Below are 42,120 nucleotides of genomic sequence, written 5' to 3' on the forward strand. Positions count from 1 at the left end.
CACCAATTGGTTCTTCAAAGCCCCGACTACTCAATATAGTTGGGGTTTATACATTTCAACCAGAATTCCGGCAGGGATAGTATTCACCATTGAGGTGCTAGGTTTTACCGCTGCAATTAAAGTTAGCTATTTGGTTCTACTTTTTGTATGTATTTGAATTCCGGGGCAAAGTGAATATATACGGTAATTAACTTTCTAAAGTTTTTTACGGGACAACAATGCTTTATATTTGACAAAACCAACAAATTCAATTTTCATTCAAAATTGAATTGTTAACTTGCGGTATGAAAATTTTAATCATTGAGGACGAAATCGATATTGCCACTAGCATAAAAAGTTATTTAAAAGCAAATGATATTCATTGTGAAGTGGCAAGTAAATTTGAAACTGCTTTCGATAAAATTACTATGTATGATTATGATTGTATTTTAGTAGATTTAATGCTTCCTGACGGTGATGGTTTTAGTATTCTGAAAGAGTTGAAAAGTCTAAACAAATCAGAGGGAATTATTATAATTTCTGCAAAGGAAACTTTGGAGACTAAAATTGAGGGCTTCAACCTGGGAGCCGATGATTACTTAACAAAACCTTTTCATCTTTCTGAACTTTTGGTAAGAATTCAAGCATTGGTAAGAAGAAAAAAGTTCAATGGAAATAATAAAATTGAATTTAATGAAATTGAAGTGGATACATTAGCTAAATCTGTAAAAATTGGAGAAAGGAAAATTCTATGTACCAAGAAAGAAATTGATTTGTTATTATTTCTAATTGGGAATAAAAATAAAGTTTTATCAAAAAGCGCAATAGCGGAGCATCTTTCAGGTGATATGGCAGATATGTTAGACAACCACGATTTTGTTTATGCACATATTAAAAATTTGAAAAAAAAACTAAGTGATGCCGGAAGTAGCGATTACATAAAATCGGTTTACGGCATTGGTTACAAATGGGATAATGACTAAAAACCTATTACATAAAACCCTAAAATACTATTTGTCATTTTCGTTGCTAGTCATGCTATTGGTAGCAACGTCATTCTATTTTGTTACTCAATTTTTATATCTTGAAGAAGCAGACGAAGGGTTGGTACTTTTAAAAAAAGAATTTATTCAAAATTCAATACCAAAATTAAAAGAAAATGACATTGAGGTTTGGAATAAACTCAATAGAAATGTAAAAATCAAAAAAAATCAAAAAAAATTAAAAGAAGATACATTCTTTTATAAAAATTATTACGACACTTTAGACATAGAAAAAGAACCTTACAGAGTTCTTATTTCTCCCGTTACAATTAGAGGAAAAAAGTATACTTTTTTTGCCCAAACAAATTTAGTGGAAAAAAAAGATTTGATATTAAGTATTATTATATTGTTTATAGTAATAATAGCTATACTTCTCATTGGCCTATTCATCATTACAAAAAAAGTGTCACTCACACTATGGAAACCATTTTATGAAACACTAGAACAAATTGAGAAATTTGAAATAGATAAAAATTCTAATCCTCAATTAGCATTAAATGATATAGAAGAATTCAGTCGGCTTAACCAAGCAATAAACAAGTTGATTGAAAAGAACACAATCATCTATAAAAGTCAAAAAGAATTTATTGAAAATGCCGCACACCAATTACAAACACCAATAGCTATTTTTAAAGGTAAGCTGGAAACATTACTTCAAAGATCAGATGTGACTGAAGAGCAGTTTGAAATACTTGATAATTTAAATGATACAGCAACTAGGTTAAACAGGTTAAATAAAAATCTTTTGCTTTTATCCAAGATTGAAAGTAAACAATACAACATTCGGGAAGATGTAATTCTGAATACGGTTATCACTAATCAACTGGACTTTTTTAGAGAACAGGCATTCGCAAAAAACATTAGCATTGCAACAAATCTAAAGTCTGGTACAGTAATTAGGACTAATCCGTTTTTATCTGAAATCTTGATAAGCAATTTATTCTTAAATACGATTAATCATAATATTATAAATGGGATTATAAATGTTGTATTGGATAAGAATTCTTTAATTTTTTCTAATACAGGTATACCAAAATCATTAGAAACAAATAAATTATTCGAGCGTTTTTCTGAAGTAAATCCCTCTTCAAAAGGAAATGGTTTGGGCTTATCAATAATTAAAAAAATTGCCGATAACAATGAATGGAATGTTATTTATAATTTCAAAGATAATCTTCACATTTTTGAGATCCGTTTCTAAAAATTCAATATTTCTTCAAAATTGGTTTGCAACTTTACCTATTATAAATTCTTAAATTATTAACAATGAAAAAATTAGTTATGATTATGTCAATTGTATTCGTTTGCAGTTGTGCATTTGCCGGAACTCCACCGGATACAGTAAAAAAAGCGTTTGCTAAAAAATTTCCTACGGCTACGAAAGTGAGTTGGGGGGTTGAAGGTCCAAAAGAATGGGAAGCAGAATTCACATTGGAAGGGAACAAAATTTCTGCTAATTTTTCAGAAGACGGAACCTGGCTGGAAACGGAAAGAGAAATTAAAGCTGCCAATTTGCCAAAAGCAGTTTTAGCAGCTGTAAAATCGAAATATAGTGATTGGAAAATTGCGGAGGCGGACAAAACAGAAAGTTCGAAACATGGAACTATTTATGAAGTAGATTTAAAAAAAGGTATGAAGAGCAAAAGCCTTGCTTTTAAAGAAAATGGTATGTCTATAAAAGAATAATTTTTGCTTTTTTTAATAAATTAATATCATAAAGAGTTGGGTGTTACATCCAGCTCTTTTTAATTTAGCAAACGTTTCCATTTTTTAGTAGATTTAAAATAGAATGGTAACTATTTGCTCTTTAAAAATTAAATACAATCAATCTTTAAATTTTTAAAATGAAAAAAACGTTACTATTGTTTATTGCTATTGCTGCTATTTCAAACAGTTACAGTCAGACCTATAAATTATCTAAGAAAATCAATACTTCAGGAGATAACGGCTGGGACTATCTCGCTGTTGATGATGTGGCCCAACATTTATTTGTCTCTCACGGAAATGTTGTAAAGATTATTGATCTAAAATCAGATAAAACAATAGCTACCATACCTGATACAAAAGGAGTTCATGGTATTGCCATCGCAAATGATCTGAATAAAGCATTCATTAGCAATGGTAAAGACAACTCTGTTACTGTTGTAGATCTGAATTCTTTTGAATTAGTTGAAAAAGTAAAAATTGCAGGAAGTAAACCAGATGCCATTTTATACGATCAATTTTCGCGAAAAGTGTTTGTTTACAATGGGGAAAGCAAAGATGCCACAGTTATTGATGCCAATACGAATAAGGTTGTAAAAACAATTCCGCTGGGTGGAAATCCAGAGTTTTCCGTAACCAATACGAAAGGGTTAATTTACGTAAATATTGAAGATAAAAACACCATTAAAACCATCAACACTTCAACATTAAAAGTTACCAATTCCTGGAGTATTGCCCCTGGCGATGAACCATCGGGACTGGCAATAGATTTAGTTACGAACCGATTGTTTTCTGTTTGCAGCAATAAGTTAATGATAGTTGTTAATGCTGCAAATGGAAAAATCATAAAGACTTTGCCTATTGGAGCCGGTTGTGATGGCGTTGCATTTGATGCCAAGAAAAAGCTTATTTTTACTTCTAATGGTGAAGGGACAATTACGGTTATTAAAGTGGGTAGTGGTGCTGCTTTTTCAGTCCTGGAAACTATAAAAACTCAAAAGGGAGCCCGAACCATTGCGCTGAACAAAACCAAGGGTCAATTGTATTTGCCTACGGCAGATTTTGGTGCAAAACCAGCACCAACAGCAGAAAACCCAAAACCACGAGCAGTAATAGTGCCTAATTCTTTTGTTGTTTTAGTTGTTGAGCCAATTTCGAAATAGTTTCATTCTTTTTACATAAATTTATCCAATGAAATGGAAGCTTTTACTACTAATTTTTATTTGTTTCAAATCTTTTTCGCAAGAAAAAGATTTGAATTATTTCATTGTTAAAGCACAAAATAATTCTCCTTTAATTAAAGATTACAACAACCAAATTAAATCGGCTACACTGGATAGTTTATTGAATCGGGCAGTTTACAAACCACAAGTTACCGGAAATCTTAATGCTAATTATGCGCCGATAATTAATGGTTTCGGTTATGATTCCGCATTAAGTAACGGTCAATCCGTTTCGGGTTTGATCGGTGTTAACCAGAAAATAATTGGAAAAAACAGAATCAATTCGCAATCAGAGTCGTTCCAATTGATAAAAGAAGCGTTGGTCCTGAACCAAAAAATCACTGTAAAAGATTTAAATAAAGCCATTGTTGCTCAATATATTTCAGCTGCTGCAAGTTCAGAACAAATTGGTTTCAACCAGAAAATTGCCAATCTTTTAAAACAGGAAACAAGCATCTTAAAAAAATTAACCCAAAATGCAGTTTATAAACAAACGGACTATTTAATTTTTAGCGCCACTGTGAAGCAGCAGGATTTAGTATTATTACAATTAAAACAGCAGTATCAAAATGATTTGGCTTTGTTGAATTACCTTTCAGGAGAAACCGATACGACTTTGATCCATTTAAAAAAGCCTGAAATCATTTTGAAAAATAGTCAATCGTCTGATAAAATAGTTTTTCTGAAACAATTTGAAGTAGACAGTCTGAAACTTCAGAATCAAAATAAATTTATTGATTACAGTTACAAACCATCCTTGTCTTTATTAGGTGATGCAGGTTACAACTCCAGTTTTGCCTATCAGGCGTATAAAAATTTTGGATTTAGTGTGGGTTTGGGACTTTCTATTCCTATTTATGACGGAAACCAACGCACGTTGCAACATCAAAAAAATGATGCCGCATTAGCTACTACTTTGGCCTATAAAAACAATTTCAAGACCCAATACAAACAACAATTATTGATGTTGAATCTGAAATTGAAACAAGCGGCCGAGGTTGAAAATCAGCTGCAATCGCAACTTCTTATCGCCAATGCATTAATTGAAGCCAATGAAAAATTATTGCGTACCGGTGATGCACAAATCACCGAATATAGTATTGCTGTAGGTAATTTAATAGCAATCAAAAATGCCGTTTCCCAAAATAATAGCAACAAACTTCAAATTATAAATGAAATTAATTATTGGAGTATTAATGACTAATTCTATGAAAAAACCACTGCTGTTTTTTATCCTGACAGCGCTTTTGTTTATTTCCTGCAAAAATAACAACGAAGGCGAAAAAATCATTGATGCGAGCGTTCCGGTAACTTTAACAACAATTGATACCAGTTCCATTCAGAGTTACATTGACCTGAATGCGACGGCAACCTATTTAGTCAAAAATGTTATAAAAGCAAATGCTACGGGCTATTTAAATTCTGTTAATGTAGCTTCTAATGATTATGTTTCCAGGGGGGCAGTATTGTTTTCGATAAAAACCCGTGAAGCAAAAGTATTAGGCAATACGATTAATAAAATTGATCCAAGTTTACATTTTGGCGGGGCCATAACAGTAAGGGCGAATACAAATGGGTTTGTAACGGCTGTAAATGCACAACAAGGTGATTATGTTCAGGATGGTGACGCTTTAGTGACAATTAATGACGCCAATAGTTTTGCTATCGTGCTGAGTTTGCCTTATGAGTTCAAAAAGTATGTTACAGTCAATGAAGAATTAACTGTTGTCTTGCCGGATAGTACTTTTATAAAAACGAAAGTTCAAAAATACATGCCTACCGTTGATGCCACTTCACAAACTCAAAACGTTATTCTAAAAGTCATTGGGAAGCATGATATTCCGGAGAATTTAATTGTAAAGGTCAGAATTAATAAAAGTTCCAATTTAAAAACTATTTCGTTGCCAAAAGCAGCTGTTTTGAGCAATGAAACGGAAACGGATTTTTGGATTATGAAATTGATTAATAACAATACTGCCATAAAGATTCCGATAAAAAAGGGAGTAGAAACGGCAGATAAAGTGGAAATTCTAGCACCAGTTTTAACTGCTGAGGATAAAATTTTACTTTCTGGAAATTATGGTGTGGCAGATACAATTAAAGTAAAAGTGATAAAAGCAGATTGAAATGAATAATTTTTTTGTCAAACATAAAAACGGACTGAGTGCCATCATTTTTCTAATTATTCTGGGAGGCTTTTTCGCGTATTCTAAAATGCAAACGAGCTTGTTTCCCGAAATTACTTTTCCGAAAATAAAAATCATTGCTGATGCAGGACAGCAGCCTGTAGATAAAATGATGATTACGGTTACAAAACCGTTGGAAAATGCCATCAAAAAAGTCCAGGATTTAAAAATCGTCCGAAGTACAACCAGCAGGGGAAGTTGCGAAATTTCGGCATTCATGGATTGGAAATCGGATATTGATTTAAGCAAAACCAGAATAGAAGAGCAAATCAACCAGATAAAAAATAACCTTCCGCCTGATACTCAAATTTCAGTCGAAAAAATGAATCCTTCCATTCTTCCGGTAATTGGATATGCTATAGAAGGAAATGGAATTTCCGCTATTGAACTCAAAAAAATAGCCAGTTATACCATAAAACCTTTCCTTTCGCAAATTGAGGGGGTCTCCGAGATTAGGATTATTGGTGGAAAAGAAAAGGAGTACTGGCTGTCGCTTGATTTTACTAAAATGACAGCATTGGGAATTACCCCCGATGCAATTACGCAAGTTTTAAGTCAAACTAATTTTATTAAGTCTAACGGGTATTTATCGGATTACCGCTATTTGTATCTTACCATTACGGACGCTCAGGTGGATAAAAAGGACGAACTCGACAATTTGGTTATTCGTAATAATGGAAAAGGAATTGTAACTTTAAAAGATATTGCCAGTGTCGAAATTCGCGAAGCTAAAGAATACATAAAAGTAAATGCGAATGGTAAAGAGAGTATTCTTATTGCTGTTCTCAAGCAACCCAATTCAAATTTGATTACGTTGTCCCAGGCCATGGGTGAGAAACTGGAATCATTAAAAAAAATCCTTCCAAAAAACATCAAAATCACTCCCTTTTATGAGCAGGCCAGTTTTGTAAATGATGCGGTAAAAAGTGTAACGGATAGTTTATTAATAGGGCTTTTATTAGCCATAATTGTTGCTGTTTTATTTTTGAAATCAGCAAAAGCCAGCGCTACCATTTTGATTATTATTCCCGTTACTTTAGGTTTAACACTGATTGTTTTGTACCTAACCGGACAAACATTCAATATTATGACTTTGGGTGCGATTGCAGCGGCTTTAGGACTAATTATTGATGATGCGATTGTAGTTGTTGAACAAATTCACAGAACGCACGAAGAGCATCCTGATGAGCCTACTGCATCGCTTTTACAAAAGGCGATTCACTATTTATTCCCGGCAATGGTTGGTTCGTCCATCAGTACAATTGTGATTTTTATTCCTTTTGTTTTAATGAGTGGTGTAGCGGGTTCTTATTTTAAAGTGTTAACGGATACAATGATAATCACTTTAATTTGTTCTTTTTTTGTGACCTGGCTATTACTTCCGGTGGTTTATTTAGTGCTTTCCAAAAAAGAAAATAATGAAACGAAAAAAGAAATAGAAATTCATGACGTAAAAACACAGTCGTGGGTCGCTTATTTTATTGGCAAACCGCTAATTAGTATTTCATTTTGTATCGTTTTGGTGCTTTCTATTTTTATTATTCTACCCAATTTAGAAACTGGTTTTTTACCAGAAATGGATGAGGGCAGTATCATTTTGGATTATGAAAGCCCGCCAGGAACTTCACTTGAAGAGACCGACAGCATGCTCAAAGAGGTAGAAAAAATAATTATAAAAATACCTGAAGTAGCAGCGTACAGTCGCCGAACAGGAACACAAATGGGGTTTTTTATAACGGAACCCAATCGTGGGGATTATTTGATTCAGTTAAAAAAAGACCGAAGTAAAACCAGCAACGATGTTATTGATGAAATCAGACAAAAAGTGGAAGCGACTCAGCCTGCTTTACGTATTGATTTTGGACAGGTAATAGGGGATATGTTGGGTGATTTAATGAGTTCTGTTTCTCCAATTGAAGTGAAAATATTTGGCAGTAATCAAGCTGAATTGCAAAAAATAGCCCAAAAAGTAAATGCAATAGTAGAAAAAGTAAAAGGGACAGCCGATGTCTTTGATGGTATTATTTTGGCCGGACCGTCGGTAAATATTGTACCCAACTATAGTCAGTTGGCACAATATGGGATTACTCCCGCGGACTTACAATTTCAGTTACAAACTGCCCTTGAAGGGAATGTTATTGGAAATTTATTAGAGAATGAACGATTAACTCCCATCAGATTAATCTATAAAAATTCTGAAAAAAGAAGTTTGGAAGACATTAAAAAATTGCAATTGTTTTTACCAGATGGACAAGTCATCCCTATTTCAAGTTTAGTTGCTATTTCAGCTCAAAAAGGAGTCGCTGAAATAGAACGTGAAAATCTTCAGATGATAAGTGTGGTGACCGGTAGACTTGATAATAGGGATTTGGGAAGTGTCATGAAGGATATTCAAACCCAAGTGTCAGAAAATATCAATTTACCAAGTGGTTATTATATAGAGTATGCAGGAGCCTATAAAGAGCAACAGCAATCTTTCAAGGAGCTATTGATGATATTAATAGCTTCCTGTTTATTGGTTTTCGGGGTTATTTTATTTTTATTTAGAGATTTTAGGGTAGCTTTAGTAATCCTTTTAATTTCGGTATTGGGAATTGCAGGAAGTTATATTTTGCTTTTCATAACGAAAACACCATTAAACGTTGGGAGTTATACAGGGATTATTATGATAGTTGGAATTATTAGTGAAAATGCCATTTTTACTTTTCTGCAGTTTAGAGAAACATTCAAAGTAACACGTAATGTGCATCAATCCATAATTTATTCGATTTCAACGCGGTTGCGTCCAAAATTAATGACTGCGCTGGGAGCAATTATAGCCCTGTTTCCACTTGCAATAGGCGTTGGAACGGGTTCAGAACTGCATCAGCCACTGGCTATAGCCGTAATTGGAGGATTTATAATTGCAATGCCTTTACTTTTGATAATATTGCCTACTTTATTATTTTTTGTTTTTAAAAATGAAAAACACTTTAAACATTTCACCTAGTTAAGTAGTAATAGCGTTCAGAATTAATCTATAATTTAAAAGATAAAGAGATGTTAAAAATCATTGTAGTAGTATTTTTTAGTATAGCCACTATAAATGCGCAAGAACTAAAAACAGATACTATTTTGAAGAAAGAGATTCCTCAAAATATCAAATTCAGTTATAAACAACTTATTATTCCGGCTGTATTGATGGGATATGGCTTTATTGGTATTGAAAGTGACCAGATAAAAAAATTTAATTTAGACATCCGAACGGAAGTAAAAGAAGATATTGATACCAAAACAACTATTGATGATTTTTCACAGTATGTGCCCTTCGTTTCAGTTTATGCGCTGAATGCAGCAGGAATAAAAGGGAAAAATAACCTGAAGGATCGTTCTGTAATATTGGTTACTTCCTATATCATAATGTCAGCCTCCGTTTTGGGATTAAAATCTTTAACCAAGATTGAAAGACCTGACGGAAGTTCCAATAATTCTTTTCCATCAGGACACACTGCTACTGCTTTTGCCGGAGCTGAATTTTTATGGCAGGAATATAAAGACAAATCCATTTGGTACGGAATTTCAGGATATGTGGTTGCAACAGGAACAGGAGTTTTTAGAATTATCAATAATAAACATTGGCTGACAGATGTTGCTGCTGGCGCTGGAATAGGTATTTTAAGCACAAAAATTGCCTATTGGATGAATCCTTATATAAATAGGAAATTATTTAGATCCGAAAGAAATAATACAACATCAGTTATTGTACCTTTTTACAATGGAAAAGAATTAGGATTATGCTTTGCGAGGAATTTTTGAAATAACATTGAACCTCTTTTTTGTTTCAGTAATTTTAAAATATTGAAATTAGTAATTGTTTAGAAAAAAATAAAATGTATAAAAATCTATGTTTAATCGTATTATTTTTTTTCTTAACTATTCCAAATGTTCAAAACGTAGATATTAATCTTCTGAGATACATTAATGGTAATAGAGATCGATCATTAGACCCGTTTTTTATATTTTTAACTAATAGTGTAACTCCTATTTGCATTGCCACACCTGTCATTTTGTTCTTATGGAGTTTGTTCAGAAAAGAGGCAATTCTTCAAAAAAAATCCACATACATTGGATTTTCGGTGGTGATTTCATCGCTCATTTCAGTCCTTTTGAAATTAAGTATTAACAGAACAAGACCATTTTTGGCCTATTCCTTTATAGAAAAAGTAACTAATGTTAGCAGTGCATCTTTTCCGTCAGGACATACTTTAACAGCATTTGTGATAGCCACTTCTGTAAGTATTGCTTTTCCAAAAAGATACATAATTGTATTTTCTTTTTTATGGGCTTTAGCCATTGGTTACTCTCGTTTAGTTTTGGGTGTTCACTATCCAAGCGATGTATTTGCAGGGGCAATTATAGGTAGCGGTACAGCACTTCTTATTTATAAAATAAACGAATATATAAGTAAGAAGGCCAAACAAAAAAGCCATAAAAATTGATTTTCACTCGGCAATTTCCTATCTTTAACATAGAAAATAACTCGTTATGATTTATTCAATGTTAACAATTGTCCGAAAATCGGTTTTAGAAGTCCCCATAATACCATTCGTATAAATTATTGTTTTTTTTAAATTCAAAGAATTATATTTTTAAAAACGTAATAACAAAATAATGAGTGATCTAATTTCTATAACAAATCTCAACAAATCGTTTGGCCCGTATAAGGCGGTCGATAATTTGAATTTATCAATAAAAAAAGGCGATTTTTTTGGTTTTTTGGGACCAAACGGTGCAGGTAAAACAACTGCTATAAGACTGATAACAGGAATATATCGACCTGACTCTGGAAATATTTTTATTGACGGATTACCTCAAACTGAAAAAATAAAAATTGCTCACAAACTTGGAACAGTTCCCGAAAGTCGTGGGTTTTATAACTGGATGAATGCCGTTGAGTATTTGTCGTTCTTTGCTACTATTTATGGTGTGCCTAAAAATAAAATTACTGAAAAAATAAATCAATTGTTATCGCAGGTTGTTTTAACGGAGCACAAACACCAAAAGATTGGTACATACTCCCGCGGGATGAAGCAACGATTGAGCCTTGCACGTGCTTTAGTGAATGATCCGCAGATACTTATTCTTGACGAACCAACCATTGGACTTGATCCGAAAGGGCAAGAAGATATTGAAAACTTGCTTAAAGAATTAAATAAACAAGGAGTCACTATTATCTACTCATCCCATATTCTTCCGGAGGTTTCTAATCTTTGCTCAAGGCTTGCTATTATTAATCACGGACACTTAGTGGCACAAGGAACAGTGAATGAGATAATAAAGAACGCAGGCAGCAAAGATTTAACGGAAGCATTTTTAAATTTAACCAATTCCTAAAATGATAACACAAATCTGGCTTAAAGAAATAAGAGCAGAACTTTATACTTGGAAAAGTTTAGCTTGGCTTGTTATATCTTCTTTGCTATTCAGCATAACCTGTTACCTATTGCTTACCGATACCGAACTGAGTTTGCTCGATCAAACTGAATTGTTATTGTTGCTCGGAAAAGTAATTATTGGCATTGCTATATTGATGGTTACTATAGATGCTTCGGCAATCATAACTTCTGAATTTGAAAATGAAACCGCAGAGAGTCTTTTTTTATCACCTATTTCCTTAAAAAACCTAGTTATTGGAAAACTCTTGGCATCGCTAACACAGTGGCTCTTAATTTACATTGTTGCAGTACCCTATATTATTGTGGCTTCCAGCGGAAGTAATTTAGCATTGGCTTTTCTCATTTATACTGCTTTGCTCGGAACAATTAGTATAACAGGTTTAATCTTAATTGTTTTTGCTGTCTCTTTAATATATCGTTCCGCCAAAAACACACTAACTACTTCACTTATCATTGTTCTGATTTGTACGCTTCCCGCATTATTTCCTGCAACTATAACGGGAAATGCTTTCATCAGTTTCTTTAAGTCGATAAATCCAATTGATAACATTTTCGCTTCATTGGATAATGTGCTAGTAGATTACCAAACCTCATTAGCGCAGAATCTAAAATACTTATTGCCCTTGTTTGGATTTCTTGTTGCCGGTTTTTTGATGCTTTTGCTTTCAATGAAAAAATTTAATCATGATGGAGTTATTAAAACCAACTGATATGAAATATTTTTTTAAATATTTATTCGCTTCATTATTTCTGTTGACTTTTGTCAGCTCTCTGCATGCGAAGAACATCCCTCCTTTGGTTTTAAATATTAAATCATCACAAAACTTAAATGGTATTGCCGGTGATTATGTAACGGTTAAAAGTGAAATTACAAATTCAGGAGTCCAACCTGTTACTAATGTCATAACCTATCTTTCTTTGGTTGATAATGAAAATAAATTGCCTGTTGATCTTGAAGATTGGAGTGCCGAAAAAGGAGTTTACATTCCTACAATTAAAGCTGGAAAGACAATGCCTCTCAACTTTAAAATTCACTTTGTAAAAGCAGGGGATTATTCTTTAATAGTAATTGCATCCGCACAAAAAACAGAAACACCTGTTGTAAGCAGGATGATTCATTTTCATGTAAGTCCTAAAATAAATTTGAATCCTGGAAAAATCTTACCTGTAGCTATTGGGATGCCATTACTATTAATGCTTATTTTAGGCTCAATTAATTTCATCCGGAAAAGACGCAGCAATAATCACAATTGGGACAGAGAAATAACACCGAAAGACAAAACTGAAGTGCTATGGAAAAAAGAAAGCAAGAAATAAGTGGACTAAGAATGCGGAGCGCTATAAGTCCCGAAGGGTGGCGCAGCCATTATGCGCGTGCAGCATACGACGGACACTATCTTAGCTGCCCTTTTAGTCCGTTTTAAGTATTCCAATGAAAGTGGTTCTTCGTCAATTTTGGTGAAAATATAAATAGTCGGAACACCTTTATTTTTCAACAAATCCCTTCCTTTTACAAAGAACATTCCAATTTTACCATGTAAATTATATACTTGTCAACTTTAAAAGTCCTTTTTCCAATCAACAATTATTAAATCAGTTCATTTTTGAGCCACGTCAATACACTTAAGAATATCACAAGAAAAATAAAATTAAAGACCTGTATTTTAATAATTTAAGATGCAATACATGACGATTCTATATCACCAAAATTGACGAAGAACCAGTTTCGAGTGGAATGAGTGGAACAGTTTGCACTGGAATATCCAGTTTCGAGTGGAAATCTGATTAAAACTTCTTAATAGAATTTAATTGGAATACAATTCTACTGCGAGCATGAAACGGCGAAAAAAAATTGAAGGCACCTTTAGGTGTTCCTTGATTTAGGGTAAAGTGCTAACAGAGCCAAAGCCGATGTCTGTGCGAAGAGCACCAATGCTGAAAAAACAAAGGGAGACAGACATAATACGGCTGGAATACAGTGGAGCGTAGCCTGCGGAGTAAAACGGAATGAAACGGAATGAAACGGAATGAAGCGGTATTGTGGATGTAGTAGCCCTGCCGAACGGAGGGTAGAAAACGTGTAAAAATGAGGAACAAAGCGACGCAATAAAAATAGCTGCTTATTCTCAAGCTGCTAATTTTATTGTGCTGAGTAGTGCCTACAGAATTGAGAGAGGAGGCTTTTTTTAGCCGACGACCGACTGGAGCTGGCGAACGGAACAAAGAGAACGACCGAAGAGAGACCGCTTGATTGCCCGTGATGTTAACGTGATGTTTTTTATGGAAATGAAAGTTTTGGAAGATATACTTTCTAAAGTATTCTATTCGGGGAACATATTGGGAAAGATATTATGATAATTTACTAAAATTTTGAAGGGAATACTAAACTGCGCGAGGGATGGCAGCGGAAATCCTCCTGCGTAGTTTACGAAGCAGGAGATTATAGCGAACAGCCCACCCCGTAGGGACGCGCCATAAAGAATGGTCAAAATCAATTAAACAGAACAAATGGAAATAAAAACTCCGAAGACTCCTGTCTTCGGAGAGCTGGGATTTGTTTTAACCATCTAAGTTACTATTGATTTCAAAATAGTATTAAAAAGGTAAATCGTCAGGATCAGAATCTTCTAACAATTGAAAATCTCCGTTGATATTTAGCTTTTCAATAAAGATTTCATTTCGTTTTTTTGCTCTTTTTAATAGGGTTGTATATTTTATTACTTCTGTATATAAACTCCCATCGGATCTTCCATTTTTGCCTACAATATCTTTTTTAGGTCTAAATACATAATCAAAATGAGGAGCGTGTTTAAAATCTGAGTCGAAATCCCTAACATCTTCCGCATCTATTTTCTCCCCAATCAAATATCCATAGAAAGTATCAAACGCAAATTTATCTTTCGTCAAATTCCGCAACAACGTAGCGTATCTGCTTATTTGATTTAAATGCTCTGACACATTTACATTTGGGTTTTTTAATTCAATTATTATGCACTTTCCTTCATCTGGAAACAATAATATATCGGTTCTTTTCAAAAGTCGATTTTCATCCAATGCCTTTATATAAACTTCTTCTTCATCGGTCAACTTATCCTTAATTATCTTTTCTCCGTTTATTTCGATATCCTTGATTAAACTTTCGGAAGTGCCTTTGAAATAAATAAAATCCTCATTTATAAGCCATAAATCACTACTGTTAGGATTCGTGGCAGATTGTTGGAAAAGGATATTGTGCAACAATTGTTCATCATTGTTTCTACTTCCGTCATTTTGAACAAGTAATTTCCTATCTAAAACTTTTTCAAACAATTCTAAAATGATTTTTCTACGAGCAACATAATGAGTTAATGCTGTTCGATTTTGAATCGGAATTTCTTTTGTTAGTTTTTCAATCGTTGAGGTTAAGTTAGTATCAAAATTCTTATCCGCAGGATCTAAATTTTTCAAGCTATTCATCTGATTAAAAATTTCAGTATCTCTTTTAGCCGAAATTTTTGACTCAGCAATATGAAGTTTCTGGATTATCTTGTCTTCTGTATCATTCAGACTTATGGAAAGATGTTGTAAAACCTCATCGTTAAACAGAAATAGTTTTCTTATTTCATCAATTTTATTCGATTTCTCTATGCTTTTGATACTGATCTCAGGGTATATTCTATCAATAATCTCATCAACGTTATCTTCGATGTCCTCAAATAAAATTTCTTTTCTGCCTACGCTGAATAAATCATCACTTTTACTGAAATACTCTCTTTTTACAATCGACAAATTGCCTCTAGTATCACAATCTTTCGCATTCAAATAATTACTCGAAATTAAAACTAAATAGCGCATATTCTCTAATGATTCATCAGGCGACAGAAACTTAAATTTTAATTTAAAATCTTTATTGTCAACTAATTCATCCTTACTTACAAGAGAAATCGAATTCTGATCAAGATTTGTTTTATTAATTTTAAAGCTCAATAATTCAAAATCCTCAGTTTCATCCAATTTTGTAATCTCTGCATTTTGTGTTAAAATAGTACTATAATGAACTTGAAAAGGTTCGGTCTTATCAGGGACAGGTATTTCATCTTTTGTAATTTCAATAGTGTTAGTAAGAGTTTCATCAACATATTCATTTAATATGATTCTAGGCAATGTTTCCCTATGCGAACAAAAATATCTCAAATACCTTTTTAATAACTCGATTTTTAAATTACTGATACTAATAGTCAGTTTTTTAGCATCATCTTGAATCAATAAATCAGATAAAATCAAAACAGTACCCGATTTTTTAGCTTCAATTTCTTTAGTGTAATTATGTTTAATTACAGAATCTTTGTCTAAGTAAGCAGGTGATTTTGAAATAGTAAAACTTCTTTCAAAATACTTACCTTCTTCTTCGAATACACTATTGAATTCACATCTTCCAAAACAATGGACATACTGAATTCTTCCACTTCCTTTATTGTGAAACCCTTTACGATTATCTTTTAAAGTTGTAAATCTTGTAAATTGCTCATTGTTAAAACCAATACCATCATCTTCTATTACGAATTTTTGAAATTCCTTTTCGGACAATATATTTTTTGTAAAATAGATGTTTAAAGAAATCACACTATCAACTTCATTAACGCCTTTCTTCTCTTTGTTTATTTTAATTGATTCTAATGAATTTGTAAATGCTTCAAAGAACGATTGAATTGGGTTTTCATGTTTTTTTATTTCTCTAAGAATCGTTGGTAAAAATACTCCTACAACCTTTATAAATTCATTTTCCTTGTAAGTATTCATTCCTTAAAAATTTAGTTCTCGAATCATTATACAACAGCCAGCTTACTTCTAGGAACAACACAAGCGGCTACTCTTTGTAATTGCTATACTTTATTTGTTTTCAAATGTAATTAAACATTCCCATAATACATACTTTAAACCGTTTTGTGTTTTAAACTAATATCGCTTTACGATTACTTTGCTTTCAATATTGTAAAAGTAGTTTACTACCTCCCCACTAATAATCAATTCAATAGCTTGTTCAATAACATCAATCGGTGCAATGAACCATTCCCTTGGGGTATGTCTTCTTTTTTTCTCATCAAAAACGTCAATATTCAGACAAGATTTGCCAAAGAAATTATGAAGTAATTGTTCCAGTTTTTGTGGATTCATATTATAACATTTCCAAGAAGTTATAATTTTTACAGGAGCCATTAAATATGTTGGGTCTTTTTCGGCATTTTTGATTCTTTCTTCAACCTCAACCTTAGAATATCCAATTTTGTACAAATCATCGATCGCTATAATTCTTTCGTCTTTGCTTTTGGAACGTAGGACATAAATATATCCTGCTGCTGCATCTTCATCAGTTATATTGCTAAATCTTTCAATGAAGTTTTCGTTTACTTTATCCATGTTCTGTGTTACCACTCTACCATTGGCATATAGAATTTTGGCTGCTGAACGATACAACATATTTGATTCGGTGCCATTTTCGAAAATACATCTTGTTCTACCGTCTTTTCTTAAACGTTTGCCTTCTACATAGGTTTCTTCTTGGGTCAAATTGATGTTTTCTAATAACATCAAAACGCCGTTGTGGACATAAAAATCGCCCTGCCTTAAATTATCTTCTTTAAAATCAACCAGCTTTCTTTTACCATCCCCTAAATCCTTTTGAATATCCTTGAAAAGCATTTCGTATTTATCAAAATCTTTACAAGGTTTTCTTCTTGCTACAAAATCAGAAGGGGCTCTTTCGTCCGTTTTTGGTGTGTGATTGAAATCAAATAGATCTGTATCATCCCCCAACAAATCAAAAGTATCATCGCTAAAAATGTCATCGAGTGAGTTAAGCTCTTTTGCTTCCAGTTTCAACAAACCATGGATATCCTGCTCCGCTAAAGATTGCATTTTTTCTATATCCGATCTAATACTATTTAGTCGGGAATAGAGTTGAAATTCTGAAATATTAGCCGGATTGGGTTTAGGTTCTTTATGGTGTTTTTCAACGAAATCATTTACTTCACCGAATGAAGCCGATAGTCGTTCGTCCGCATTTCGTGCATTTGAAACTTTAGGTTTGACATTTAGAATGTCATATTGATCGTTTGCAAAAATGTCCTCTAAGGTTTGAAATTTATCCATTTGCATTGGTCATTCGTTTTCTTTTTTCCTCTTTCAAGTAAATAATACATTCTGCCATTCTTCTTTCTAATGGGTCGTTTGCATTTAGACTCGGTTCTTTGTCATACATTTTTTTGAACTCAACAATTTTTGGCCATAAAATTTTAGCTTCTTCAAAGTCCATTTTTATTCTTGTGGCTTCAATAGTGTCCTGAATTACTTTCAACACTTTTGTAGTCACTGATTTCGAAAGGATTTCGAAAGCTTTTTGGAATGGATTAATCGTGTCAATCAGGTCAATATGCAAATCTTCTATGTTTACAAATTTATCAGCCATCCTGATGAACCTTTGGTCTCCGACTTCTTTTATTTCGCCCGATTTTATAACTGAATCCACTACAACATATTGACGAATTTCTTCAATTTCCTCGTCTGTTAATTCCGGGTATTTAATTCTGATGATTTTCGGCATTAACACTTTGTTGATTACTTCGGGATCTATGTTTCCCGGCATTGCTTTCAGCATAGTGTCGTCCTGCAAGATTGTAGCTTTCAAATCATTCAAATCTGATTCTACAATATCTTTTACTCTTTTGGAAGTCGGCGCTTTGAATCCTCTAATTTTTATTTCACCTGGTTTAGCCTCTTCGTCATCATTATCTAATCTAGTTTTGAATTTGAAGTTTGGTGCCAATACTTGTTCCATTAGCAATGATGCTGTAATAGCTTTCAGCATATTATTGGTAGCCACTTTTACATCATCCTGAATGGCTTCCGGGCTGGCGATTAGATTTGTAAATTGGGCGTGGGTTTTATTGTTACTATCGCGTGTACAACGACCAATAATTTGGATAATCTCGGTTAATGAACCACGATATCCCATCGTTAAAGCATGTTCACAAAAGGGCCAGTCGAAACCCTCTTTTGCCATTCCTAAGGCGATGATTAAATCCATATCATCAACAGAATTAACATTTCGTAAGTAGTTTACAATCTTGTCTCTTTCTCTGGAACTGTCTTCTACCAAATCGGCCACTTTTATTATTTTGCCGTCGCTGTGTCGTTTGATATGAATTACACCAGTATCGGAATCCTGCTTGATTACATCGCCAATAGCATCTAAAATGAAATTGACCTCATTGTGTTTGTTTTTAGTGGATTCGCCTGAATTTACATTTGGAATATGGAGGATTGTTTTTTTATCGGTATCGAGAATATCAAGTATTGCAGAGGGGATTCCGTGCCTATTCCTAATGATTTCAGGAAATTATACCCGTTTAATTGTTCGTAATAGTTGTACGTTACTTTAGTGAACTTGGCTTCGTTTTCTGGAGTTAGAATAGGCACGGAATCCCCTCTGAAATAAGATCCTGTCATGGCTACAATATGAGCCGTAGATTTGTTCATTATCGATTTTAATAATTCTCCCAATCTGTTATTAGCATCGGCAGAAACGTGATGAAATTCATCTATCGCCAAAAGCGTGTTGTTGAATTTTGCTTCATCCAATTCCTCACAGGCAAAGCGTAAGGTAGCGTGTGTACATATTAATAATTGCTCCTCACTATCCATGAATTTATGAAATGCCCTGACTTTACTGCTGCTTCCATCATCGCCGGGCGTACAAAGATTGTAATTGTCGTTTGGTTCCCAATTGGCAAAAAAGCCATCTTTTTTCAAATCAGTTTTAGAGAATGAACTACCAATAGAACGCTCGGGAACAGCTACAATTACTTTTTTGATCCCTTGATTGATTATTTTATCCAAAGCCAAAAACATCAAGGCACGGGATTTTCCCGAAGCCGGAGGTGCTTTTAATAATAAATACTGTGCATCACGTGATTCAAAAGCACGGGTTTGCATTTCTCGCATACCCATCGTATTGATTTTGGTACTATTTCCTGTTTTGTGGTAGTTTACATTTACTATATCTGGCATGGTTTGTTTCTTGAAGTTTGTCTAAGTTTGTCTAAAGTGTTTTTTATCTATACCGATTTTAGACAAACTTTTTCCAAATAGGTTTTCTGTTAGTTCTTTTATTTACAAGGGTTTCATCCTTTTTATGCATTGCGTAAATCAAATTTTTTACTTTATTTTCTTTCTGTTGTTTATCTAAAACATCAGGAAGTATGTCTAAATAAGTTTATCTATATCTTCTTTAGACGCATATTCATATTTATCTAAATAGTCTAAAACCATTTTTTTATAATGTTCGTCTTTAAATCCTCGATTACGAATATATTCGGCTTTTTCTCCTTTAATCTCGGCTAATTCAGCAGATATATGATAATTCGGCTTTCGTCCCTCTATCAATTTATTCTTCCTTCGCTGGGGGCAAAAAATTTTCTCCTGTAACTACGCTTTTCCCTGTTTTGTTCTCTAATGCTATTCTTGCATTTTTAGCAATTGCACCTCCTTTTTTACCTGCTTTTGCATTTTCGGGCACTCCTTTGGCTTCATCATTTTCGGCTATTTGTCTTGTGGATAATTCTGCAAGAGCCGTAAAGATTAATTCGGCTTCGCTCATATGATCTCTCAAATTTTGCGATTTTAATCCTTTTACTTCTTTGTGATTTTTTACCGTTAGACCCGTCCATTCCTTATGAATGATATTGGTTAGAATAGCGAAATCCTTTTTTTCTTCCACACCGCTTTCTTTCCAATAATCGGTCAATTTGTTTCGGGTTTCCTGACCCATCATTCTTTGCTGAATCCATTTTTCGCTTCTGCCGTGTTGTTTCCAGTTTTCTCTGGCTCGGTCTATACTTTGCTCGGGATCGGCAATTTCCTTGATTCTTTCATAGCCTACTTTAGCCAACCATTGTTTGAAAGGTTCGGCTTTTGGCGACGGAATAGATTGAATTAATCTTAGCAGCGCTTCGGTATCAGCGGTATCAGTAATTCTATTTTTACCATCATCAGCAAGCATTTTCAACCGTACGATTTTATCGTACACTTCACTTCCTTCTTTGGTCAACTTCTTTTTTAAGTCGCTCCAATATCTTTTTGGCACTGAGCTTCCTGTTAGAATAGCAATAACATCAATAACCGAAAAATACCAAATTTCCTTCTCGGCATCATAATGGCTTCGTACTTTTTTATCTTCAAATAGTTTGATTTCATTTTCCATATCTATTTCATTTTTTCGGTCTTTTATGATTTTGAATTACTCATTCTTAAAACTGCATGTAATGTTGCTAAATAATAATAAAATATCCAGCTATACCAAATCGCTTTGTCATAATTAGTTTTTTGGGCAGCATTGTGATGTCTTATGCCAAAATTATTAGCAATACTAAAAATGTCATTTTCATCTTTTTTATCCAAATGTTTTTTTATTTCAGGTCTGACAAATTCTAGTACATCAGCCAATTCTCTAATGGCTTCTTTTCTATCATCTAATGTAGATTTAGCTTTCCTAAATTTTAGTATTGCAGCATTCATCTTATTAGAAATATTATCTGCATCATTTGTTGGAATATCAGCTTCAAATAAATTAGATAGCCCATTATCAGATAAAATTAAAACCTCTCCCTTATCCGAAATTTCAAATCCATCTTTATAATCACCTAAAACATTATTCATAGTTTCCCTAAAATGTTTCTGTCCTTCAAAATCATCATAAGATTGATAATGAAATCTTTTACAACCTCCTCCCCAACTATTGTCATCATGATAATAACCTTCTTGACCTTTTGAACAATGATCATATAAAAATTCTAAAATATCAAAAAAATCATCTTCTGTATAATCTTTAATTTTCGTCTCAACTGGGAATAAATTTTCCTTCCGAATATTTAGAAATACATAGTCGTCAAACTGTCCACTTATTTGCCCTCTTTGGAAGCCCTCAGAACATTCAAAACCAAAATATTTTTGAAAATAACCTGCATTGTCAAGGATATTATAATTACTCAAAAAAAGTTTTTTTAACATTTCAAAATCAATTTCTCCATCAGAATCAAGCTTTCTAGTACGAACAGAATAATAGTTTCTTTTTATCATTTTACTTCCATTACACTTTGACTTTTTTAGCTTTTTTCTCCTCTGCAAATAGCGTGACTTTTTCTTTTTCGGCTGCTATCATCTTTTCATACAACTTAAACAAATATTCCAATCGTTCTTCATCGCTGTCAAAAGGTTTGGAACGGTAGCAACGCTCTACATCGTATATTCTTTACCAAAATCAATCGCTAATTTACATTGATGTGGTATTAATGTGAAAACGTAAATCTATAAATTTTAATAGATATAACCTACTCCTATAACTTACAGATTCCCTAGTATTTCCTGTTAATTTAGGCTCAATATTTATAAACAGGTTCATGTCATAAAAAATCAAAGCTAAACATGTGTTTTTATATAATTTTACGGTTTTCCACATTTTGAAAAAATAAATATTTCAATCATCTAAATTTAAAATGTCTATAAACATTTGAAAATCATATAAATGAATCAATTCTTCCTTGTATGAATGTATTGGTCAATGTTCAAATAGAGATTGATCATTTCGGTATTGATTGCTGTAATCGCTTTTGATCTTGACTGTCTTATCAATTGGATAATATCAGTAAATTGTTCTTGTAACATCATTTTAATAATTTAAGTTTTTTTAATTAAAATTACTTCTTGACAACCAAATGTGCCAGTCCAAAATCATTTAATAGTCTTTCTTTTTCAGAATAAATAATGTCCTTGATGTCCTGTTTTATCTGCAAGTAGTTGCGTTGTACCATTGCGTTATCGACTTTCCGAATAACGGGAATATCTTTATAATCATCCTGTTCGTTTTTCAATGCTTTATGGTCATTCACAATTTCACAGTGAAATGTTTTGAGTTCAATTTTACAATCGGGATCATCAGCTACCATACCTACAAATTCACCGGAACTAAGTCCGGAAATTTTGGAAGGAGGCACTGCTGATTCCAATTGTTTGGAACGACTAATTGACGTATCACCGCTATTAATAGAAAGACTTTCTCTGTCCTGCAGAATCTTTCCGAAACGCTCTGATAATTGCTTGGCTGTATCTCCTGTAACCTGTCCGCTGACGATATTTCCGGTGATGTTCATAATCACATCGGCTTGCTCTCGTCCATAATCTTTACGCAACTGGCTGAAGTCCTGAATACCCAAACAAGTAGCTACTTTATTACTTCTAGCAGTAGCAATCAAACTATCCATATTGTTCAAATATATAGTCGGAAATTCATCGAATATCAGGCTGCTTTTCTGTTTGCCTTTTTGGTTGACCAACTTTACCAATCTGCTTACATAAAGTGATAATACAGCACCGTAAATTTGTATCTTCTGTGGATTATTCCCCATGCATACAATTTTTGGTTCCTCCGGATTATTGATGTCCAATGTGAAATCATTACCTGATAAAACATAATACAATTGCGGAGAAGAAAGCCTCGCCATTGCGATTTTTGCCGAAGCGATTTGACCTTCCAATTGGTCCATTACATTATTGAGGTAGGCATTTACAAAAGGATTGATGAGTACCTCAATTTCTTTTTCAGTTCTAAGCAAGGTAAACAAGCTATCATAGTCTGCCTGCATGAGTTCTATAACATGGGGAAGCGTGCAAAACTCGCCGTCTTTGTATTTTCTCAAATACCATATTATAGCAGAAAGGAAATTGATCGGTGATTCCACAAAAAAATCTCCCTGACGTTTGATCCATTCCCGATTTAATCCTAACAGAATGGTGCGTGCTGATTCAGAAGCATCAGTAATATCACTCATGGCTGAAGGCTCCAATGGATTGCATCGGTGTGTTCGGGTCAGGTCGTCAAAATTAATAACATAAAACTGTGGTGGTTTAGGATAAAGATGTTTGTATTTGAGCCAGGTATTATAGGCAATTTTGGAAAGGTCATCGAATTTAAAATCATAAATAAACATAGTAAAGCCTTTGCGTATGTGCTGGGTAATAACATGTCGAATTACAAAGTAAGACTTCCCTGAGCCAGGGGTGCCCAGAACCATCAAAGCCCTAAAAGGGTTAATGATGTTTATCCAACTGTTTCGTACCTTATCTTTTAAATGATATCTAGCTGGAAGGTTAATGGAATATTCATTCTCTAAAAGCCTTTCTTCTTGAGGAAAGGTCTCATTTTCGGTATTAAAAATATCCTTTTGATTGAGCCTGTTTTTTATAATACGCGAGAGCAAAGTACCTCCGGAAAGCACCAAAAGAAATCCAACTGAACTAATAGTTATATAAGCAATCGCTGCCTGTACTATTTCTATTTTCAGATATAATGAAAGATAGCTTATAAAGTAAATTAGGATACCCGTAATTATATAAGCAAAGGCCGTTTTATAATTCAGTTTTTCATCTTTACGTCCTTTAGCACCTATTAGGGAAATCATCAAAAATCCCAATGCAAAGAGTTTGGATTTATGAAAATTACTGAACAATCCTGTATGGTGAATATTGTCCATAATTTTATCACTGAACCCGCTAACGAGATGCCACTCCCGAAAGGCAGCGTAGCAGTAATAATAAAAATGGATCACCAAAACAATGATGCTGATTAGTCTGGTCATGTCGAGTATCTTCCTCAATGCCTGTTCGTTTTCTCCTGTCTGCATAGCCATAATTTCAATTTTATTGATTATTAGACTGTCCTCTTCTTTTTTTCTTTTTGCCTTTGAGTTGGTATGGAACGTAATTAGCCGTTTGTTCGGATTGCGTAAGCATATCCAATAATTGCCCCACTACTAAATCGGATCCAACTGATTTATTACTTTGAAAATCATCACCAAACGAAGTCGTATTGATTTTCGAATGAGTCGTTTGAGATGTAATTCCCTGTGATTTTTCACTATCTGAACTTCCCATTTTTTGTTCCACTGGGCTAATTGATTCACAACGTTCCTGAATTGCTTTAGCGCTGTATTGTTTGCCCAGCTTACTACCGTTAAAAACACATTTTGTAGTATGGTCTACATAAGTAATCCCATAAAGTAATCCTTCTGCATTTTTTCTAAAAACTGTATTGATTCCATCTTTTTCCAGTAGTTGTACCATTTCTGTAAGTGATATTTTCGTTCTTAAAAATGCCATATCAATGGCGTTTTTTACCCTTCTCATATCGGAAATTTGGCCAATGGTATTGGATGCAAATTTTCCTTCTAAAAATTTCAGGGTTGGCTTGTTGTAAAAGAGACTGGCCTTGATGGGTACACCGATAAGTTTGCCATTTTCATCCAGTATCCGGTACATTAATCCTTTTGACTTAAACATTCTTGAATTTTCATTGCCTCTGTCTGCCAAAACATTGTATTGTTGTAACACTGCATTCAGCTCCGGAAGGCTGGTATATTTATACGATGAAAGCACCTGGACCAATACATTTGCAATAGCTTTTTTGGATTCGTTTCGCCCATAGTGAACCTTTCCTGAGATGATAGGTTGGAGTTCAAAATCTTGATTATTTTGACGTCCTTGCGCTTTAACAAGTCCAAAAAGTTCTTCGATTTCTTTTCGCGCTGGTTCAGATCGGTTTCGACCGATATTTTGCATGTCGATTCGCTTGCCATCCCTCTCTACATTTATGGAGACCAGATGGAGATGCGGATGCCCGGAATCGTGATGCTGGTATACCAGATAAGGTTGTTTTCCAAAACCTATTTTCTCCATATAAGTATCCGCAATAGCCATTAATTTTTCTTTGGAATGATTTTCCGAACGATGAAAATTCAATGAGATGTGCACACTGTTTCGCTTTACATTTTCATTTAATTCCAACTGTTTTAGAAAACGATTCAGTTTTATCGTACCGCTCATTTTATCCACATCAATTGGATAATTTCCGGCACCAACACACGCTGCTACGCCCTCTTTTACTTTGTTTTCATTGTAATAGAAAACCTTGTGGATAGAGTGTCCTGTTTTTATGATTGCAACCATTTTTCTGAGATTTTTTGGATGCATATTTTGATTTCTTCAACCTTGTTCAAAAGGATTTTTTTATCCTGTTCAGAACTGATAATCCAGACTTTAAATTCAGGGATTTGGTCAAGGGTATGCAGCTTTTTTACCGCTTGGTTGAAGTTGTTTCCGATGGCATTTAATTGCTTATATAGCAGCATCATTTCAAGGGTCATATCATCTAAAGACTGATTCCTAAAAGTGGTGTTTATCGGTTTGTCAAATAGGTGTTTACGAATGTAGTCACTCAGCTTGCGACAAGTGCTTGCCTTCCATTTGCGTTCAATTTTCGCATACTCTTCGGGTGTAAACCGTAACCCGACAATGCGTGTTCTGTTTGAATTTTCTCTTTCCATCATCTCTCATTTTCATTGTTATCAAACTCTTTTGATCCTTTCAGTGTCACTGCTAACGAGTCCCGAGTATAGAGCAGCAAGAATCTGTTGTTAAACAACAGGACATCTTGCCGATTGCAGAAACGTTGCAATCTTCCAGCTACTTTAAATATTCCTCAGACATTTCAGTATTTCAAAAATGCTCAAAAGTCAAATTTCTCATTCATAGCCTCTTTTTATAATACATGATATGCTACTAGTGGTATTTCAGCCATTCATAGGAACTATCAATTCAGTCATTAAATTCTCGATGACTTATATAAAGGGCATTTTATCATCACTTTCGGTAGTCAAGGAAAGTGCACACTGTCTATAATTTAAAAACCATTATAACTGGATAATTACAAAATTGAATTTACTCCTCAATTTCCCATAAAAGAACGTGCTCTTTCAAAGCAATAAACCAATTTTAAAACAACCAAATCCTGACTTGTTTAAGGAAGGTTTTGGCTGTTTATTTTAAAGGGTGATGGTTGTCATTAAAATACTTAAATGAAATCACCATTTCAGAACTTTTTTATTTACCATGAACTTCCATTTGATAAACCGCTTCTTTTGAAATATGATTATCAAATTTTATACTCTTGAAAATCGTTTTTAAAACCATTTTTAATTGACACATTTTATATCAAATTCAAAGCACATTTCTGTAACTCCGTTTATCTAAAATCCTATAGTACATTTTAATGTTCAGCATTTAAATCAGATACAAAATTAAGTAAGTGGTATGGATTCTACCTATCATAGGTAAATTTTACCTATCAAAATTCATAAACGACTTTATATCTTTATAGAATAAATTATTAATTAAAAACGTGAAGATTATGACAACAAATGATGTGGCCAAGGTTTTTGATACTGTACTTAGTATCCCTGGAATGAATGACGTAGTGAAGATTGATTTGAAAATTTCACGAAAAAATGTGCTGTTGTTAAACCATGTTATTGGACGTGGATTAGCTGCTAAAGACGATGATAAACCATCGATTCTCATGACAAGTGTTCCAGAAGAAAATCTTCAGGAATTAAAACTGTTTGGAGATGAGTGTTTACAAAAAGCCGGACTTATAGAACTCAATGAGAAATTGAAGACATTGAGCGAAACCGGGAAGTAATAACAAATTATAAAAGAAGAAAATAACTGGGTGCCAAATAAACAATATTTGTTTATTTGGCACTTTTTTTATTCATCAATTTTATTTCAACGATGCTTTTTTAAAAACTTTAACTAAAATTGCGGATTTTGACAAATTCATGCCGGATTTCGGTAACACGTTATCAAACAGACTGTTGTAGTTTTGCTTCAGTTTCAAGTCCAAATAATTAAATCATAAATAAAATGCTTTTTTCATTTAATGGAATTTGAATACGATACTAAATTTATTGCCCCAAATGCAGTAATAAAAATGGATAATCGGGTATAAAAATTTTAATTATAAAAGTTCCCCAAACTAAAAATCAGAAAAATGAACCAGATTAAAAACATAAGGAATACGTTGATGATTATAATTTGCTATTTAACGGCATTACTTTTCATTTATGCTGCTACAAGTAAAGGACTTGATTATGAAAATTTTGTCATTCAACTTGGTCAATCACCTTTACTTAGTGCATTTGCACGCTGGGTGTCCGTGACAGTGCCATTGACTGAAATAGCTTTGGCTCTTGGACTGTTCATCCCAAGACTACGATTCGTTTCATTATTAGGTTCCTTTACACTAATGGTAATGTTTACGGCCTACATCTATATTATCCTTAATTACAGTGCTTTCGTTCCATGTTCATGCGGGGGTGTACTTGAAAAAATGACATGGAACCAGCACCTTATTTTTAACATCATATTTGTTGTGCTTATAGGAATAGCGATAATTTTTGTACCGATACAAAACACAAAAACAATTACAAATAAAAACCAATCATGAAAATTAAGAGCAAGATAGTATTGATGTTTTTTTGCACAATTGCTGGCACAGCTATAGTGGTATTACTTTTTAATAGATCAGAAAAGATCATCCATTATGCAAATACATTTATCAGAAGATTTCCACAACATGTGGCGCAGGAAAAATATAAGGCAGATTTGGGATACAACTCTTATTATTTTGCAGGGAGCAGTAATGGAAAAATTTATTTAGGAAACAGCACCGCTCCTTTACAAGTAATGGAGTTGGATACAGCTTTAACAAACCGAAAAACCTATAAGATAATTCCAAACAACAAAAAACTGCCCTTCCATACCCCTATGGTTAAAGTATTTGAGAATAATTTTTACATGTTTGAGGGAAACATCCCTTATATATTTAAGGGAAATATTCACGACTGGAATGCAAAATTAGTTTTAAGTACCGGAAAATATTTTTCACATCTGGAGCCAATTGCCGAAGACAACGTTGCGGTCCGCTTTATTGATCAGAAAACAGGAAAAAGTATCCTTGGTACAACAAGCCTAAGCCATCGTTTAGAGAATCATTCCGAAGAACTTCTCCAAACACAAATTGATGGAATTTTCGATGTAGATGGATCATTGCATTTCGACAACAATAATAATCGTATTGTATATGTTTACCGCTACCGTAATCAGTATATAGTTGCTCATAAAAATCTCAAACTTGACTACAGAGGCAATACCATCGACACCATAAGCAAAGTACAAATTAAAGTAGCTGAAGTGAAAAGCAAGAACATCAACACTTTTTCAAACCCTCCATTGATAGTCAACAAGATGAGTGCGGTAAGTGATAATTTACTGTATGTAAATTCCACTATATCCGGGCAATACGAAAGGGATCAACTATGGAAGGAAGCGAGCATCATTGATGTATATGATTTAAGGGACCATTCCTATAAATCAAGCTTTCCGATTTACAAGATAGGTAAATCTAGTATGAACAGTTTTATTGTAGTGAATAGAAAACTGTATGCCATAATCCATGATAAAATTGTTTGCTACAAATTACTGAACCATTTAACAACTCGGGCAACACTAAAAAATGACAATTAATATTGAAAATATACTGCGCAGTATCAGGAGTACGATCGAAAACCTGTAACAGAGTAGATCATAACTATTAATACTTTTTATTATGAGAACAAATTTTAAAAAACTGATGATGCCTTTGGCAGTTGTCATTTTGGGATCGCTAGGAGCATTTGCAACCATGTCAATGGGTACTGTAAAAGCTGCACCGGGTGATCAGCGTGGTTACTTATTTGTAGATGCCCTGCATCCTTGTGTTCAAGACATTATGTGCAGTACCATCGTAAATGACATCTGCAAGACACCATCGTTGCAGACTTTAACGGGCAAAGTAAATCAAAGTGATGCCTCTTGTCCACAAACACTTTACAAAAAAATATAACGATCTTCGTTCTATTTTAAAGTACGATGCGGTTAATCAATGATTAACCGCATCGCTTTTTAGTATAATTTCTAGTCTGGACTGCTCCAGTCTGGTTTGGGGTAATCTTTAAGATAATGATTAAACCAATCCATAATTTTTGAACTCAGATCAGCCTGATGATCCATAGCCACAATAACATGGCCTTCTTTGGGATACCTAAGCATAACATGCTCCTTTTTCAATCTTCTCATTGCCATATAAAAGATCATGCTTTGCTGTGGATTGACTTGCGTGTCAGAATCCCCAGTCCATGACAAAATCGGGGTTGAAAAATCACTGGCAAATGTAATAGCCGAATTTCTCCTGTAGCCTTCCGCATTTTCAAAAAGTGTTTTGCCCATTCGAAACTGCTGGTATTCAAAACGCCATGCATCAGGATTCTTATAATTCCATCCCATTGAAAGATAAAAACTGCTCATATCGGAAACGCCGGCACCAGCTATGGCAGTCGCAAATAACTTCGTTTGCGAGGCAATAAAAAAAGTTTCATAACCTCCAAAGGATTGACCAATCAGGCCTATTCTAAGAGGATCAACACAACCTTTTGAAATAACAGCATTGGTGGCAGCAATCACACAATCTGCCGCTGAAATACCAGGATTACCAATAGTATAATTTATATCGGGATGCAGTACGAAATATCCTTGGCTTGTCAGGTTTGAAGTATTGTAGCCCGTTGTGTTATACATGGAAGGAGCAATGTAGGTATGCACAGTGGTGACTAGCTTTTCATAAATTTGCACCACCATTGGGTATTTTTTTTCAGGCTGATAGTCAAAAGGAAAGAATAAAACCCCTTGCAAAGACTCCCCTGCCTTATTTTTATAGGAAACTAACTCGGAATGCCCCCACGGATATTGACTGTGTTGAGGATTGCTTTTAAATATAACCGTATCTTTCCATTTATTCCCAGAGCCAACTATAATTTGTGGTGGCAAATCATAATCTTCCTGCCTATAAATAAAGATATCCTTATTTTTAGCTTTTTTAAGTCTGCTTAGTTTCTTATCCGTAAAAGTCTTGATGTTTAACTTTCCGCTTGGAGATAAAACAGCATAACCACTCTTATCGTTATCCTCGCTATGGGCATCCAATAGAATAGCACTGGCAACATCAATCTCTTTCCCTTTTTCTACAAGCCACGACTCGTCTATTGAAGGGGCATTTCCAATGTTGGCAACACGGAAAATGATTCCCTCTTCCCTTCCCCTTGTAAGTCGTTTGCTCTCTTTACCATCTATTGAAAACGACCAGAGGTCAAATTGGTCATACAACACTAATCTATTACCGTCGGCAGTCCAGCCTGCAAATCCATAAGGACTTCTTGGTGCACTATAATCTCCTTTGTACGCAAGTGGTACTGTAGATGGCATCGTAATATGGGTCTTGTCGGCAAAATTATATACTTTCCATTGGTTTTCCCTAAAGTAGGCAACCGACTTTCCATTTGGCGAAGATACCAAAGCAGCATTTTCGAAAGGTACCTGACGTAAAAAAAGGGAGGCCACTCCAGTAAGCAGATTGGTAACATAATAGTCTGCTTCAGGCCTTTCCTTGTCACTGGGCAAATAAGGAAATACATCACTTGTTATAGCATACTGCTGATCTCCATTAAGCATATAAATATCCTGCTTTCCTTTACCTGCAATCAGTATCCTGCCGCTAAGAGGTTCCCAAATACCCATTTTATTAACACCCTGTCTACCAGATTGCTTTAGATATGGATACAGATTTGAATCTGATGCATTCCATACTTCAACATCTGATGCACGTTCCTTATTACTGCTTTCCTCTTGATCTTTGAGTGTAAAAAACACCCGCATCCCATCATCAGAAACAATAAGGGAAGAGCTGCTATTACCATTGAAATCAAATCCTTTAAGAGAACTATTTTGCCTCATACTGAAACTATAACTTTTATCTTCGGCCACCTTATAGAAAAAAACTTCAGGCCCCAATGAATCAGTTTTTAGCATTGGCGTCCCTAAGAAGGCTACGGCATTGCTATTGGCTTGCCAGACTGGATTAGAATAATCATAGTTCCCTGAGGCTATTGTTTTCTTTTGAACTTTATGATCCAAAAAGGCCAGCAATGTTACTTTCCTATTTCCATCGTCAGTATGGCAATACAGCAGTAAGTTGCGATCTGGACTAATCATAAAAGAGCTGACACTTTTTATCGTTTCAATTACCGTGAGATCGGAATCTAATACCTTTATGGTTGTTGCTGCGTCTTCTTCATTGGAAGCAAGTACCAGAAAACCTCCTTTGCCCGCAATCTGATAACTTCCAACACCTTCAATCTTCTTTTCCTTCGCATTCATTAGGTTTGAAATCCCGATTTTTTTATCAGGAAGCATATAAACAAACGAGTTCTGGTTAAAAAATTGTCCATCATAGCCTTTTGCAACAGCCAAAACCTCTTTGCCTTTCGTATTCCTCACAAACAGCGTATCCTTACCTGAATCATAGACCAGCTGGTACTGCACCCAATTGCCATTATCAGAGATACCCTCCCGGATCATTTGGCTCCACTTACCATAATCATCCTGTGTCAATAGCTTTACTTTCTTGACCTGCCCGAAAACCGGGCAGGCAGAAAGAAAACAAATTAAACTAATAAAGATGAAATTTTTAATGTTATAGACGGGCACCATTAGTATCCTGAATTTTGAGGTTCCAAATTCGGGTTTAAACCAATTTCCGTTTCCGGAATGGGAAACAATACGTCATTGCTATCCCAGCCGGGTTTTACAGCCGAAAGTACCGGATCAATAACTCCAAATCGTTTCAGGTCAAAGAAGCGATGACCAAATTCGGTAAACAGTTCGATCCTTCTTTCCCGTAAGATAGCCTGCAGGATTTCTTCCTGCGAAATGGCATTGGTATCAGCAAGTCCTGCAGTATTGCGAATGATATTCAAATCTTCCTTGGCCCCAATCAGGTCTCCTGCCCTAGCCCTGGCTTCCGCCCTAATTAGGTAAAGTTCGCCGGTTCTGAAAATGATGGAAAATTCCATCGAGGTGGATGTATTTTCCTTTTGTTTGTATTTAAAGGGATGGTACCAAGTCTGGCTTCCGTTTGTCACTGCTTTGGTCCATGCTGCTTTACGAAGGTCGCCCGGCTCAAAACCCGACATCAATCCCATGCTGATAGCCGAAAGCGGAGGTGCTGCGCCAGTAAAAATAAAACTGGCACCTTCATAGGTGTTACCTCCTTCATTTTCGGGACTTAATTGCCATATAGTAGTGGTACTGCTATTCAGAAAAATTTTCGAAAGATTGTTTTCAAATGCATACAGTTGCGTATTATTCAGCACGGCAGATGCGGCGTTTGATGCTTCATCCCACGATCCCTCATAAAGCGCTACACGGGCCAGCAAAGTCAGTGCCGTGTATTTATTGGGGCGTGTCCGATCTGCAACAACATAGTTTTCAGGCAACAGTAAGATGGCTGTTTCCAAATCAGCTTTTGCTTTAGCATAAACGTCAGCTACAGCAGTTCTTGCAACATTGCTGTTCGTCTTATAATCCGTTGTGCTTACATAGGGCACGGCTCCAAAAATATTGGCAAGATAAAAATGGATAAGGCTTCGCACAAAGAGCGCTTCTCCCTTGAGCTGATCTTTGGATTCCTGCGGAAGTGTCTTTGAGTGCTCTACTCCTTCTATAATGGCATTCGCCGAATAAATTTGATTATAACTGCTGTCCCACAAGCTTTTTACATCAACATTGGCAGCGGTTAACGAATTATTGTAATACGATAAGGTACCAAGATAGGATTCGCCATAAAAATCAAGCTCATCACTATAGTTGCCCAATGCAACCGAAAGCCCATCGGCAGAACCGGTCAATAATCCGGCTCCTCTTATTTTGGCATAAACTTCTGTCATCGCAGCGTTGGCAGTCGACTTTTCTTCAAAGACTCCATTGGCGATAAGCTGGTCACTTGGAAGGTCAACTTCAACAAAGGAGTCACAACCATTCAGCAACAAGCCAAGCACAAGCACATATAGCGATAAAAAAAGGGGCTTTCTACAGGCATGTATTGGAAGCCCTGAACAAATATTCTTACTATGTTTTTTCATTTTCATAAGATTTAAGTTAAAAAGTGATTTGTAACCCTGCACTAAGAACACGCAGTGGTGGCAAATAGCCTGCTGATTTGAATTCTGGATCGGCACCTGCATACTTGGTAAAAGTCAACAGATTCTGTCCCTCAACAAATACTTTGCAACGCATATCCTTTAACTGAAGAGGAAGATCATAGGAAAGTGAAATGTTTTTCAACCGTATATAGGACGCATCACTAATTGCCGCGTCACTGCTCGCATATCGGCTTGCCGCATTAGCCGCCTCACCATTCGCTCCCGTAGTATACATTTGGTGTGAGGCTATGTCTCCCGGCTGTTTCCAACTGTCAAGAACTGTTGTAGGTTGTTGCGATAACAGACCGGCAGGGGCAAAAAAGGCGGTAGCGTTGTAATTCTCCTGCTTCACAAACTGGAATAAAAAATCCAATTGCAGTTTTTTATAGCGGAAACTGTTTTGAAGGCCTCCAAAAAATTTAGGATTAAAATCCTTTACCAACGTACGATCACCGTTAAAGGTAATTTTTCCATCGCCATCCCGGTCCGCAAAGGTATAGAGACCCGTTGCGGGATCGACTCCAGTAAATTGATATACCTTTTTGATATTTAAGGGTTCTCCAATAGAATAAATGTTTTTGTAGGTCGAGGATTCAAGGTCTGGAAATGCAACCAGCTTGTTGCGCGAAACGGTTATATTCAGGTTACTTGTCCAATTGAAATCTTGGATCTGTACATTAACAGTTCTCAAAGTCCCTTCAAATCCTTTATTCTCCACCGTAGCGGCCAGATTAGATTGTATCGAAGAGAATCCCGTTGTTCCCGGCAATGGCATTCCTGCCAGTTGGTTCGAGGAGCGATTCTTGTAATAACCAGCCGTAATAAAAATGCGGTCGTTTAAAAACCCTGCTTCCACCGCAGCCTCAAGCTTTCGGTTGGTTTCCCATCCAAACGCGGGGTTAAAGAGTCGTGTAGGCTCCAGCCCTATGATACCACCATAGTTACTACCGGTAGAACCATAAGTGTCTAGGTATTGGTAATCACCTATCTGGTCACTTCCTGTCACGCCATAGCTTGCCCTGATCTTGCCAAAGCTTACTATTTTGCTGTCCTTCAACAGATCTTCACGTGAAAAAAGCCATGCTCCGCCTATAGCACCAAAGCTGGCAAACTGCTTGCCTGGTCCAAATCGGCTGGAGCCGTCACGTCTCCCCGTCAGGTTCACTATATACTTGCCGTTCCAGTTGAGGTTTATCCTTCCAAAAAGGGCCGCATAACGGTACTCCTGCTCTTGGCTCAGCAATATACTTTTTACCGAGGCTGAGGCAAGGTTATAGATAAGGCTATTGCTTGAAAAGCCTTGTCCAAGGTCATCCCTCATTCTTCCTTGTTGGGATTGAAAGCTGCTTCCTACCAATACATCCAAGCCCATTTTCCCAAACTGTTCCTTGTAATTAAGTTGCGGTTCAATAATCCATGATTTACGGGATAGGGTTCCGACTTTCAAGACTGAATAGGCAGCTCCTACGCCATAGGCAGGATCATACTGTGTGGAAGGTAATGCTGCAGTTTCATTGTTATCGGTGGAGGTATAGCCAAAATTCGACTTAATTTCAAAATTTTTACTGATCTGGTATGATAATACTGAATTGGCAATCAGATCATAGGTTTTTGCCTCATATTCGCCTTCAAGGCTACTTAACGGATTTATCCATGTGCTATTTTCCCAATTCAGGCTCCCGTCTGCTTTGTAGAGTTCAGGTGCGTTGGGTGCCAGTGCCAAAGCCGAGGTCATCAAATCACCACGGGGTTGAAGATTATGCTGGATGGTATAGCCTACCGTAAAGATCGAACGGAAGCGTTTGTTTTCAGACTCATGGTTTACATTCAGGTTAAAATTGGCTTTCTTATAATTGAAATCACCAGGAAACACCGTCGTCTGTTTGTTGAAACTTCCGCTGGCAAGATACTGTGTGCCTGCTGAACCTCCCGAAACAGAAGAAGATAGTGTGGTTATTTCACTCGTGTTTCCTAGCAGTGTTTCCTGCCAGTCTGTATAACGGTTCCGGTCCCAAGTGCCGTTCACATCGTAGGCTTGGTTAGGTAAAGGACTGATGCCGTCATTTGCAAAGGCTTGTTCACGCATGGCAAGATACTGTGGGGTATTCAACAAATCCATAAATCGGGTAACACTCCCCACCCCTTTTGAAACATTGGCGGTAAATTGCGTCCCTCCCCCCTTGCCTTTCTTGGTGCTAATCAACACAACACCGTTGGCACCACGAGAACCATATATGGCCGTAGCATCAGCATCCTTCAATACTTCTATGCTCTCAATCTGTTCGGGATTGATGCTGTTCAGCGGGCTTGGTTGTCCGGGCAATACTGGAGATGCCTGCCCGCTTCCTATCGGATCGGTAGAATAAGGCACTCCGTCAATAATATAAAGTGGGTTGTTGCCATTGCTTCGTACGCTGTTCAGCCCTCGTATCTGGATATCAAATCCCCCTCCAGGTACTCCTGTAGTCTGCGTAATACTCACACCAGCCATTCTGCCCTGCATAGCAGCAAGCACATTCGTTACAGGTTGTTTTTCAATATCCTTTGCCGTGATTTTAGAAATACTACCGGTGCGTTCGCTTTCTTTGACAGAATAATAGCCCGCATTGATTTTGACTTCCTGTAGCGTAGTTGCGTCTTCCTGCATTTTAATATTGATTATAGAACGGCCTTCAACCGGAATCATAACGGTCCTAAAACCAATGTAAGTAAAAATAAGAATGTCGTTGGGTGATACCGTTATAGTGAATTTCCCGTCGAAGTCAGAAACGACCATTTTTTGCTGCCCTTTTACTGAAATGCTAACGCCCGGTAACGGGCTAGTGCCATCGCTTACAGTACCATTGATCTGAGATTGTTGTTGAGAAACGGAAAACCGCAAGGCGTTGCGAGCTAAGGCTGAGTTACAACATAGGCATAAGCTAAAAATAAGCGGATACCAAAGTGCTCCCAACCCTTTGTTTAATAAATTAATTTTCATAATATTGGTTTGGTTAAATGAAATGCGAGTTTTGTTTTGCTGTGGCCTTCTATTCTGGTTTCGGGACGAGTTAGAAGGCCTTTTTCTTTAGTCTTAAAGTCATCCAATCGAATGTCTTAAAGTCTTTAAGGATGGTGTTTTTTACTATATCATAAGTGCATAGGTTTAAGTGTTAGTTTATGATTATTAGATATTACAAAAGACCTTTCGGTGTTTCCCAGTAATCATACTATAATCCTGCATTTGGGCTTAGCAGTCGGAAAGGGCTGCTATACCTGTTTTTACATCATTAAAAACGGCCGTTTTATTTCGCAACCATAAAGCCAAAGGCATATAAGTGCTATTAATCCCACTATTAATACAACTTTTATTTGTTTGTAGTATTTCATTTTATCAATTTTTGGATGCTATAAAACCAGTTGTATAACCATTGATATCTGGCGTAATGGTGGTATGAAAAAGGAAGATTGATTTTCAGGATCACCTCCTAACCCTTTATTTAATGAAATAATTTTCATGTGTTGTTTTTTATCGGTCATATATAATTCGCAAATAGTTATTGATGCTTGCATCGCATTAGTGTTATTCTCATTTCATAATATCAGTATAGTTAAATGAGACGTTAGTTTTGTTAGCGATGGTCCTCTATACTAGTTTCCAGACGAGTTAGAGGGTCTTTTTTGTGCTTTTCCGCGAAGGCATAAGCCTTTATTTTGTCATAGGCGAAGGGTTGCGGTTAGTTTGTGTTTGGTATGTGCAACTAAATAACCTGCACCTTTTATTAACAAATTCAAATTAAATTAACTAGGTGTTTTATTCAAAGGACCTTTCGGTGCAGGAGTTTACAGTTATGAATGACCTATATAATCATAGGCGGTTTTTTAAAGTTTTTAGTCCCCGTTTTTAGTTGCCGTTCGGCATAAGTGTTTACTTCCAACTAAGAAATTATTTTTTATTTTGATGAATACACTATTTGTTTTTCTCTTTAAAAACTCCTTTTGCTCCCCTTTCTGAAACAAACTCTAAAGATTTTAATATACCATTTGGAAAATAGAAATAAAGGCAATACTTTTAAAGTGCGAGTTTAAAGAGGAAAAGCTTAAATCTAAGTACCAAAAGCATTTTAGGTTTGGGTTGAGATGAGATTAGATATATGGGGGATTATTTTTTATATAATTCCCTTTTTTCATATCAAGGTAGAGTTAAACACATCAGTACTAAAATTCTGATGGAGGAAGTGTCTATGATGAGAATACTTCTCGGTGTTTGTCCTATCCTAACACAATGTTTATTTCATTTTTGGGATAACAAAAGGCAGTTTGCCTTTAGCAAGTAGTTAAGGCGGTTTAATAACGGTTGTACATAAAAAAATCGTTCTCATAATTTATAGGTTTATGATTATAGAACGATGTATTTCTTGGTATGAAGGATACTTGCCGAAAAAAGCAAGGAGCGGCCTCACACTTTAGAACCGTGGGCGACCAAACCCGTCTTTTAAATCTTTCGATTTAAAAGTTTTCTTCTAAAGTTAACGTGAGAACCGCTCGCATGCCGTATGCAAAAGTAAGAAACTTTTTGACATGGAGCGACTTCACGATACTCTCGAAGAAAAAATTGGTCGTTTCGGTTCGAGAAAACATCGTTTTAATTATGCCAAAAAAGGCTAATTGTCAATTCGCTAGAACAAATATAATGAAAACTATTTACAACCCAACATATTGGGTTATTATTTTTTAAAAATTATGATAAAAAATATTACTTTCGATACTACTCAATTTGATTTTGACTTAATAAATCACGTAAAAAAGTTACGTGGAAATAAAAAATGGTCACAAGATGAGCTCAGTTTAAAAATGGGAGTCGCTAAAAGTTTTGTAAGTAATGTTGAATCATTTACTCAACGACACAAATATTCAACGCGTCATATTGCATTATTGGCACAGGCTTTCGGGTATAAAAACATTTCAGACCTGATGAAGTTTCCTACTCCTCAATATGATAAGATTAAAGTAACCGTAAAGCAAACTATGAATGAAAGCGGTACTAAAGCTTTGAGTTCGGAGGTCGTGAAGATTGAGCATTTAAAATAATTACAATTTAAATGCGAACCTATTACGGTTGAATTTAAACTTGTCAGGTTAAATATTGCAGTGTTCCCACCTGGATCTGTAGAACACTTGGCAACCTCTGTTGGATTGGCAGTTGGAATCTGAACAGTAATATATTGTCCGGGAGGCAAAGAATAGCATTTAGATGAAGTTGCCGGACATCTAAAATTAGGACTACCTACACAGAAATCGATGTTCCCGGGTTCTCATCCAATGAATACATTAGTTAATACAATTGGGGCTCCACAAGTCCAACCAAAAGTTTGAGTAAACTTAACTGTATTGGTGGGCTGGTTTAGAGTAATTCCAAAACATTCTTTCGGATTTGCAAGTATTGTTTGTCCAATTACATTACCTGTAAAATCTTTAACGTTCGCAAAAATAACCACACCTACTCTTGGTGTTTTAGTGGTTAATTCCAAAACCAGTCTTACAGTTGTAACACCCTGACATGTAAAATTGGGAGGTAATTCAACTCCATTTACATCTACCAAATAGGCCCTTTGGATTTGTACATCGTTTGAGGTACAGCCCATTTTACAATCAGAAGGCTATGAGGGTGGTGTTTGAGCCAAGGTTATAGTGTTCATAAATAATCCAGAAAAACATAGTATAATAATCATTGAATAGTGAAATAAACTATCCTTTATTTTACCTAATTCCTGATTAGAATCAAAAGATCTAGTCTCAAAATTCAAAAAACTTAATGTAGAAACAATGTTTTTAGTTAAAAAGCAACTTATTATTTTGCTCTATAAAACTTCGAAAAACGTCAGAAGTGTATTCTTTTCCATGATAATAAAATTTTAATACCATAGTTGTTAAAGCAGGAAAACAGCAAACTTGGGAAATAAAAACTTGCAGAAAGACATAACCTCTTCATAACAACGGATTTATAAAATATTCCATCATCAAAAAGGTATTTTATTGTAGAAAACAATGGTCGATCCTTTTTTATTTACCAGAAAGGGGCTTTACAAAACAACCTAAAGATCAATTTAAAAAAAGACAAAGTATAAATAAACCCCGAAAGAAAAACTTCCGAGGTTTAATTTTATATCCTAATCCATTTCATTTTTTAGGATTAGATAATTATTAAAAACTAGTTTGAAGATATTACTTTTTTCGTACTGCTTCCTCTGTTAGTAGTTACTTTCACAATATAAACCTGCTCTTGACCTTTGTATGAATGAAGGTGTAACATAATTTCTTTGTTCAAATAGCTATTTGTATCAGTTTTTGTAAGTACCAAAATACCTTGCGCATTATACACTTCAATTTTCACATCGGATTTATAATCAAAGTCATATTTTATAGTAAGAATATCTTTGAAAGGAACTGGATAAGCAGTAAAACCAGCAGTTTCAGAATGAATATTTGAAGTTATTGGTTCATCTGATTTAGGATCTTTTGATCCTTCTGTATCAATACAAACGACGGTGATACATTGGCTAAACGTTGAAGCGTTATTACAATCGTCAATGGCTTGCCATGTTCTGCAATGGGTTTTAGAACCGTCAGGATTAGTAGTAACAACATCATCGTTTACAATTACCGGTGTTGGATGTGGAGTACAATTATCAGTAACAGTTGGTGTATCAAATTCGACTGGAATGTTAACATCACACACTTGTTCTTCATCACATTTTACTTGATTATCTCTTTCACCTACACCTTTACCATCAACTGCATCAAGTTTAAAGTGGTAAGGGTTACCTTTGATTGAACCTGCACCATGACAGTTTCCATATCCACAGCTTCCTCCACCTTGAGCAAGTCTACCAGCTAATTTAAGCATAACGTTAGGAGAGCTTGATGTCCATGAGATTGTATACCATGCATAATTATCTCCTCCATCTCTACCTGAATAACCATCAAAATTGATAGCCAAATTTGCGATAGCAGTAGTACCCTCTAATTCAATAGTTCTGTCACCATATTGTGATTCAAAACATTGGATAACATCATCAACATTTCTATTACCAGTTTGATTAGGAGGGTTACCCATAACATCAGGAATAATTGCTTTAGCACTTGTTGTCATTGCTTTACAAGCAGCTTGACCTGCACCAGACCAGTGTCCATCACATTCTTGAGCAAGTAGGTTTTGTAACTCATTTCTGGTTCCATTGCCAATGTTACCAGCAGTTGCAACAGCTTGTTCCCAAGACATTAAGAAATCATATCCATGTCTGGCAGCATCTTGTTTTTTAACTGCTTCATGTCTGATTCTGATAGAGTGTGTATTTCCTTTCAAGCCTTGAATTAAAAGTCTTTGAGGAACCCCCATACCTTCAACATATTCAGATTGAGCAGTAGTAGTACCATTAGTCCAATTAAGTACTTCAGTAGGAGCACTACCTGTACGTGGTTGACTAAAGTCAATATCAACTTTAGCACCACCAGGAGCAGTTCTGTCATCTGCAGTAGCTACACCACCTATAGTTGTAGTAGGAGAACATAAGTCACCATCTCCACCTTCACCTCCAGGAATCTCTTTATTAGGTTCAATACCACTAAATGTTGGTCCAATTAAATCAACTGTCCAGGTTGCTGTGCGGGAAACTGCTATGGCTGCGTTGCCACAGGCATCAGTTACATTCCATGTTCTGGTTTGTGAACGCATACATCCGGTGATAACCACAGATCCGTCTGTAAAGGTCGGACTTACTGGACCACAATTATCGGTTGCTGTTGCTGTTCCAAGCGCTGCTCCAATGGCATCCGCTGTTGGGTTACAACCCAGAGTACCGTTTGTCGGTGTTCCGGTAGCGGTGATAACTGGTAGTGTTGTATCCACTGTCCAGGTTGCTGTACGGGAAACTGGTACGGCTGCGTTGCCACAGGCATCAGTTACATTCCAGGTTCTGGTTTGTGAACGTAGACATCCGGTGATAACCACTGCTGCATCTGTGAATGTCGGACTTACAGAACCACAATTATCGGTTGCTGTTGCTGTTCCAAGCGCTGCTCCAATGGCATCCGCTGTTGGGTTACAACCCAGAGTACCGTTTGTCGGTGTTCCGGTAGCAGTGATAACTGGTAGTGTTGTATCCACAGTCCAGGTTGCTGTACGCGAAACTGGTACGGCTGCGTTGCCACAGGCATCAGTTACATTCCAGGTTCTGGTTTGTGAACGCAAACAACCAGTGATAACCACTGCTGCATCTGTGAATGTCGGACTTACAGAACCACAATTATCGGTTGCTGTTGCTGTTCCAAGCGCTGCTCCAATGGCATCCGCTGTTGGGTTACAACCCAGAGTACCATTTGTCGGTGTTCCGGTAGCAGTGATAACTGGTAGTGTTGTATCCACAGTCCAGGTTGCTGTACGGGAAACTGGTGCTGCTGCGTTGCCACAGGCATCAGTTACATTCCAGGTTCTGGTTTGTGAACGTAGACATCCGGTGATAACCACTGTGCCATCTGTAAAGGTCGGACTTACAGTACCACAATTATCGGTG

Annotated in this window: 34 protein-coding genes; 17 read left to right on the forward strand and 17 right to left on the reverse strand. The window is 35.6% G+C overall.

Annotation, left to right across the window (positions count from 1 at the left end):
• The first annotated feature begins 284 nt into the window (after positions 1-284).
• From ACNQGH_RS19365 to ACNQGH_RS19420, 12 genes are all read left to right on the forward strand, one after another.
• Positions 285-962, forward strand: a complete 678-nt coding sequence (locus tag ACNQGH_RS19365) for a response regulator transcription factor (RefSeq protein ID WP_417957674.1) — start codon at positions 285-287, stop codon at positions 960-962.
• Positions 955-2,223, forward strand: coding sequence for a sensor histidine kinase (locus ACNQGH_RS19370; RefSeq protein WP_417957675.1), 1,269 nt, complete (start codon positions 955-957; stop codon positions 2,221-2,223). Before ACNQGH_RS19365 ends, ACNQGH_RS19370 begins: the two co-directional genes overlap by 8 nt.
• Positions 2,224-2,288: 65 nt before the next feature.
• Entirely contained in the window at positions 2,289-2,708 is a 420-nt protein-coding gene (locus tag ACNQGH_RS19375) for a PepSY-like domain-containing protein (RefSeq protein ID WP_417957676.1), read from the forward strand.
• A 158-nt stretch (positions 2,709-2,866) separates the two neighbouring features.
• Positions 2,867-3,889 (forward strand): YncE family protein, encoded by a 1,023-nt coding sequence (locus ACNQGH_RS19380; RefSeq protein ID WP_417957677.1) that lies wholly within the window; start codon positions 2,867-2,869, stop codon positions 3,887-3,889.
• 28 nt (positions 3,890-3,917) lie between these two features.
• Entirely contained in the window at positions 3,918-5,153 is a 1,236-nt protein-coding gene (locus tag ACNQGH_RS19385; RefSeq protein ID WP_417957678.1) for a TolC family protein, read from the forward strand.
• A complete protein-coding gene (locus tag ACNQGH_RS19390; protein WP_417957679.1) occupies positions 5,122-6,075 on the forward strand; it encodes an efflux RND transporter periplasmic adaptor subunit in 954 nt (317 codons plus the stop codon). Before ACNQGH_RS19385 ends, ACNQGH_RS19390 begins: the two co-directional genes overlap by 32 nt.
• A gap of 1 nt (position 6,076) precedes the next feature.
• Positions 6,077-9,124: an efflux RND transporter permease subunit gene (locus ACNQGH_RS19395; protein ID WP_417957680.1), complete on the forward strand. Its 3,048-nt coding sequence runs from the start codon at positions 6,077-6,079 to the stop codon at positions 9,122-9,124.
• 50 nt (positions 9,125-9,174) lie between these two features.
• Positions 9,175-9,930, forward strand: coding sequence for a phosphatase PAP2 family protein (locus ACNQGH_RS19400; RefSeq protein WP_417957681.1), 756 nt, complete (start codon positions 9,175-9,177; stop codon positions 9,928-9,930).
• A 74-nt stretch (positions 9,931-10,004) separates the two neighbouring features.
• A complete protein-coding gene (locus tag ACNQGH_RS19405; protein WP_417957682.1) occupies positions 10,005-10,613 on the forward strand; it encodes a phosphatase PAP2 family protein in 609 nt (202 codons plus the stop codon).
• A gap of 172 nt (positions 10,614-10,785) precedes the next feature.
• Positions 10,786-11,508 carry an ABC transporter ATP-binding protein gene (locus ACNQGH_RS19410; RefSeq protein WP_417957683.1) on the forward strand — a complete coding sequence of 241 codons (723 nt, stop codon included), beginning with the start codon at positions 10,786-10,788 and terminating at the stop codon, positions 11,506-11,508.
• Between the two features lies 1 nt (position 11,509).
• Positions 11,510-12,280 (forward strand): hypothetical protein, encoded by a 771-nt coding sequence (locus ACNQGH_RS19415; RefSeq protein ID WP_417957684.1) that lies wholly within the window; start codon positions 11,510-11,512, stop codon positions 12,278-12,280.
• 1 nt (position 12,281) lies between these two features.
• On the forward strand, positions 12,282-12,887 hold the full coding sequence (locus ACNQGH_RS19420; protein WP_417957685.1) for a COG1361 family protein: 606 nt from the start codon (positions 12,282-12,284) through the stop codon (positions 12,885-12,887).
• A 1,278-nt stretch (positions 12,888-14,165) separates the two neighbouring features.
• On the opposite strand, the gene ACNQGH_RS19425 is transcribed toward ACNQGH_RS19420, so the two are convergent.
• From ACNQGH_RS19425 to ACNQGH_RS19475, 11 genes are all read right to left on the reverse strand, one after another.
• Complete coding sequence (locus ACNQGH_RS19425; protein ID WP_417957686.1) at positions 14,166-16,349, reverse strand: PDDEXK family nuclease; 2,184 nt, start codon at positions 16,347-16,349, stop codon at positions 14,166-14,168.
• Between the two features lie 156 nt (positions 16,350-16,505).
• A complete protein-coding gene (locus tag ACNQGH_RS19430) occupies positions 16,506-17,705 on the reverse strand; it encodes a GIY-YIG nuclease family protein (RefSeq protein ID WP_417957687.1) in 1,200 nt (399 codons plus the stop codon).
• Positions 17,692-18,714 carry a DEAD/DEAH box helicase gene (locus tag ACNQGH_RS19435; protein ID WP_417957688.1) on the reverse strand — a complete coding sequence of 341 codons (1,023 nt, stop codon included), beginning with the start codon at positions 18,712-18,714 and terminating at the stop codon, positions 17,692-17,694. The genes ACNQGH_RS19430 and ACNQGH_RS19435 overlap by 14 nt, the downstream gene beginning before the upstream one ends.
• A gap of 134 nt (positions 18,715-18,848) precedes the next feature.
• Positions 18,849-19,616 (reverse strand): DEAD/DEAH box helicase, encoded by a 768-nt coding sequence (locus ACNQGH_RS19440; protein WP_417957689.1) that lies wholly within the window; start codon positions 19,614-19,616, stop codon positions 18,849-18,851.
• A gap of 195 nt (positions 19,617-19,811) precedes the next feature.
• Entirely contained in the window at positions 19,812-19,991 is a 180-nt protein-coding gene (locus tag ACNQGH_RS19445; protein ID WP_417957690.1) for a hypothetical protein, read from the reverse strand.
• A 1-nt stretch (position 19,992) separates the two neighbouring features.
• A complete protein-coding gene (locus ACNQGH_RS19450; RefSeq protein WP_417957691.1) occupies positions 19,993-20,808 on the reverse strand; it encodes a BRO family protein in 816 nt (271 codons plus the stop codon).
• A 23-nt stretch (positions 20,809-20,831) separates the two neighbouring features.
• Positions 20,832-21,683: a hypothetical protein gene (locus tag ACNQGH_RS19455; RefSeq protein ID WP_417957692.1), complete on the reverse strand. Its 852-nt coding sequence runs from the start codon at positions 21,681-21,683 to the stop codon at positions 20,832-20,834.
• A gap of 450 nt (positions 21,684-22,133) precedes the next feature.
• Positions 22,134-22,271, reverse strand: a complete 138-nt coding sequence (locus ACNQGH_RS19460) for a DUF1016 N-terminal domain-containing protein (RefSeq protein ID WP_417957693.1) — start codon at positions 22,269-22,271, stop codon at positions 22,134-22,136.
• A gap of 29 nt (positions 22,272-22,300) precedes the next feature.
• The gene (gene mobC / locus ACNQGH_RS19465; protein WP_417957707.1) at positions 22,301-24,283 is read right to left on the reverse strand and encodes a conjugal transfer protein MobC; all 1,983 of its coding nucleotides are present in this window, start codon (positions 24,281-24,283) and stop codon (positions 22,301-22,303) included.
• Positions 24,284-24,299: 16 nt separating this feature from the next.
• Positions 24,300-25,604 (reverse strand): relaxase/mobilization nuclease domain-containing protein, encoded by a 1,305-nt coding sequence (locus ACNQGH_RS19470; protein WP_417957694.1) that lies wholly within the window; start codon positions 25,602-25,604, stop codon positions 24,300-24,302.
• A complete protein-coding gene (locus ACNQGH_RS19475; RefSeq protein WP_417957695.1) occupies positions 25,589-25,984 on the reverse strand; it encodes a plasmid mobilization protein in 396 nt (131 codons plus the stop codon). The genes ACNQGH_RS19470 and ACNQGH_RS19475 overlap by 16 nt, the downstream gene beginning before the upstream one ends.
• Positions 25,985-26,844: 860 nt before the next feature.
• Here ACNQGH_RS19475 and ACNQGH_RS19480 point away from each other — a divergent pair.
• The 4 genes from ACNQGH_RS19480 to ACNQGH_RS19495 all read left to right on the forward strand — a co-directional run bounded on the left by ACNQGH_RS19480 (position 26,845) and on the right by ACNQGH_RS19495 (position 29,379).
• The gene (locus ACNQGH_RS19480; protein ID WP_417957696.1) at positions 26,845-27,135 is read left to right on the forward strand and encodes a hypothetical protein; all 291 of its coding nucleotides are present in this window, start codon (positions 26,845-26,847) and stop codon (positions 27,133-27,135) included.
• Between the two features lie 351 nt (positions 27,136-27,486).
• A complete protein-coding gene (locus tag ACNQGH_RS19485) occupies positions 27,487-27,942 on the forward strand; it encodes a MauE/DoxX family redox-associated membrane protein (RefSeq protein WP_417957697.1) in 456 nt (151 codons plus the stop codon).
• Positions 27,939-29,021, forward strand: coding sequence for a hypothetical protein (locus ACNQGH_RS19490; protein WP_417957698.1), 1,083 nt, complete (start codon positions 27,939-27,941; stop codon positions 29,019-29,021). The genes ACNQGH_RS19485 and ACNQGH_RS19490 overlap by 4 nt, the downstream gene beginning before the upstream one ends.
• 82 nt (positions 29,022-29,103) lie before the next feature.
• Positions 29,104-29,379, forward strand: coding sequence for a hypothetical protein (locus ACNQGH_RS19495; protein WP_417957699.1), 276 nt, complete (start codon positions 29,104-29,106; stop codon positions 29,377-29,379).
• Positions 29,380-29,450: 71 nt separating this feature from the next.
• Here ACNQGH_RS19495 and ACNQGH_RS19500 read toward each other — a convergent pair whose 3' ends face one another.
• The 4 genes from ACNQGH_RS19500 to ACNQGH_RS19515 form a co-directional block, all read right to left on the reverse strand.
• Positions 29,451-32,078 carry a S9 family peptidase gene (locus tag ACNQGH_RS19500; RefSeq protein WP_417957700.1) on the reverse strand — a complete coding sequence of 876 codons (2,628 nt, stop codon included), beginning with the start codon at positions 32,076-32,078 and terminating at the stop codon, positions 29,451-29,453.
• A complete protein-coding gene (locus tag ACNQGH_RS19505; protein ID WP_417957701.1) occupies positions 32,078-33,508 on the reverse strand; it encodes a RagB/SusD family nutrient uptake outer membrane protein in 1,431 nt (476 codons plus the stop codon). The genes ACNQGH_RS19500 and ACNQGH_RS19505 overlap by 1 nt, the downstream gene beginning before the upstream one ends.
• A 16-nt stretch (positions 33,509-33,524) precedes the next feature.
• Positions 33,525-36,548, reverse strand: a complete 3,024-nt coding sequence (locus tag ACNQGH_RS19510; protein WP_417957702.1) for a SusC/RagA family TonB-linked outer membrane protein — start codon at positions 36,546-36,548, stop codon at positions 33,525-33,527.
• 407 nt (positions 36,549-36,955) lie between these two features.
• Positions 36,956-37,120, reverse strand: a complete 165-nt coding sequence (locus ACNQGH_RS19515) for a hypothetical protein (RefSeq protein WP_417957703.1) — start codon at positions 37,118-37,120, stop codon at positions 36,956-36,958.
• 1,170 nt (positions 37,121-38,290) lie between these two features.
• On the opposite strand from ACNQGH_RS19515, the gene ACNQGH_RS19520 reads away from it, so the two are divergent.
• Complete coding sequence (locus tag ACNQGH_RS19520) at positions 38,291-38,638, forward strand: helix-turn-helix domain-containing protein (RefSeq protein ID WP_417957704.1); 348 nt, start codon at positions 38,291-38,293, stop codon at positions 38,636-38,638.
• A gap of 224 nt (positions 38,639-38,862) precedes the next feature.
• Here ACNQGH_RS19520 and ACNQGH_RS19525 read toward each other — a convergent pair whose 3' ends face one another.
• Both ACNQGH_RS19525 and ACNQGH_RS19530 read right to left on the reverse strand, forming a co-directional pair.
• Entirely contained in the window at positions 38,863-39,192 is a 330-nt protein-coding gene (locus tag ACNQGH_RS19525; RefSeq protein ID WP_417957705.1) for a hypothetical protein, read from the reverse strand.
• Positions 39,193-39,758: 566 nt separating this feature from the next.
• A partial coding sequence (locus tag ACNQGH_RS19530) for a T9SS type A sorting domain-containing protein (RefSeq protein ID WP_417957706.1) occupies positions 39,759-42,120 on the reverse strand: 2,362 nt, incomplete at its 5' end.

This window comes from Flavobacterium kochi, assembly GCF_048286715.1.
Lineage (GTDB): Bacteria > Bacteroidota > Bacteroidia > Flavobacteriales > Flavobacteriaceae > Flavobacterium.

Bases quoted from the DNA above. Each gene is read 5' to 3' on its own strand.
- ACNQGH_RS19365 (WP_417957674.1), top strand. From the start codon at position 285: ATGAAAATTTTAATCATTGAGGACGAAATCGATATTGCCACTAGCATA.
- ACNQGH_RS19370 (WP_417957675.1), top strand. From the start codon at position 955: ATGACTAAAAACCTATTACATAAAACCCTAAAATACTATTTGTCATTT.
- ACNQGH_RS19375 (WP_417957676.1), top strand. From the start codon at position 2,289: ATGAAAAAATTAGTTATGATTATGTCAATTGTATTCGTTTGCAGTTGT.
- ACNQGH_RS19380 (WP_417957677.1), top strand. From the start codon at position 2,867: ATGAAAAAAACGTTACTATTGTTTATTGCTATTGCTGCTATTTCAAAC.
- ACNQGH_RS19385 (WP_417957678.1), top strand. From the start codon at position 3,918: ATGAAATGGAAGCTTTTACTACTAATTTTTATTTGTTTCAAATCTTTT.
- ACNQGH_RS19390 (WP_417957679.1), top strand. From the start codon at position 5,122: ATGAAATTAATTATTGGAGTATTAATGACTAATTCTATGAAAAAACCA.
- ACNQGH_RS19395 (WP_417957680.1), top strand. From the start codon at position 6,077: ATGAATAATTTTTTTGTCAAACATAAAAACGGACTGAGTGCCATCATT.
- ACNQGH_RS19400 (WP_417957681.1), top strand. From the start codon at position 9,175: ATGTTAAAAATCATTGTAGTAGTATTTTTTAGTATAGCCACTATAAAT.
- ACNQGH_RS19405 (WP_417957682.1), top strand. From the start codon at position 10,005: ATGTATAAAAATCTATGTTTAATCGTATTATTTTTTTTCTTAACTATT.
- ACNQGH_RS19410 (WP_417957683.1), top strand. From the start codon at position 10,786: ATGAGTGATCTAATTTCTATAACAAATCTCAACAAATCGTTTGGCCCG.
- ACNQGH_RS19415 (WP_417957684.1), top strand. From the start codon at position 11,510: ATGATAACACAAATCTGGCTTAAAGAAATAAGAGCAGAACTTTATACT.
- ACNQGH_RS19420 (WP_417957685.1), top strand. From the start codon at position 12,282: ATGAAATATTTTTTTAAATATTTATTCGCTTCATTATTTCTGTTGACT.
- ACNQGH_RS19425 (WP_417957686.1), bottom strand. From the start codon at position 16,349: ATGAATACTTACAAGGAAAATGAATTTATAAAGGTTGTAGGAGTATTT.
- ACNQGH_RS19430 (WP_417957687.1), bottom strand. From the start codon at position 17,705: ATGCAAATGGATAAATTTCAAACCTTAGAGGACATTTTTGCAAACGAT.
- ACNQGH_RS19440 (WP_417957689.1), bottom strand. From the start codon at position 19,616: ATGCCAGATATAGTAAATGTAAACTACCACAAAACAGGAAATAGTACC.
- ACNQGH_RS19450 (WP_417957691.1), bottom strand. From the start codon at position 20,808: ATGGAAAATGAAATCAAACTATTTGAAGATAAAAAAGTACGAAGCCAT.
- ACNQGH_RS19455 (WP_417957692.1), bottom strand. From the start codon at position 21,683: ATGATAAAAAGAAACTATTATTCTGTTCGTACTAGAAAGCTTGATTCT.
- ACNQGH_RS19460 (WP_417957693.1), bottom strand. From the start codon at position 22,271: ATGATGTTACAAGAACAATTTACTGATATTATCCAATTGATAAGACAG.
- mobC (WP_417957707.1), bottom strand. From the start codon at position 24,283: ATGCAGACAGGAGAAAACGAACAGGCATTGAGGAAGATACTCGACATG.
- ACNQGH_RS19470 (WP_417957694.1), bottom strand. From the start codon at position 25,604: ATGGTTGCAATCATAAAAACAGGACACTCTATCCACAAGGTTTTCTAT.
- ACNQGH_RS19475 (WP_417957695.1), bottom strand. From the start codon at position 25,984: ATGATGGAAAGAGAAAATTCAAACAGAACACGCATTGTCGGGTTACGG.
- ACNQGH_RS19480 (WP_417957696.1), top strand. From the start codon at position 26,845: ATGACAACAAATGATGTGGCCAAGGTTTTTGATACTGTACTTAGTATC.
- ACNQGH_RS19485 (WP_417957697.1), top strand. From the start codon at position 27,487: ATGAACCAGATTAAAAACATAAGGAATACGTTGATGATTATAATTTGC.
- ACNQGH_RS19490 (WP_417957698.1), top strand. From the start codon at position 27,939: ATGAAAATTAAGAGCAAGATAGTATTGATGTTTTTTTGCACAATTGCT.
- ACNQGH_RS19495 (WP_417957699.1), top strand. From the start codon at position 29,104: ATGAGAACAAATTTTAAAAAACTGATGATGCCTTTGGCAGTTGTCATT.
- ACNQGH_RS19500 (WP_417957700.1), bottom strand. From the start codon at position 32,078: ATGGTGCCCGTCTATAACATTAAAAATTTCATCTTTATTAGTTTAATT.
- ACNQGH_RS19505 (WP_417957701.1), bottom strand. From the start codon at position 33,508: ATGAAAAAACATAGTAAGAATATTTGTTCAGGGCTTCCAATACATGCC.
- ACNQGH_RS19510 (WP_417957702.1), bottom strand. From the start codon at position 36,548: ATGAAAATTAATTTATTAAACAAAGGGTTGGGAGCACTTTGGTATCCG.
- ACNQGH_RS19515 (WP_417957703.1), bottom strand. From the start codon at position 37,120: ATGCAAGCATCAATAACTATTTGCGAATTATATATGACCGATAAAAAA.
- ACNQGH_RS19520 (WP_417957704.1), top strand. From the start codon at position 38,291: ATGATAAAAAATATTACTTTCGATACTACTCAATTTGATTTTGACTTA.
- ACNQGH_RS19525 (WP_417957705.1), bottom strand. From the start codon at position 39,192: ATGGGCTGTACCTCAAACGATGTACAAATCCAAAGGGCCTATTTGGTA.